This is a genomic window from Streptomyces sp. NPDC051243 (genome assembly GCF_044455405.1).
Lineage (GTDB): Bacteria > Actinomycetota > Actinomycetes > Streptomycetales > Streptomycetaceae > Streptomyces.
In genome coordinates this window covers 114,193-169,302 of record NZ_JBITES010000020.1, presented here as the reverse complement: position 1 = coordinate 169,302, position 55,110 = coordinate 114,193, and the positions used below count along the sequence as shown (strand labels likewise).

At 70.1% G+C, this 55,110-nt stretch carries 55 protein-coding genes and 2 pseudogenes (2 of these 57 cut by a window edge); 32 read left to right on the top strand and 25 right to left on the bottom strand.

Annotated features, from left to right (window positions below; translation table 11 throughout):
• Together ACIBAG_RS39435 and ACIBAG_RS39430 are read left to right on the top strand one after the other, a co-directional pair.
• Positions 1–973 carry the 3' portion of a glutamate--cysteine ligase gene (locus ACIBAG_RS39435; RefSeq protein ID WP_399112173.1) on the top strand. 545 nt of this gene lie to the left of the window's left edge, so 973 of the gene's 1,518 nt are visible here — the last part of the coding sequence; its start codon lies off the left edge, out of view; its stop codon occupies positions 971–973.
• A 171-nt stretch (positions 974–1,144) separates the two neighbouring features.
• The gene (locus tag ACIBAG_RS39430; protein ID WP_399112171.1) at positions 1,145–1,945 is read left to right on the top strand and encodes a CPBP family intramembrane glutamic endopeptidase; all 801 of its coding nucleotides are present in this window, start codon (positions 1,145–1,147) and stop codon (positions 1,943–1,945) included.
• Positions 1,946–1,968: 23 nt separating this feature from the next.
• On the opposite strand, the gene ACIBAG_RS39425 is transcribed toward ACIBAG_RS39430, so the two are convergent.
• Positions 1,969–2,958: a zinc-binding dehydrogenase gene (locus tag ACIBAG_RS39425; protein ID WP_399112169.1), complete on the bottom strand. Its 990-nt coding sequence runs from the start codon at positions 2,956–2,958 to the stop codon at positions 1,969–1,971.
• A 77-nt stretch (positions 2,959–3,035) separates the two neighbouring features.
• Between ACIBAG_RS39425 and ACIBAG_RS39420 the strand changes: the two genes are divergently transcribed.
• Positions 3,036–3,434, top strand: a complete 399-nt coding sequence (locus ACIBAG_RS39420; protein WP_399112167.1) for a winged helix-turn-helix transcriptional regulator — start codon at positions 3,036–3,038, stop codon at positions 3,432–3,434.
• A gap of 98 nt (positions 3,435–3,532) precedes the next feature.
• On the opposite strand, the gene ACIBAG_RS39415 is transcribed toward ACIBAG_RS39420, so the two are convergent.
• Positions 3,533–4,342 carry a PhzF family phenazine biosynthesis protein gene (locus ACIBAG_RS39415; protein ID WP_399112165.1) on the bottom strand — a complete coding sequence of 270 codons (810 nt, stop codon included), beginning with the start codon at positions 4,340–4,342 and terminating at the stop codon, positions 3,533–3,535.
• A 239-nt stretch (positions 4,343–4,581) separates the two neighbouring features.
• Here ACIBAG_RS39415 and ACIBAG_RS39410 point away from each other — a divergent pair, with 239 nt between their 5' ends.
• Positions 4,582–5,199, top strand: coding sequence for a PadR family transcriptional regulator (locus tag ACIBAG_RS39410; RefSeq protein WP_399112163.1), 618 nt, complete (start codon positions 4,582–4,584; stop codon positions 5,197–5,199).
• A gap of 85 nt (positions 5,200–5,284) precedes the next feature.
• On the opposite strand, the gene ACIBAG_RS39405 is transcribed toward ACIBAG_RS39410, so the two are convergent.
• Together ACIBAG_RS39405 and ACIBAG_RS39400 are read right to left on the bottom strand one after the other, a co-directional pair.
• A complete protein-coding gene (locus ACIBAG_RS39405) occupies positions 5,285–5,716 on the bottom strand; it encodes an SRPBCC family protein (RefSeq protein WP_399112161.1) in 432 nt (143 codons plus the stop codon).
• A gap of 118 nt (positions 5,717–5,834) precedes the next feature.
• A complete protein-coding gene (locus ACIBAG_RS39400; RefSeq protein WP_399112160.1) occupies positions 5,835–6,023 on the bottom strand; it encodes a hypothetical protein in 189 nt (62 codons plus the stop codon).
• 198 nt (positions 6,024–6,221) lie between these two features.
• Between ACIBAG_RS39400 and ACIBAG_RS39395 the strand changes: the two genes are divergently transcribed.
• The 3 genes from ACIBAG_RS39395 to ACIBAG_RS39385 all read left to right on the top strand — a co-directional run bounded on the left by ACIBAG_RS39395 (position 6,222) and on the right by ACIBAG_RS39385 (position 9,148).
• Positions 6,222–6,779: a Clp protease N-terminal domain-containing protein gene (locus ACIBAG_RS39395; RefSeq protein ID WP_399112158.1), complete on the top strand. Its 558-nt coding sequence runs from the start codon at positions 6,222–6,224 to the stop codon at positions 6,777–6,779.
• A gap of 236 nt (positions 6,780–7,015) precedes the next feature.
• Positions 7,016–8,020, top strand: a complete 1,005-nt coding sequence (locus ACIBAG_RS39390) for an EamA family transporter (protein ID WP_399112156.1) — start codon at positions 7,016–7,018, stop codon at positions 8,018–8,020.
• A 177-nt stretch (positions 8,021–8,197) separates the two neighbouring features.
• Positions 8,198–9,148 (top strand): DMT family transporter, encoded by a 951-nt coding sequence (locus tag ACIBAG_RS39385; protein ID WP_399112154.1) that lies wholly within the window; start codon positions 8,198–8,200, stop codon positions 9,146–9,148.
• 40 nt (positions 9,149–9,188) lie between these two features.
• On the opposite strand, the gene ACIBAG_RS39380 is transcribed toward ACIBAG_RS39385, so the two are convergent.
• Together ACIBAG_RS39380 and ACIBAG_RS39375 are read right to left on the bottom strand one after the other, a co-directional pair.
• Positions 9,189–9,821: an FMN-binding negative transcriptional regulator gene (locus ACIBAG_RS39380; RefSeq protein WP_399112152.1), complete on the bottom strand. Its 633-nt coding sequence runs from the start codon at positions 9,819–9,821 to the stop codon at positions 9,189–9,191.
• Complete coding sequence (locus tag ACIBAG_RS39375; protein ID WP_399112231.1) at positions 9,821–10,504, bottom strand: pyridoxamine 5'-phosphate oxidase family protein; 684 nt, start codon at positions 10,502–10,504, stop codon at positions 9,821–9,823. Before ACIBAG_RS39375 ends, ACIBAG_RS39380 begins: the two co-directional genes overlap by 1 nt.
• Before the next feature lie 35 nt (positions 10,505–10,539).
• On the opposite strand from ACIBAG_RS39375, the gene ACIBAG_RS39370 reads away from it, so the two are divergent.
• Positions 10,540–11,871, top strand: a complete 1,332-nt coding sequence (locus tag ACIBAG_RS39370) for an aminotransferase class I/II-fold pyridoxal phosphate-dependent enzyme (protein WP_399112229.1) — start codon at positions 10,540–10,542, stop codon at positions 11,869–11,871.
• Positions 11,872–11,908: 37 nt separating this feature from the next.
• Here the strand turns inward: ACIBAG_RS39370 and ACIBAG_RS39365 are convergent, their stop codons facing one another.
• On the bottom strand, positions 11,909–12,847 hold the full coding sequence (locus tag ACIBAG_RS39365; protein WP_399112151.1) for a DMT family transporter: 939 nt from the start codon (positions 12,845–12,847) through the stop codon (positions 11,909–11,911).
• A 74-nt stretch (positions 12,848–12,921) separates the two neighbouring features.
• Between ACIBAG_RS39365 and ACIBAG_RS39360 the strand changes: the two genes are divergently transcribed.
• Positions 12,922–13,824 carry a LysR family transcriptional regulator gene (locus tag ACIBAG_RS39360; protein WP_399112150.1) on the top strand — a complete coding sequence of 301 codons (903 nt, stop codon included), beginning with the start codon at positions 12,922–12,924 and terminating at the stop codon, positions 13,822–13,824.
• Positions 13,825–13,861: 37 nt separating this feature from the next.
• On the opposite strand, the gene ACIBAG_RS39355 is transcribed toward ACIBAG_RS39360, so the two are convergent.
• On the bottom strand, positions 13,862–14,329 hold the full coding sequence (locus ACIBAG_RS39355; protein ID WP_399112148.1) for a pyridoxamine 5'-phosphate oxidase family protein: 468 nt from the start codon (positions 14,327–14,329) through the stop codon (positions 13,862–13,864).
• A gap of 166 nt (positions 14,330–14,495) precedes the next feature.
• Here ACIBAG_RS39355 and ACIBAG_RS39350 point away from each other — a divergent pair, with 166 nt between their 5' ends.
• A complete protein-coding gene (locus ACIBAG_RS39350; RefSeq protein WP_399112147.1) occupies positions 14,496–15,146 on the top strand; it encodes a cysteine hydrolase in 651 nt (216 codons plus the stop codon).
• Here ACIBAG_RS39350 and ACIBAG_RS39345 read toward each other — a convergent pair.
• A complete protein-coding gene (locus tag ACIBAG_RS39345; protein WP_399112145.1) occupies positions 15,133–15,603 on the bottom strand; it encodes a Rieske (2Fe-2S) protein in 471 nt (156 codons plus the stop codon). The genes ACIBAG_RS39350 and ACIBAG_RS39345 overlap by 14 nt on opposite strands.
• 219 nt (positions 15,604–15,822) lie before the next feature.
• On the opposite strand from ACIBAG_RS39345, the gene ACIBAG_RS39340 reads away from it, so the two are divergent.
• The 7 genes from ACIBAG_RS39340 to ACIBAG_RS39310 all read left to right on the top strand — a co-directional run bounded on the left by ACIBAG_RS39340 (position 15,823) and on the right by ACIBAG_RS39310 (position 21,956).
• Positions 15,823–16,587: a HipA family kinase gene (locus ACIBAG_RS39340; RefSeq protein WP_399112143.1), complete on the top strand. Its 765-nt coding sequence runs from the start codon at positions 15,823–15,825 to the stop codon at positions 16,585–16,587.
• Positions 16,584–17,033, top strand: a complete 450-nt coding sequence (locus ACIBAG_RS39335; protein WP_399112141.1) for a DUF3037 domain-containing protein — start codon at positions 16,584–16,586, stop codon at positions 17,031–17,033. Before ACIBAG_RS39340 ends, ACIBAG_RS39335 begins: the two co-directional genes overlap by 4 nt.
• A gap of 114 nt (positions 17,034–17,147) precedes the next feature.
• Positions 17,148–17,909: a 3-oxoacyl-ACP reductase FabG gene (gene fabG / locus ACIBAG_RS39330; protein WP_399112139.1), complete on the top strand. Its 762-nt coding sequence runs from the start codon at positions 17,148–17,150 to the stop codon at positions 17,907–17,909.
• 20 nt (positions 17,910–17,929) lie between these two features.
• Positions 17,930–18,691 (top strand): SDR family oxidoreductase, encoded by a 762-nt coding sequence (locus ACIBAG_RS39325; RefSeq protein WP_399112138.1) that lies wholly within the window; start codon positions 17,930–17,932, stop codon positions 18,689–18,691.
• Between the two features lie 213 nt (positions 18,692–18,904).
• Complete coding sequence (locus tag ACIBAG_RS39320) at positions 18,905–20,485, top strand: ABC transporter substrate-binding protein (RefSeq protein WP_399112136.1); 1,581 nt, start codon at positions 18,905–18,907, stop codon at positions 20,483–20,485.
• Between the two features lie 191 nt (positions 20,486–20,676).
• A complete protein-coding gene (locus tag ACIBAG_RS39315; RefSeq protein WP_399112134.1) occupies positions 20,677–21,360 on the top strand; it encodes a uracil-DNA glycosylase in 684 nt (227 codons plus the stop codon).
• A gap of 140 nt (positions 21,361–21,500) precedes the next feature.
• On the top strand, positions 21,501–21,956 hold the full coding sequence (locus ACIBAG_RS39310) for a hypothetical protein (protein WP_399112132.1): 456 nt from the start codon (positions 21,501–21,503) through the stop codon (positions 21,954–21,956).
• A gap of 117 nt (positions 21,957–22,073) precedes the next feature.
• On the opposite strand, the gene ACIBAG_RS39305 is transcribed toward ACIBAG_RS39310, so the two are convergent.
• The 3 genes from ACIBAG_RS39305 to ACIBAG_RS39295 form a co-directional block, all read right to left on the bottom strand.
• The gene (locus tag ACIBAG_RS39305) at positions 22,074–22,415 is read right to left on the bottom strand and encodes a hypothetical protein (protein WP_399112130.1); all 342 of its coding nucleotides are present in this window, start codon (positions 22,413–22,415) and stop codon (positions 22,074–22,076) included.
• Positions 22,416–22,689: 274 nt separating this feature from the next.
• Positions 22,690–23,199 (bottom strand): DinB family protein, encoded by a 510-nt coding sequence (locus tag ACIBAG_RS39300; protein WP_399112128.1) that lies wholly within the window; start codon positions 23,197–23,199, stop codon positions 22,690–22,692.
• A 58-nt stretch (positions 23,200–23,257) separates the two neighbouring features.
• Positions 23,258–23,848 (bottom strand): TetR/AcrR family transcriptional regulator, encoded by a 591-nt coding sequence (locus ACIBAG_RS39295; RefSeq protein WP_399112126.1) that lies wholly within the window; start codon positions 23,846–23,848, stop codon positions 23,258–23,260.
• Between the two features lie 107 nt (positions 23,849–23,955).
• Here ACIBAG_RS39295 and ACIBAG_RS39290 point away from each other — a divergent pair, with 107 nt between their 5' ends.
• Both ACIBAG_RS39290 and ACIBAG_RS39285 read left to right on the top strand, forming a co-directional pair.
• Entirely contained in the window at positions 23,956–25,182 is a 1,227-nt protein-coding gene (locus tag ACIBAG_RS39290; protein ID WP_399112124.1) for an FAD-dependent monooxygenase, read from the top strand.
• On the top strand, positions 25,154–26,059 hold the full coding sequence (locus ACIBAG_RS39285; protein WP_399112122.1) for a Gfo/Idh/MocA family protein: 906 nt from the start codon (positions 25,154–25,156) through the stop codon (positions 26,057–26,059). Before ACIBAG_RS39290 ends, ACIBAG_RS39285 begins: the two co-directional genes overlap by 29 nt.
• Here ACIBAG_RS39285 and lnt read toward each other — a convergent pair.
• A complete protein-coding gene (gene lnt, locus ACIBAG_RS39280) occupies positions 25,983–27,557 on the bottom strand; it encodes an apolipoprotein N-acyltransferase (RefSeq protein WP_399112120.1) in 1,575 nt (524 codons plus the stop codon). The two genes, ACIBAG_RS39285 and lnt, sit on opposite strands and share 77 nt — an antisense overlap.
• Before the next feature lie 70 nt (positions 27,558–27,627).
• On the bottom strand, positions 27,628–28,113 hold the full coding sequence (locus ACIBAG_RS39275) for a nuclear transport factor 2 family protein (protein ID WP_399112119.1): 486 nt from the start codon (positions 28,111–28,113) through the stop codon (positions 27,628–27,630).
• 94 nt (positions 28,114–28,207) lie between these two features.
• Here ACIBAG_RS39275 and ACIBAG_RS39270 point away from each other — a divergent pair, with 94 nt between their 5' ends.
• Together ACIBAG_RS39270 and ACIBAG_RS39265 are read left to right on the top strand one after the other, a co-directional pair.
• The gene (locus ACIBAG_RS39270) at positions 28,208–28,405 is read left to right on the top strand and encodes a DUF4291 family protein (RefSeq protein ID WP_399112117.1); all 198 of its coding nucleotides are present in this window, start codon (positions 28,208–28,210) and stop codon (positions 28,403–28,405) included.
• A gap of 200 nt (positions 28,406–28,605) precedes the next feature.
• Positions 28,606–30,123, top strand: coding sequence for a restriction endonuclease (locus ACIBAG_RS39265; protein WP_399112115.1), 1,518 nt, complete (start codon positions 28,606–28,608; stop codon positions 30,121–30,123).
• Between the two features lie 127 nt (positions 30,124–30,250).
• Here the strand turns inward: ACIBAG_RS39265 and ACIBAG_RS39260 are convergent, their stop codons facing one another.
• The 3 genes from ACIBAG_RS39260 to ACIBAG_RS39250 form a co-directional block, all read right to left on the bottom strand.
• Complete coding sequence (locus tag ACIBAG_RS39260; RefSeq protein WP_399112114.1) at positions 30,251–33,991, bottom strand: AAA family ATPase; 3,741 nt, start codon at positions 33,989–33,991, stop codon at positions 30,251–30,253.
• Between the two features lie 328 nt (positions 33,992–34,319).
• A complete protein-coding gene (locus ACIBAG_RS39255; protein WP_399112112.1) occupies positions 34,320–35,015 on the bottom strand; it encodes a hypothetical protein in 696 nt (231 codons plus the stop codon).
• A 97-nt stretch (positions 35,016–35,112) separates the two neighbouring features.
• On the bottom strand, positions 35,113–35,706 hold the full coding sequence (locus ACIBAG_RS39250; RefSeq protein ID WP_399112227.1) for a DUF4291 domain-containing protein: 594 nt from the start codon (positions 35,704–35,706) through the stop codon (positions 35,113–35,115).
• 191 nt (positions 35,707–35,897) lie between these two features.
• Between ACIBAG_RS39250 and ACIBAG_RS39245 the strand changes: the two genes are divergently transcribed.
• Positions 35,898–36,470 carry a hypothetical protein gene (locus ACIBAG_RS39245; protein ID WP_399112110.1) on the top strand — a complete coding sequence of 191 codons (573 nt, stop codon included), beginning with the start codon at positions 35,898–35,900 and terminating at the stop codon, positions 36,468–36,470.
• 106 nt (positions 36,471–36,576) lie between these two features.
• On the opposite strand, the gene ACIBAG_RS39240 is transcribed toward ACIBAG_RS39245, so the two are convergent.
• Entirely contained in the window at positions 36,577–38,637 is a 2,061-nt protein-coding gene (locus ACIBAG_RS39240; RefSeq protein WP_399112108.1) for a restriction endonuclease, read from the bottom strand.
• A 259-nt stretch (positions 38,638–38,896) separates the two neighbouring features.
• Between ACIBAG_RS39240 and ACIBAG_RS39235 the strand changes: the two are divergent.
• A pseudogene (locus ACIBAG_RS39235) lies at positions 38,897–39,355 on the top strand (DUF4291 domain-containing protein); the annotation flags it as partial.
• 46 nt (positions 39,356–39,401) lie between these two features.
• On the opposite strand, the gene ACIBAG_RS39230 reads toward ACIBAG_RS39235, so the two are convergent.
• From ACIBAG_RS39230 to ACIBAG_RS39220, 3 genes are all read right to left on the bottom strand, one after another.
• Positions 39,402–39,581 carry a hypothetical protein gene (locus ACIBAG_RS39230; protein WP_399112106.1) on the bottom strand — a complete coding sequence of 60 codons (180 nt, stop codon included), beginning with the start codon at positions 39,579–39,581 and terminating at the stop codon, positions 39,402–39,404.
• 124 nt (positions 39,582–39,705) lie between these two features.
• Positions 39,706–40,224, bottom strand: a complete 519-nt coding sequence (locus ACIBAG_RS39225; protein ID WP_399112104.1) for a DUF1877 family protein — start codon at positions 40,222–40,224, stop codon at positions 39,706–39,708.
• Between the two features lie 17 nt (positions 40,225–40,241).
• Positions 40,242–41,117: an undecaprenyl-diphosphate phosphatase gene (locus ACIBAG_RS39220; protein ID WP_399112102.1), complete on the bottom strand. Its 876-nt coding sequence runs from the start codon at positions 41,115–41,117 to the stop codon at positions 40,242–40,244.
• A 270-nt stretch (positions 41,118–41,387) separates the two neighbouring features.
• Between ACIBAG_RS39220 and ACIBAG_RS39215 the strand changes: the two genes are divergently transcribed.
• Positions 41,388–42,611 carry a Gfo/Idh/MocA family protein gene (locus ACIBAG_RS39215; protein ID WP_399112100.1) on the top strand — a complete coding sequence of 408 codons (1,224 nt, stop codon included), beginning with the start codon at positions 41,388–41,390 and terminating at the stop codon, positions 42,609–42,611.
• The gene (locus tag ACIBAG_RS39210; RefSeq protein WP_399112099.1) at positions 42,608–43,534 is read left to right on the top strand and encodes a PmoA family protein; all 927 of its coding nucleotides are present in this window, start codon (positions 42,608–42,610) and stop codon (positions 43,532–43,534) included. Before ACIBAG_RS39215 ends, ACIBAG_RS39210 begins: the two co-directional genes overlap by 4 nt.
• A 55-nt stretch (positions 43,535–43,589) precedes the next feature.
• Here ACIBAG_RS39210 and ACIBAG_RS39205 read toward each other — a convergent pair whose 3' ends face one another.
• The gene (locus tag ACIBAG_RS39205; RefSeq protein WP_399112097.1) at positions 43,590–44,060 is read right to left on the bottom strand and encodes a winged helix-turn-helix transcriptional regulator; all 471 of its coding nucleotides are present in this window, start codon (positions 44,058–44,060) and stop codon (positions 43,590–43,592) included.
• Positions 44,061–44,248: 188 nt separating this feature from the next.
• On the opposite strand from ACIBAG_RS39205, the gene ACIBAG_RS39200 reads away from it, so the two are divergent.
• On the top strand, positions 44,249–45,418 hold the full coding sequence (locus tag ACIBAG_RS39200; RefSeq protein ID WP_399112095.1) for a thiolase family protein: 1,170 nt from the start codon (positions 44,249–44,251) through the stop codon (positions 45,416–45,418).
• 47 nt (positions 45,419–45,465) lie between these two features.
• On the opposite strand, the gene ACIBAG_RS39195 is transcribed toward ACIBAG_RS39200, so the two are convergent.
• On the bottom strand, positions 45,466–46,233 hold the full coding sequence (locus ACIBAG_RS39195; RefSeq protein ID WP_399112094.1) for a TVP38/TMEM64 family protein: 768 nt from the start codon (positions 46,231–46,233) through the stop codon (positions 45,466–45,468).
• Positions 46,234–46,282: 49 nt separating this feature from the next.
• On the opposite strand from ACIBAG_RS39195, the gene ACIBAG_RS39190 reads away from it, so the two are divergent.
• The 3 genes from ACIBAG_RS39190 to ACIBAG_RS39180 all read left to right on the top strand — a co-directional run bounded on the left by ACIBAG_RS39190 (position 46,283) and on the right by ACIBAG_RS39180 (position 49,430).
• On the top strand, positions 46,283–47,005 hold the full coding sequence (locus tag ACIBAG_RS39190) for a DNA alkylation repair protein (protein ID WP_399112092.1): 723 nt from the start codon (positions 46,283–46,285) through the stop codon (positions 47,003–47,005).
• 267 nt (positions 47,006–47,272) lie between these two features.
• Positions 47,273–48,442 (top strand): elongation factor Tu, encoded by a 1,170-nt coding sequence (gene tuf, locus ACIBAG_RS39185; protein WP_399112091.1) that lies wholly within the window; start codon positions 47,273–47,275, stop codon positions 48,440–48,442.
• Between the two features lie 142 nt (positions 48,443–48,584).
• On the top strand, positions 48,585–49,430 hold the full coding sequence (locus tag ACIBAG_RS39180) for a spermidine synthase (protein ID WP_399112089.1): 846 nt from the start codon (positions 48,585–48,587) through the stop codon (positions 49,428–49,430).
• Here ACIBAG_RS39180 and ACIBAG_RS39175 read toward each other — a convergent pair.
• Positions 49,392–50,720, bottom strand: coding sequence for an MFS transporter (locus ACIBAG_RS39175; protein WP_399112087.1), 1,329 nt, complete (start codon positions 50,718–50,720; stop codon positions 49,392–49,394). The two genes, ACIBAG_RS39180 and ACIBAG_RS39175, sit on opposite strands and share 39 nt — an antisense overlap.
• A 116-nt stretch (positions 50,721–50,836) precedes the next feature.
• On the opposite strand from ACIBAG_RS39175, the gene ACIBAG_RS39170 reads away from it, so the two are divergent.
• On the top strand, positions 50,837–51,289 hold the full coding sequence (locus ACIBAG_RS39170) for a DUF4442 domain-containing protein (protein ID WP_399112085.1): 453 nt from the start codon (positions 50,837–50,839) through the stop codon (positions 51,287–51,289).
• Positions 51,290–51,402: 113 nt separating this feature from the next.
• Here the strand turns inward: ACIBAG_RS39170 and ACIBAG_RS39165 are convergent.
• Positions 51,403–52,353 (bottom strand): annotated as a pseudogene (locus ACIBAG_RS39165) (UTP--glucose-1-phosphate uridylyltransferase).
• 488 nt (positions 52,354–52,841) lie between these two features.
• Here ACIBAG_RS39165 and ACIBAG_RS39160 point away from each other — a divergent pair.
• Complete coding sequence (locus tag ACIBAG_RS39160; RefSeq protein ID WP_399112083.1) at positions 52,842–54,560, top strand: RICIN domain-containing protein; 1,719 nt, start codon at positions 52,842–52,844, stop codon at positions 54,558–54,560.
• 164 nt (positions 54,561–54,724) lie between these two features.
• Positions 54,725–55,110, top strand: the 5' portion of a protein-coding gene (locus tag ACIBAG_RS39155) for a carboxylesterase/lipase family protein (RefSeq protein WP_399112081.1). Its footprint extends 1,159 nt past the window's final position; the window shows 386 of its 1,545 coding nt (coding positions 1–386); its start codon is at positions 54,725–54,727; its stop codon lies beyond the right edge, outside the window.

The following is a 55,110-nucleotide window of genomic DNA, read 5'->3' as shown; positions in this document are numbered from 1 at the left end:
CCCGGAGGCCGCCTGCACCTCCGTGCAACTGCACCTCCAGGTCACCCCGGCCCGCTTCGCCGACGTGTGGAACGCGGCCCAGGCGATCGCCGCCGCCCAGGTCGCCGTGGGCGCCAACTCGCCCTTCCTCTTCGGCCGCGAGCTGTGGCGCGAGTCCCGCCCGCCGCTGTTCCAGCAGTCCACCGACACCCGCCCGCCCGAGCTCCAGGCCCAGGGCGTGCGGCCGCGCACCTGGTTCGGAGAGCGGTGGGTCACCTCGGCGTACGAACTCTTCGAGGAGAACCTGCGCTACTTCCCGGCCCTGCTGCCGATCTGCGACGACGAGGACCCGCTCGAGGTCCTCGACGCCGGCGGCACACCGACGCTCGCCGAGCTCGTCCTGCACAACGGCACCGTCTACCGCTGGAACCGCCCGGTCTACGGCATCGCCGACGGCGTGCCCCATCTGCGCGTGGAGAACCGCGTGCTGCCCGCCGGGCCCACCGTCACCGACGTCATCGCCAACACGGCCTTCTACTACGGCGTCGTCCGCGCCCTCGCCGAGGAGTCGCGGCCCGTGTGGACCCGGCTGCCCTTCGAGGCGGCGGCCGCCAACTTCGACGAGGCCTGCAGGCACGGCATCGACGCGCGGCTGCGCTGGCCCCGGCGGGGGCGTTACGGCGGGACGACCGAGGTCGACGCGGTGAGCCTCGTCCGCGACGAACTGCTGCCGCTGGCCGAGGCCGGCCTGGACGCGTGGGGAGTCGAGCCGGCCGACCGGGACCTCTACCTGGGCGTCATCGAGGAGCGCTGCCGACGGCGTATGAACGGCGCGTCCTGGCAGGCGGCCACCTTCCACCGGGCGCTGGAGACCGGGATGACCCGGGAGGCGGCACTGGCGGCGACGACGCGGCGGTACCGGGAGCTGATGCATCACGGCGAGCCGGTGCACCTGTGGCCGGTGGGGTCGCCGGCGCCGGTGCCGTTGGGGTGAGGGCCGTTCGAGGGGGGTCGCCGATGCCCGCCCCATACTGATCGGGCAAGCTGTGACGTCCCATGACGGTGGTGACCCTCCCGGTTGCCCTGCTGAACCCTGTGCCGGGATCCGGCCGTACTGCAGGCAAGGGGCCGGCGCCCCGTACGAGGCACCCAACTGGAGGCACGTGTGCAGGGCGCGGCAGGCCCCGTGGCCGATTCCTATCCGCCTGAGCGGCCCTCGCGACGGATCTTCCGCGACGAGACGCTGCTCGTCCTGGGGCTCTCGCTCGGTGCGAGCGGAGTGTCCGCCCTGATCAGTTTCATCGGATCGGTCACCAAACCCGGTGGTCTCAAGGACCAGGCGGCCACCCTCAACGCCTCGGCCGCCCCGGGCCGTCCGTGGCTGGACCTCGCCTGGCAGCTCTTCGGGATCACGACCGCACTGGTGCCCGTCGCGCTCGTCGCGCACTTCCTGCTGCGCGAGGGAGAGAGCCTGCGCACGCTCGGCTTCGACCGCACCCGCCCCGGGCCCGACCTCGGTCGTGGGGCGGCGATCGCGGCGGTGATCGGCAGCACCGGAATCGCCTTCTACCTGTTGGCCCGTGGGCTCGGCTTCAACCTCACCGTGGTGCCCGAGGCGCTGCCAGACGTGTGGTGGAAGTACCCGGTGCTGATCCTTTCGGCGATGCAGAACGCGATCCTCGAAGAGGTCATCGTCGTCGGCTATCTGCTGCGCCGCCTGAGCCAGTTGGGCTGGACGCCCGGCACCGCGCTGGTGGCCAGTTCCGTACTGCGCGGCTCGTACCACCTCTACCAGGGCATCGGCGGCTTCCTGGGCAACATGGCGATGGGCGTGGTGTTCGTGTACCTGTACCGGCGCTGGGGCCGGGTGGGTCCGCTGGTGGTGGCGCACTCCCTGCTCGACATAGGGGCGTTCGTGGGATACGCGCTGCTGGCCGGGAAGGTGGACTGGCTGCCGACGGCGTGACCTTCGGGAGAGGCGTACGACGGTCAGCGGGTGGGCTGATCGGACTCGCCCGGTCGGACCTGGTCCTGCGGAGTGGGTGCCGGGGCGTGCAGACGGCCGGATGCCACCTCCAGGATCGCCTTTCCGGAGATCCGACGTCCGCGAAGCGCCTTCGCCGCCTCGTCGAAGCGCTCCCAGGATCCCTGCCAGCCGATCTCGACGGTGAGGGCCCCTTCGGCGGCCAGCTCGGTGAGAACGGCCAGGTCCGCGCCGACATCGCCCTCGATGACGAAGGAGGTCAGCGACTTGGCCGGACCGACCGTCGCATACGGCGGAAAGACCGCCGGCTCCCCGGACGTCCAGCCGACGCTCTGCACGCTGCCGCCGGGGGCGAGCAGGTTCCATGCCGCGACCAGTTGAGGGCCCCCGACGCTGTCGATGACCACGTCGACCGGTCGCCGGAGCCCCTCCAGTCCGAGCAGCACCTCGTCGGCGCCGGCCTCGGCCAGCCCCTCCCCGCGGGCGGCCGAGCCCACGGACGCGATCACCTGGGCACCGGCCCGCGCCGCCAGCTGGACGGCGAACCGGCCGACCCCGCCGGAGGCCCCGGTGACCAGCACTCTCTTGTCCGGTCCGAGTCCGGCGGCCCGCAGCGAGCGCAGTGCCGCCACTCCGGCGACCGGCAGGGCCACCGCCTGCGCCAGGTCCAGTCCCTTCGGCACCTCGGCGAGCGCACCCACGTCGATCGCGACGCGCTCGGCGAACGCCCCCGAGGTCAGGGCCACCACCTCGGTGCCCACCGCGGGACCGGTTCCGTCGGCCGCGGCCTGGACGACCACTCCGGCGGCGTCCGAACCGAGCACCGCACCCACGGGGACACGCCCGGAGCGGGCGTCGTTGAGGTCGCCGTAGTTCAACGAGGCGTGCGAGACGTCCACCAGGACCTGGCCCGGCCCGGGCACCGGGGCGGGCACCTCGGCGAGGCGGACGGCGGCGGATGCGGACGGATCGACGACGAGCGCGCGAACAGGCATGTCTTCCCCCTTGGTTCACGACGTGTAACAGCAGTCATCATCGATAACCTTGCTGCTCATCGGAAGGAGGCACTTTCGTGTCACGCAGTCACACCCGTGTTACCGAAGCGCTCAGGGACGAAGCCTGCCCGGTCACCGAGGTGCTCGACCGCGTGGCGGGCAAGTGGAGCATCGGGATCCTGATCGCCGCCGCCCACGGTCCGGTCCGGTTCACCGAGCTGGAACGCGCCATCAACGGCATCAGCCGGCGGATGCTCACCCTCACCCTGCGCAGACTGGAGCGGGACGGACTGCTCGTTCGCACCGTCTATCCGACCGTGCCACCCAAGGTCGAGTACAGCCTCACGCCCATGGCCCAGGAGCTCCACGCTTCACTGACCGCTCTGGTGGGCTGGGCCGAGCGGCATCGGTCCGCCATCGCCGAGGCCCGCGCCGCCTACGACAGCGCGGCGGAGCAGAGCCCCGACAGAGACTGAACGGGCCCGGGCCGGCTCGCACTTGTGCGAGTCCGCAACGCCCGGCGGGCTGTGAAGGGCCCACCTGCGTCACGGGACGTGGGTGATCCGGACAGCTCCTAGGCGATCAGCTCCCCTTCGATCACGGTCACCGCACGGCCGCTCAGCAGGGTGCGGTCGCCACGGAGCTCCGTGCGGACCCGGCCGGAGCGGCGGGAGGCCTGCAGGCCGGTGAGTTCGGCCCGGCCGAGGCGCTCGGACCAGAACGGGGCGAGGGCCGTGTGGGCGCTGCCGGTGACCGGGTCCTCGTCGATGCCGAGGTTCGGGAAGAAGCAGCGGGAGACGTAGTCGTAGCCACGGCCGGGGTCCTCGGCGCGGGCGGTGGCGATGATGCCGCGCCGGGAGTGGGCGGCGAGGGCCTTGAGGTCCGGGGCGAGGCCGTGCACCGTCTTCTCGTCGGCGAGTTCGACGAGCAGGTCACCGACGTGCGGGCCGGTGTCGAGGACGGTGAGCGGCTCGGCGCCCAGTGCCCCCGCGACCCCGTCCGGGACCTCTACCGGCGTGAGCGGGGCGGTCGGGAAGTCGAGCGTGACGGAGCCGTCCGCGCGGGGCGTGGAGACGAGCACGCCACTGCGGGTGGCGAACCGCACGGGTCCCTCGTGGGCGCCGGTGCTGTGCAGCACATGGGCCGTGGCGAGCGTGGCGTGCCCGCACATCGCCACCTCGGCGACGGGAGTGAACCACCGCAGCGCCCAGTCGGCCTCCCCGCCCTCGGCCAGCCGGTGCGCGAACGCGGTCTCGGCCTGATTGACCTCCATGGCCACGTTCTGGAGCCAGTCGTCCTCCGGGAAGCCGTCGAGGAGCAGGACCCCGGCCGGGTTGCCGGCGAAGGGACGGTCGGTGAAGGCGTCGACGATTCGAATCCGCATGGCGCTGACGCTAGGGGCTGCGGAGAGGGGGCGGCCAAGGCCAATTCGGGGGTGGTGGACCGATTTCGGGGTGGCGTCAGGGTGCGTCGGCTGGGGTGTCCGGCCGAGGTGGGACGTGGGCGGAGGGTGCTCGTGGTGTGTGGGCGCGGGGCACCGCATCACCGACCCTTGCCACACGTACTATTCCGATATATCGTTGAAGCATCGCGACAGATCAACGATGGAATGGAGTGATTGCGATGCGTTCCCATGGATTCGAGCGTGGACACGGTGGGCACGGTCACCACGGCCGAGGCGGCTTCGAGGGACTCCGCGGCGCTTTCGGGCCCTTCGGTCCGGGCGGCCCCGGCTTCGGTGGGCCTGGATTCGGGCCAGGCCCCTGGGGGCCCAGGGGTGGTCGCGGCGGACCGCGAGGAAGGGCGCGGCGCGGTGATGTGCGGGCGTCGATCCTCGCCCTGCTGAAGGACCGGCCCATGCATGGCTACGAGATGATCCAGGAGATCGCCGAGCGCAGCGGCGGGGCGTGGAAGCCCAGCCCCGGCTCGGTGTACCCCACGCTCCAGCTGCTGGAGGACGAGGGCCTGATCGCCAGTGAGACCGAGGGCGGCAAGAAGCTGTTCTCGCTCACCGAGTCCGGCCGTGAGGCGGCCGACGCCGGGCCCGAGGCCCCGTGGGAGGAAGCCTCCCGTGGTGTCGACTGGGAGGCCCTCGGTGAGATCCGCCAGGCCGGCTTCGGTCTGATGGAGGCCTTCGGACAGGTCTGGAAGACGGGCAGCAAGGACCAGCGTGACAAGGCGCTGGCCGTCATCAACGAGGCCCGCAAGAAGCTGTACCTGATCCTCGCCGACGAGGACTGAGCAGGACCGGCGGGCTGCCCGCCATGAGTGAAGGCGCCCCGGGAAGTGATCCGCGGGGCGCCTTCGTGTCCGTTCCTGAGGGCGCTCAGGTCACCAGTCCGGCCAGCTTCCGCAACGACTCGTTCAGCGCCGCCGTAGCCGAATCCTTCAGCTTGCCCGCCATCAGCGACACGGCCGCACCCGTGAACTCGCCGTCGATGCGCACCCGCGTGGCGCCGTCGCCGTCCGGTGTCAGCGTGTAGCGCGTGGCCACGCTCACCGCCATCGGGCCCTTGCCGCGAATGGCCAGCACCCGTGCCGGCTCCAGTTCCTCGATGGTCCACTCGACCTCGGCCGGGAACCCCATGAGCTTCATGTTCTCCTGGAAGGTCCCGCCCACTTCGAGGGCCGTGGGGCCGCCGCCCGGGAAGCTCGTGTGGGTGGCGTTCCACTCCCCGTACGCGGACCAGTCCGTCAGCTGCGCCCAGACCTTGTCGGCCGGTGCCTCGATGCGTGCCTCCGCGCTGACTTCGGCCATGCGACCACCCCTTCGTCTCGGGCTACGGTGTCGCGGAACGTAGCCGTGGGGCCCGGAACATTCAATACTGATGAACCGTCAGGAAATGTGGAGACGGGAGAACCCGCCCCTCCGGGGCTCAGCCCACCAGCCGTATCACCGCCGCGTCGAACAGATCCCACGCGCGCGGCAACGAACTCTCCTCGTGGCAGTGCCACGCCTCCCAGAACAGATCGGCGAGCAGGGCGTCCTCGGGGGCGTACACCCGGTAGACGTACTGCCTGCCGTCCACGGCCGGCAGCGCCACGAGCCAGCACCTGCTCTCCATGTCCCTGAGGGACGTGCGACGGGGCGCCTCGGTTGCGTACGAGGCGCAGGGCAACGGGGCGCGCGCCCCTCCGGGGCATTCGGCGTGATCTCATCCGCAAGGAGGAGATCCCGGCCGGTCGAGTCCACTCTGTGTGGGACGCGAAAATGCTTCCTCCCGGGGATGACCCGGCGTGAGGTGCTTGATGGGGTAGGGGACGTGCAACCCCGTATCCCCCGGCAGTCGGCCCAGGAGCCGGACCGCCGGCTCCCGGACGCCGCGGCGGACGATGCCAGGCTCAGTGACGAGCTGGCAGCGGTGGTCTCCGGTGCCCGCCGCCGGGCCGTCAGGGACGGGGACCGGCAGATCGACACGGCCCATCTGCTGCACTCGCTCCTGGAGCACGACCCGGACGTGTACGCCGTCTTCGGCGACGGCCCCCAGATCGCCCGTCTGCTCGGCTACCTCGTACAGCGCACCATCGGCTACGGACTGCGCTGGCAGGGCACCGTCGAGGACTCCGGCGCCGTACCCGTCGTGATGGCCGGCGAGGGCTTCTCCCCGCTGGCCGCGAGCGCCATGGAGCACGCCCGCCGACGTGCCGCCGTGCGCGGTGCCGGCCAGGCCCGCGGCATCGACCTGCTCGCGGCGATCGTGCTGGACCCGCGGGCACGCGCCGTCGAGGTGCTCGACCGCGCGGGCGTCGACACGAACGCGCTGCGCGCCCGGATCGACGACCACCGCGACGAGTACGTCGGCGGCGACACCGCCCGCTAGCCGCTTCATCGCGCGCGGCTGTGCGGCCGGCCCTCGACCTGCCGCTGGTCGGCCTGCCGCTGGTCGCCCCTTGCGCCGGCCGCTGCGCAGCCCTCCTGGGGGCGCCCCGCACTCTTCTGCCCGCCGCGCCACACCGACTCCGCGGCCGCCCACCCCGCTTCCCGGGCACCCCACCCCGTCCACCCGCTGAGACAGGTGTCACCGGGGATGACGCTCCTGTCATCGCCTGTCATCATGTGCCGGTGCGTACGTATGAGAGCAGTCAGGCCGGCCGCGGCAAGGGCGTCGGGCTCGGGCTGGCGATCGGTTCCGCGATCGCCTTCGGAGGATCCGGCGTCGCGGCCAAACCGCTGATCGAGGCGGGGCTCGACCCGCTGCACGTGGTGTGGCTGCGGGTGGCGGGCGCCGCGCTGGTGATGCTGCCGCTCGCCGTACGCCACCGCGCCCTGCTGCGCAGCCGTCCCGCGCTGCTCGCCGGGTTCGGGCTGCTCGGGGTGGCCGGCGTGCAGGCGTTCTACTTCGCCTCGATATCCCGGATCCCGGTCGGCGTCGCGCTGCTCGTCGAGTATCTGGCGCCCGCCCTCGTCCTCGGCTGGGTGCGGTTCGTGCAGCGGCGGCCGGTCACGCGTGCCGCGGCCGTCGGTGTGGTCCTCGCGGTCGGCGGACTCGCCTGTGTCGTCGAGGTCTGGTCGGGGCTGAGCTTCGACGCCCTCGGACTGCTCCTCGCGCTCGGCGCCGCCTGCTGCCAGGTCGGCTACTTCGTCCTGTCCGACCAGGGCAGCGACTCCGGCGAGGCCGCCCCGGACCCGCTCGGCGTCATCGCGTACGGCCTGCTCGTCGGCGCCGCCGTCCTCACCGTCGTGGCCCGCCCCTGGAACCTGGACTGGTCGGTCCTCGCGGACACCGCCGACATGAACGGCACCCCGGTCGCGGCCGCCGTGCTGCTGGCCTGGATCGTGCTCGTCGCGACCGTGATCGCGTACGTGACCGGCGTGGTCTCGGTACGACGGCTCTCGCCGCAGGTCGCCGGAGTCGTCGCCTGCCTCGAGGCGGTCATCGCGACCGTGCTCGCCTGGTTCCTGCTCGGCGAGCACCTCTCGGCGCCGCAGATCATCGGTGGGACGGTCGTCCTCGTCGGGGCGTTCATCGCGCAGTCGTCCGCGCCCGCGAAGAGCCCGGCCGAGCCGGTGGCGAGCGGCGGCCCGGAGCGCGAGTTGTCCGCCCGCGGAAACATCACCTAGGCTGCGTGATCATGCCTTCGACACTCGTTCTTCCGCCTCCGGCCGCCTGAGGCGGGCCCTCCGGAACACCGGCCCGGCGTCCCGCCGGGCTGAACGGTGCTGCCCGCAGACGAAGTCCACGGACCCCGCTGAGCCGGGCTCCTCCCAGAACTTCTGCATGTCTGCGGAGAACAACTCGTGTCGAACACCTCTGTCTCCGGCCTGCCCATCGGGCGAGGCCTCATCTACCTGATCATCGCCGGTGCCGCCTGGGGCACCGCGGGCGCGGCCGCGTCCCTGGTCTACCGGACCAGTGACATGGGGCCGATCGCCCTCTCCTTCTGGCGCTGCGCCGTCGGCTTCGTGCTGCTGCTCGCCGTCCGGCTCCTGCGCCCGCGCAAGCGGACCGCCGCCGTCGTGTCCGAGCCCCTCGGCCGCAAGGCGCTGCGGGCCGGGGCCACGGGCCTTGGGCTCGCGGTGTTCCAGACGGCCTACTTCGCGGCCGTGGAGGCCACCGGACTCGCGGTGGGCACTGTCGTCGCCCTCGGCGCCGGTCCCGTGTTCATCGCGCTCGGCGCCCGGCTGACGCTGGGGGAGCGGCTCGGCCGCGGGGGCGTCGCGGCCGTGGCCGGCGCGCTCACCGGGCTCGCGGTGCTCGCGCTCGGCGGCGGGGGCGCGACCGTACGGCCCTGGGGCGTGCTGCTCGCGCTGGTGTCGGCGGCCGCGTACTGCGTGATGACCCTGCTGATCCGCACATGGGGCCGCGACGGCGGGGCCGACGCCGCCGGCACGTCCGTCCGGTCCTTCGCGGTCACCAGCCTGTGCCTGCTGCCGTTCGCCCTCGCCGAGGGCCTCGTGCCGCACACGGTCGACCCCGTCCGGCTCGGCTGGCTGGTGGCGTACATCGCGGCCGTGCCGACGGCCCTGGCGTACGCCCTCTACTTCGCGGGCGCGGCCGCCGTACGGTCCGCCACCGTGTCCGTGATCATGCTGCTGGAGCCGGTCAGCGCGGCGGTGCTGGCCGTGGTCCTGCTGGGCGAACACCTGACGGCGCCGACCCTGGCCGGCACCCTGCTGATGCTCGGCTCGGTCGCGGGTCTCGCGGTGGCGGAGACCCGCGGCGCGAGGCGGGAGTCGCTGCCGGCGTGATGCCGAGGGGCCCCGCACCGCCCGGGTGGGGCCCCTTCGCTCAGGCTCGGCGTCGGCGCCGCAGGTGCTCGTGTGCCGCTGCGTCGCGCGGACCGCTCCGCCCCACCAGCCGGGCCGCGATCCTGTCCTTGACCTCCTCGGTCCGGTGATTCGCGTACTTGAACTTGGCCCGCACGCCGATCACTTCGAGCCGCATGCCGCGCAGCCCCGACAGCATGCGGCCGTACGGCACCGCGCCCACCGCGACCCGTGCCGAGCCGCCCTCCGGCTGGAAGTGGCCGACTTGGCGGTTGAGCAGCTCGGACTTCTCCGCGGGGTCGTCCACGACATGGGCCCGGCAGCGGAGTTGGACCGCGGCGTAGAAGCTGGTCGGGGTCCCGTGCTCGGGCGGGTCCTCCGGTGCCGCCTGCCAGGGGCCGGGCACGTACACGTAGTCGTCCACCACGCTCAGGACGACCTCGGGGTTCGCGAGCAGCGCGGGCCACAGCGGGTTCGGGCGGGCGAGGTGCGTCAGGACCTCGCCGCGCTCGGCGTCGTACAGAAAGTGCAGTGGCTGGGCGTACGGCGGCTCGCCGTCCAGGCCGTTGACGACGAGCTGCCCGAAGTCGTGCACGGCCAGCCACCGCTGCCACTCGGCGTCGTCCCGGGGCGCGTCCCAGGGGTGGACCAGCATCACAGGGCCCCGAGATAGGCGGGAAGCTCGGTGCCGGGGGCCAGGTCGGGGTCCCCGACCGGCGCCTCGTACCCCTTGCGCAGCGGGACGACGCCGGCCCAGTGGGGGAGGGCGAGGTCCTCGGGCTCGTCGTTCACACCGCCGGTGCGGAGCTTGGCGGAGACCTCGTTCAGGTCGAGGCGGATCACGGCGGTCGCGGCCAGCTCCTTCTTGTTGGCGGGGCGGGAGTCGGCCGACCGGCCCGGCACCACGTGGTCGACCAGGGCGTCGAGGGCGACCCGCTTCTCCTCGGGGTCCGTCACGTCGTGCGCCATGCCGTGCACCACCACCGACCGGTAGTTGATCGAGTGGTGGAAGGCCGAGCGGGCCAGGATCAGCGCGTCGACATGGGTGACCGTCAGGCACACCGGCAGCCCCGAGTCGGCCTTGCCGGTCATCCGCAGCGGGCGCGAGCCCGTCGAGCCGTGGACGTAGAGCGTCTCGCCGACCCGTCCGAACAGGGTGGGCAGCACGACCGGCGCGCCGTCGCGCACGAAGCCGAGATGGCAGACGTAGGCCTCGTCGAGTATCGCGTGCACCAGCTCCTTGTCGTACGACGCCCGGTCCGGCGAGCGCGTGGGGACGGTGCGGTCGGTCGGCGTGTAGGCGGCGGGCGGCGACGTCGGCTGCGGGGTCCCCTGCATTGCGATCTCCATTGCACTAGTGCATAATCATGTTTGTGCTAGGAGGATATCGGATCGAAGGGCGACGCGCAGCGGAGATTGCGGCGAGCGTCGAGCGCGCGGTGGGTGCCGGTGAGCTGGAACCGGGCCAACTGCTGCCGCCCATGCGGGAGTTGGCGGTCGAACTGGGAGTGAACCCCAACACCGTCGCCGCCGCGTATCGCACCCTGCGGGAGCGCGGGGTGATCGAGACCGCGGGCCGCCGGGGCAGCCGGGTGCGGCCGAGGCCGGCCACGACCGGGCGCGAGCACGCCCGGGTGCTCGTGCCCGAGGGCGTGCGCGACGTGGCGGACGGCAATCCCGACCCGGCACTGCTGCCCTCGCTCGCGAAGGCCTTCGCGGCCGCGGGCGAACAGGGCGACAGGGATCCGGTGTTGTACGGGGACGACGCCGTGGAGCCGGAGCTGGCACGCATCGCGCGGGCTCGGCTGGACGCCGACGGTGTTCCCGACGGGCCGCTGGCGGTCGCCTCCGGATCGCTGGACGCCATCGAACGCGTCCTGGTGGCCCACCTGAAACCCGGGGACACCGTCGCCGTCGAGGACCCGGGCTGGGGCAGCCTGCTGGACCTGATCCCGGCGCTCGGCCTGCGTATGGTCCCTGTCGGAGTCGACGACGAGGGACCACGGCCCGACGATGTACGGCGGGCCCTCGACTCTGGGGTGCGCGCCCTGATCGTGACCGACCGCGTGCAGAACCCCACCGGAGCCGTGGTGAGCGCCACGCGCGCGCGTGCCCTGCGGTCGGTGCTGCGGGAGCACCCGGAGACCCTGCTGATCGAGGACGACCACGGTTACGGCATCGTCGACCTGCCGCTGCACCCCCTGGCCGGCGTCACCCACAGCTGGGCCTTGGTCCGCTCGGTCGCCAAAGCCTACGGTCCCGACCTGCGGCTCGCCGTGCTGACCGGGGACGAGGTCACGGTGGACCGGGTGCGCGGACGGCAGCGACTCGGGGCCGGATGGGTCAGCAGACTGTTGCAGCGGGCCGTCGTGCGGCTGTGGACCGACAGCGGGCACGACCCGACGGCCGTGGCGGCGACGTACGGTGAACGCCGTGACCTGCTGCTCCGGGCACTTGCCGAGCGGGGGGTCGAGGCCCACGGGCGCAGCGGCCTGAACGTGTGGATTCCGGTCCCCGACGAGACGGGCGCCGTGGCCCACCTGATGCACGCCGGCTGGGCGGTCGCCCCCGGGGCCCGCTTCCGCACGAGCTCGCCGCCCGGGATCAGGATCACCACCGCGACGCTCACCGAGGAGGAGACGGGTCCTCTGGCGGCCGCGGTGGCAAGGGCGGTGGGCCCGGGTCCGGAAAGGAGCCACGTGTGAACACGGGCTCGGCAGCCGACCTTTTGCTCCATCCCCGTCAGACGTTCTTTCGCCGCACCTGGGTAAGAGCCGCACCCGCCAGCACGACCACCGCCCCCACCGGCGTCGACCATCTCAGCGACTCACCCAGCAACATCACCCCCGCAGCCGTGGCGATGACCGGAATGAAGTACGTGACCATCTGAGCCGTCGTCGGCCCGACCTCATCGACCAGCCCGTACTGGATCAGAACGGCCAACCCCGTACCCAGCGCCCCCAGCGCCACCACGGCAACCAGTGGCAGCAACGGGAACCGTGTCGGAAATGAGGTGAACAGAGGGGTGACAACGGCGAGTTGAGCCGTCGCCAGCAACAACTGCGCTCCCGTCAGCGACAGATGGGACTCACGGGACCCGGCCAGCGTCCGGCGGACGTATATCCAGCCGATCGGGTAGCTCAACGAGGCCAGCAAAGCCATCGCCGTACCCGTGGCGTCCAGGCCCGCGAACCCCTGCCAGGCCCCCAGCACCGTCAACACCCCAAGGAAACCGATACCGAGACCGGCGACCCTGACCCGCGTCGGCCGGTCCTCCGACAGCGCGACCAGGGACAGGGCCATGCCCCACAGAGGTGAGGTCGCGTTGCAGATGCCTGCCAGCGTGGACGGGATCGTCAACTCGGAGTAGGCGAACAGCGAGAACGGCAGCGCGTTCAACAGAAAGGCGGCGACCGTCAGATGCCCCCACGTACGCGCCCCGTGCGGCAACCGTTCCCGTTTCACCAGCATCGCGGCCGCCAGTACCGCCGTGCCGAACACCAGCCGCCCGAGCGTGACCTGGAACGGGGCGTATCCATCGGTGCCCACCTTGATGAGCAGAAAACTGAAGCCCCAGATCAGGGAGAGCGCGGCGAAGCGCACACGCCAGTCGACACGGGCGCGGGGACCTGGCCGAGGCGCGGCTTCGGCCTGGACATGAGAGGTGGTGACGGTGGTCATGGCAGCAACGATGATGCAGACGACTTCGTAGCACAATCGAGATTTCGCACGGGATATCTCGTAGCATTGCTTACATGTTGAACTTGGAGCGCCTGCGTACCCTCGACGCCCTCGCCCGCCACGGCTCGGTCAGCGGCGCCGCCGAGGGGCTGCACATCACGACGTCCGCCGTGTCGCAGCAGATGTCCAAACTGGAGCGCGAGGTCGGCCAGCAGCTCCTCGCCAAGAACGGCCGGGGCGTGCGGCTCACCGACGCCGGCCGGCTGCTCGCCGAGCACGCCGCGCGCATCCTGTCGCAGGTCGAGCTGGCCCAGTCCGACCTGGAGGCGCAACGCGGGCAGGTGGTCGGCGAGCTACGGCTGGCCGCGTTCCCCACCGCCCTGCGCGGGCTGTTCCCCACGGCACTCGCCGCGCTGCGGGGCGACCACCCGGCGTTGCGCCTGCAGTCGCGCGAACTCGAGCCCGAGCGCGGAGTCGACGCCGTGCTCCGGGGCGACGTCGACCTGGCCGTCGTCCTCGACTGGTACAACAAGCCGCTGCCCATGCCGGAAGGGCTCGCCAAGGCGCCGATCCTCGACGACCGCGTGGAGATCGCCATGCCCGAGGGGCATCCGCTCGCCGACCGGCGCGAGGTCGACCTGGAGGACTTCACGGACGACGAGTGGGTCGCCTGGCCCGAGGGCGAGTTCTGTCACGAGTGGCTGCTGTACACGTTTCGCACCAAGGGCATCGAGCCCCGTATCGCCCATCGCGCGGGCGAGCACCACACCCAACTAGCGCTGGTCGCCGCCGGGTTGGGTGTCTGCGTGGCACCACGGCTGGGCCGCGACCCCGTGCCGTCCGGGGTGCGGACCGTGCCCGTGCGGCACCGGGTGCACCGGTACGTCTACGCGGTGTGGCGCGCGGACGCCGACCGCCGCCCGTCGATCCGGGCGGCGGTGGAGGCCCTGCGGTCGGCCGCCGAGCGGATCGACTGACCCGCCCGGAGCTCCCTGCAGCAACCCCGGCTTGCGGCTACAGGGATCCCAGCTTCCGGAAGTCCCAGGACACGATCTTCTCCGGCGTCAGCCGCACCCACGCGTGCCGGCCGTCGTGCGGCATCTCGTCGATGCCGAAGTTCTTGCGAGCGAACAGCGTCTCGGGAACGTCGAGTTCGGCCCGCAATTCGCCGACGCGCGGGATCTCGCCCACGAACTCGACGGTTCCGGACAGCTCGACGCCGCGCAGCTGCTCGTACTCCTCACCCGTGTCGATCACGACCGCGACCCGCGGATCGCGGCGCAGATCGGTCCACCGCTTGCTGCGGACGACCGAGTACAGCCACAGCGAAATACCGTCCCAGGCGAACCACAGGGCGCTGACATGCGGGAAGCCGTCGGCGGACACCGTGGCGACCCGGCAGGTGCGCTGGGTGGTGAGGAACTCGTCCAGCTCGCCCGGCGTCATCATGATCTTGCGGCCCCGGCGCTGAGTGACGGTCATACGGCCCCCTCTTCTCTCACGTCGTGCCAGAGGAGAGATCCTCTGACATCACGTCAGAAAAGGATGGGTCGAGTTCCTTTCACACGCAATGGTGGTTCCGTACTCACGCGGGGGTGACTACTCTCGCCGCCGCCACCGCACGCCGCCGTCGGTCACAGGGGGGCCCATGCCGTCGTACGCCGAACTCAGCGAACTCCTCGACCCCGCGACCACCGTGCTGCTCACCGTCGAGTGCCAGCAGGGAGTCGTCGGACCGGACAGCGCGCTGCCCGAACTCGCCAAGGAGGCCCGCTCCTCGGGGGCGCTCGCCCACGTCGCCCGGCTGGTCGCGGCGGCTCACGAGAGCGGCGTCCAGGTGATCCACGCGATCGCCGAACGCCGCCCCGACGGCCGCGGCGCGGGCCGCAACGCCCGCCTGTTCCGCGCCGCCGAACGGCTCCCCGTCCAGCAGCTGTCCGGCACTGCGGCGGTGCGGGTGGCGCCGCCGATCGAGGTCACCGAGGAGGACTTCGTCGTACGGCGACTGCACGGCCTGTCCCCGATCCAGGGCACCGACGTCGACGCGCTGCTGCGCAACCTCGGCTGCCGCACGCTGATCGTCACCGGCGTCTCGGCCAACGTGGCGATCCCGGGCGCCGTCTTCGACGCCGTGAACCGGGGATATGTCGTGGTCGTGCCGCGGGACGCGATCGCCGGGGTGCCCTCCGACTACACCCCGGCGATGATCCGCCACACCCTCGCACTGGTCGCCACGGTCGCGACCACGGACGAGGTGCTGGGCTGCCTCAAGCGTCCGCGCCCGATCAGGCGAGCGTGATCGAGTCGCCCGACACGCTGATCTGCTTGGCCTCCAGCGGCTGGGTGGCGGGCCCCTGCTTCACACTGCCGTCGAGGACGGAGAACTGGCTCTTGTGGCAGGCACAGGTGATCGTGTCGCCCTGCAGGTCCGTCATCGGACACTGCTTATGGGTGCAGATCGTCGAGAAGGCCTTGAAGTCACCCGCCGTCGGCTGGGAGACCATCACCTTCTCGGCGCTGAAGACCTTGCCGCCGCCCTCGGGGATGTCGGCGGTCTTCGCGAGCGCCGCACCGCCGCCCGCGCCCGCCTCGGTGGACGAGCCGGCGCCAGTGGCGCCCTGTTCGGCGGACGAGCCGGACGCATCGTCCTCGGACCCGCACGCGGTCAGCGCGACGGCGAGCCCCGCCGCACCGACCGCCGCCACCACGGCACGGCGGCTGGGTTTCGATCCCGGCTGAACTGATTCGCTGGTCATGCCGACGTTCCTTCCCGTCATTCGTGATCTGCCGAGAGGTACGGCCCCTCGGGACCGGCTGTTCAGGAGATGCCGAAATCCTGGCCCGCCGACCAGGAGACGCGGGTAAAGCGGAGCTGTCGGTTCCCTGTCGACGGCTGTCGGTTTCCTGTCGGCGCGGCGGCCGAATCGCCACCCGGGCCGCCCGGGCCCCCGTCTCCGCGCCAGTAACCTGGGGCGATGCTCAAGGAAGTCATCGCGACCCGCTACATCACGCCCCTGCGTGAGGGCGGCTCACTGCCGGGGCTCGTCGAGGCCGACGACTTCGGGACGTACGTCATGAAGTTCACCGGCGCCGGACAGGGCCGCAAGACGCTGGTCGCCGAGATCGTCTGCGGTGAACTCGCCCGCAGGCTGGGCCTCAGGGTGCCCAGGCTGGTGACGGTGGAGCTCGACCCGGTGCTGGGGCTCGGCGAACCCGACCAGCAGGTGCAGGAGTTGCTCAGGTCCAGCGGCGGCACCAACCTCGGCATGGACTTCCTCTCCGGTGCCCTCGGCTTCGACCCGCTCGCCTTCGAGGTGAGCCCCGAGGAGGCCGGCCGCATCGTCTGGTTCGACGCCCTGGTGAACAACGTCGACCGGTCCTGGCGCAACCCCAACCTGCTGATGCGGCGGGGCGACCTGTGGCTCATCGACCACGGCGCGACCATGATCTGGCACCACAACTGGCCCGCGGCCGAGGCGTCGGCGGCGCGTCCGTACGACGCCTCCGACCACGCCCTCGTCACCTTCGCGCCCGATGTGCGGGGCGCCGCCGCCGAGTTGGCGCCGCTGGTCACCGAGGAGCTGCTCGCGGAGGTGACCGCCGAGATCCCGGACGCCTGGCTGGCCGGCGAACCGGGCTTCGACACACCCGACGACCTCCGGCGGGCCTATGCGCGGCCCCTGCTCGCCCGCGCGGCCGTCGTCCACGAGCGCGTCACCGGAACCGAGGAGAGCAAGTGAGCGAGCGCCACATCCACATGGCCGGCCATGTGGTCGAACGCCACATCATCCGGGGCGGCGAGGCGAGCGACCGGGACGTCTTCGAGTACGCCGTCCTGCGCGTCGTACCCCGCGTCGAACGCGGCGAGTGCATCAACGCGGGCGTGCTGGTGTACTGCCGCGCCCAGGGCTACGTCGGTGCCCGCACCCACCTCGACGAGGCGAGGCTGCTCGCCCTGGACCCCGACGCGGACGTGGCCGGCGTCCGTGCCGCACTCGGGGCCGTCGAGAGGGTCTGCGGCGGCAGCGAGGCGGCGGGGCAGGCGGCCGGTGACGACGCCGGACGGCGCTTCCGCTGGCTGATCGCGCCCCGCTCCACGGTCGTCCAGCCGGGGCCGGTGCACACCGGGCTCACCACGGATCCGGCGGCCGAGGCGGAGCGGCTGCTGGACCGGTTGGTGAAGTGAGGGATCAGGTAATGGATCACATGCGCGCGGTGAGCGTTGACACCGCGTGCCAGGACTTCTAGCGTCACGTCCATCGAAGGTACTAAGCGGTCGCTCACCCGAGGAGAGTCACTGATGTCCACCACTGAGCAGCGGGTCGCCGTAGTCACCGGCGGAGCGCGCGGCATCGGCGCCGCCACCGCCGTACGACTGGCCGCCGAGGGCCGCGCGGTCGCCGTGATCGACCTCGACGAGGCCGCCTGCAAGGACACCGTGGAGAAGATCACCGCGGCCGGCGGCAAGGCGATCGCGGTCGGCTGCGACGTCTCCGACGAGGCGCAGGTCGAGGCGGCCGTCGCGCGGATCGCCGAGGAGCTCGGAGCCCCGACGATCCTGGTCAACAACGCGGGCGTGCTCCGTGACAACCTGCTGTTCAAGATGAGCGTCGCCGACTGGGACACCGTCATGAACGTCCACCTGCGCGGCGCCTTCCTGATGTCCAAGGCGTGTCAGAAGCACATGGTGGACGCGGGCTTCGGCCGGATCGTCAACCTCTCCTCGTCCTCGGCGCTGGGCAACCGCGGCCAGGTCAACTACTCCGCCGCCAAGGCGGGTCTGCAGGGGTTCACCAAGACCCTGGCCAAGGAGCTCGGCAAGTTCGGCGTCACCGCCAACGCCGTCGCACCCGGCTTCATCGCCACCGAGATGACCAAGGCCACCGCGGAGCGGGTCGGCATGGGCTTCGAGGACTTCAAGGCCGCGGCCGCCACCCAGATCCCGGTGGCGCGGGTCGGTGAGCCGGAGGACATCGCCAACGCGATCGCCTTCTTCACGGGCGAGGCGGCCGGCTTCGTCTCCGGCCAGGTGCTGTACGTCGCCGGCGGACCGCTCGACTAGGGAACTGGGGACACACGGACATGACTGCACTGCCTGAACTCTCCGGCAAGGTCGCCCTCGTCACGGGCGCCAGCCGCGGCATCGGCTACGGCGTCGCCGAGGCGCTCGTCGCGCGCGGCGACCGCGTCGTCATCACGGGACGCAACGAGGACGCCCTCAAGGAGGCCGTCGAGCAGCTCGGCGCCGAGCGCGCCGTCTACGTGGCCGGCAAGGCGCACGACGAGGCCCACCAGGCCGTCGCCGTCGAGCGGGCCATGGAGGCCTTCGGCCGGGTCGACTTCCTGGTCAACAACGCCGGTACCAACCCGGTGTTCGGGCCGCTCGCCGACCTCGACCTGGGTGTCGCGCGCAAGGTCTTCGAGACCAACGTGATCTCCGCGCTCGGCTTCGCGCAGAAGACCTGGCACGCCTGGCAGAAGGACAACGGCGGCGCGATCGTCAACATCGCCTCCGTCGCGGGCATCGCGCCCTCGCCGTTCATCGCCGCGTACGGCGTCAGCAAGGCCGCCATGATCAACCTCACCCAGCAGATGGCGCACGAGTTCGCGCCCAAGGTGCGGGTCAACGCGATCGCCCCGGCCGTGGTGAAGACCAAGTTCGCGCAGGCCCTGTACGAGGGCCGGGAGGCGGAGGCCGCCGCTGCCTACCCGCTGGGCCGGCTCGGCGTGCCCTCCGACATCGGCGGCGCCGCCGCGTTCCTCACCTCGGACCAGTCCGACTGGGTCACCGGGCAGACGCTCGTCGTCGACGGCGGCATCTTCCTCAACGCCGGCGTCGGCTGACGGATCGGACTCAGGCCTCAGGACGCAGGGACCGACGACACGGGCACCGCTGGACACAGGCGGTGCCCGTGTCGACGTTTGGGGAGATCAACGGCCTTTGACAACGTAGTCACCGCCGAGGTGAGCAAGTGCTCATGAGACCGGAGGTCCACCGGCCGGAACACTGCGGTATGTTTTGCCGACCCTTGGCATGGCAGATCGAGGAGCGTGCGCGTGTTCAACCGGATCCGACGCCTGCGGCAGGTGGCGGCCATCGCGTCCATATCGTCCCTGGTGGCAGGGTGCGGCGTCCTCTCGTCCGATTCGACGGAGGAGGAGGGGCCGATCGTGGTGGGGACGACCGCCGCCCCCAGCACCCTTGATCCCGCCGCGTCGTGGGACAGCTCCTGGGAACTGTTCCGCAACATTTACCAGACGCTTTTGAGCTACCCCTCCGGCGCCACCGAGCCCGAGCCCGACGCCGCCAAGAGCTGCCAGTTCACCGACAGCTCGAACATGAAGTACAAGTGCGAGCTGCGCGAGGGCCTGAAGTTCTCCGACGGGCACACCCTCGACGCGAAGGCGGTCAAGCACTCGATCGACCGGATCCGGGAGATCAACGTCAACGGCGGCCCGGCCGGTCTGCTGGGCAGCCTCGACCGGGTTCAGGTGCTGAACGACCGCGAGATCGTCTTCCACCTGAAGAAGGCCGACGCGACCTTCCCGTTCGTGCTCGCCACGCCCGCCATGTCGATCGTGGACCCCGAGGACTACCCGGCCGACAAGCTGCGCGAGGGCAACAGCATCGTCGGGTCCGGGCCGTACACCCTCGAGTCCTACGAGGAGGGCAAGCAGGCCGAGCTCGTCAAGTACAGCGGCTACCAGGGGTACGCCGAGCGCAAGAACGACGCGGTGACGATCCGGTACTTCCAGGACTCGCCCACCATGGTCGGCGCGCTGCGCGACAAGGAGCTCGACGTCGCCTTCCGCGGCCTCGCCGCCGACGACATCGTCGACCTCCAGGCCGACGACGAGGACGAACTCCAGCTGATCGAGGGCTCCGGCACCGAGATCAACTACCTGGTCTTCAACCCGAAGGACCCGATGGCCGGCAAGGAGGCCGTCCGCAAGGCCATCGCCCAGGTCGTCGACCGTCCGGCGATCGCCCACAAGGTCTACAAGGACACCGTCGAGCCGCTGTACTCCATGGTCCCCAAGGGCCTGACCGGACACACCACGGGCTTCTTCGACGACTACGGCGACCCCAGCAAGGCCAAGGCCCGCAAGATCCTCACCGACGCCGGCATCTCGACCCCCGTGCCGCTCACCCTCTGGTACACCAGCGACCGCTACGGCTCCGCCACCAAGGCGGAGTTCGAGGAGCTGAAGAGTCAGCTCGAGGCGTCCGGCCTCTTCGAGATCACCCTCAAGAGCCGCCCCTGGAAGACGTACGTCACCGGCTACCAGAACGGCGAGTACCCGGTGTTCGGCCGTGGCTGGTTCCCCGACTTCCCCGACGCGGACAACTTCATCGCGCCGTTCGTCGGCGAGCAGAACGCGCTCGGCACGCCCTACCTGGTGCCCAAGATCACCGAGACGCTGCTGCCCAACTCCCGCGCCCAGAGCGACCGGGCCAACGTGGTCAAGGACTTCGAGGACGCCCAGAAGATCCTCGTCGACGACGCGCGGCTGCTGCCGCTGTGGCAGGGCCGGCAGTATGTGGCCGCGAGCGCGGAGATCTCCGGCGCGGAGCGGGCGCTGGACCCGTCGACGATCATGATGGTGGGCGAGCTGTACCGGAAGACCAGCTGGTAGGAGCACGCCCGTAGGGACACGCTGGAGAGAGCACCAGAACCAGCCGGTGGGGACACCCCACCGGCTGGTGGCTTTTCCGGATGGGCGGCCCGCGGGGCGATTGTCAGTGGTCGCCTGTAGGTTCTGAGAACTGGAAGCGACCGCTGGTCGCGGACCGCACATCGTCTGCCGCACACCGTAAGGAAGTTGACGTGACCGACATCGCCATGCTGCCCGAGTCCTGGCGCGGGGTTCTGGGCGACGAGCTGCAGCAGCCCTACTTCAAGGAGCTGACGGAGTTCGTCGAGGAGGAGCGGGCGAAGGGTCCCGTCTATCCGCCGCGCGAGGAGGTCTTCGCCGCGCTGGATGCGACACCGTACGAGAAGGTGAAGGTCCTCATCCTCGGCCAGGACCCGTACCACGGCGAGGGACAGGGACATGGCCTGTGCTTCTCGGTCCGTCCCGGCGTGAAGACGCCGCCCTCGCTGCGCAACATCTACAAGGAGATGAAGGAGGAGCTCGGCCACCCCGTCCCCGACAACGGCTATCTCATGCCGTGGGCCGAGCAGGGCGTCCTGCTGCTCAACGCGGTGCTGACGGTGCGCGGCGGTGAGGCGAACTCGCACAAGGGCAAGGGCTGGGAGAAGTTCACCGACGCCGTCATCCGGGCGGTGGCCGGCCGTCCCGACCCCGCGGTGTTCGTGCTGTGGGGCAACTACGCCCAGAAGAAGCTCCCGCTCATCGACGAGTCGCGGCATGTGGTGGTCAAGGGGGCGCACCCCTCGCCGCTGTCGGCGAAGAAGTTCTTCGGCTCCCGCCCGTTCACCCAGATCAACGAGGCGGTGGCCCAGCAGGGGCACGAGCCGATCGACTGGCGGATCCCGGACCTGGGCTGATCCACGGCCGGGGCCGGTCCCACTCCGGACCGGCCCGGCAGGGGCGGACGGGCTGGTGCCGTACGGAGGCGCCTGCCCCGGATCTCCGGTGCGGGCCGTTAGCGTCGGAGTGATCATCCGACGAGGGTCCGGAGGGCGCGGTGGCGGAGCAACGTGAGCAGGCGGCGCCGGACGCGGTGCCGACGCGGATCGGGCAGGTCGTCATGCTCCATCACGCGGGGGACCGGGAGGAGGCCCGGCGCCGGTTGCTCGACCTGTGGACGGAGCTCGGGGAGGACGGCGACCCGCTGCACCGGTGCACGCTGGCCCACTACCTGGCGGACACGCAGGACGACCCCTCGGACGAGCTGGCATGGGACCTGCGGGCGTTGACCGAGGCGGAGGGGGCCGGGGGAGCGCCGGGTGTACGGGCGCTGTATCCCACGCTGCACCTGAATCTGGCGGCCGACTATGTGAAGCTCGGCCGCGCGGAGGCTGCGCTCGTGCATCTGCGGCGGGCGCGGGGGGCGGCGGGCGTGTTGGGGGACGACAGCTACGGGGACGGGGTGCGGGCCCAGATCCGTCGGTTGGAGGGGTGGTTGGGGGAGGGGGCCTAGGTCGTGTCCGCAAGTCCCGTCGTCCGCCCGGCGGGGCAGGCGGGACTTTGCGGACACGGCCTAGACGCGGCGGCCGGCGGTCGCGCGCCGGCCGGCCCTGGCGTCTCCCCGTGCCTCTCACTGGCCGTACGTCTGCTCGCAGATCCTCGACTCCGGGCTGTCGCCCCGCCAACCGCCGTACGTCCGGCCCAGCGCGCAGAGGTCGGCGTTCTTCGGGGCCGGCGGGCGGATCGGCTCCGGCGCGTCAGGGATCCTGACCGGCGGTCGCTTCGGGGCGTCGCCGGCAGGTCGGTGGGGTGCCTGGTGCTCGCGGTGGGGAGTTTGCGGGTGTGGGCGACGGGGCGGGGGCTCGTGCGCCGGTGGTGGGGTGGGGGACGTGGCGCTTGCGGTCGATGGTGTGGTGTCGGTGCGGCGGGACGGGTCGATGAGGGTCAGGGCCTCGCGAGCCGGCGACTGCACCACCGGTCCTTCCGTCGGCCCGCTCGGTCGGGGCGCCGGCGGCTGGGACGGTATCGGCGCCGGCGGGCGAGGCGTCGTCGGGCGCTGGACCGTCGTACAGCCGGAGAGGGCCGAGACGGCCACGGTGACCAGGAGCGTTGCGGTGGTCGTCGTTCGATGCACGCGCGCAACTCTGGTGGGTCGGGCGGCTGTTGGGAGACCGGACGAGCGGAGGTTGATCCGCACGGGTGATCTCTGACCCCGTACGGGCGGCGTCCCCCCGCCCCGGCTGACGTCAGTCGCCCGTGGCGCCGTCGACGCGCTCGCGGACCAGGTCGGCGTGGCCGTTGTGGCGGGCGTACTCCTCGATCATGTGGGTGATGATCCAGCGCAGGTTGAAGGGTTCACCCGACCTGCTCCTGCCCTTGGAGACGTCGTTCAGTGCGAAGCCGGCCGCGTTGCGACGGGCGTTCTCGATCTCCCGCTGCCACGTGGTGCGCGCCTCGTCCCAAGTGTCGGCCTCGGTGAAATGGAAGTCGCCGTCCCGGTCCTCTTCGCTGCAGTAGAGCACGCCGAGGTCCTCGCCCAGGAGGATCTCGTGGAACCAGAACCGCTCCACTTCCGCCATGTGCCGCACCAGCCCCATCAGGGTCAGCTCGGACGGCTCCACGGAGGCGGTCCGGAGCTGGGCGTCGGTCAGGCCTTCGCACTTCCAGGCGAGGGTCTGCCGGTGGTAGTCCAGCCAGCCCTCCAGCATCGTGCGCTCGTCGGCGGTGGTGGCGGGCTCATGGCGTTCGATTGTCATGCCCGCAATCCTTGCGCAACCGGGGTCGTACGACGAGGAGTTTTCCCGGCAGCCGGGCTCACCGGCCGAACATCCCGTCCAGCAGCTCGCGCAGCCCCGCCCGCACCTCCTCCAGACTCGGCGCCTGTGCGCTGTAGGACCCGGCCACGCAGCTGAAAATCAGTCCGTCCGCCCAGGCCACCAGGGACAGCACATGGCGGGCCGGGTCGGTCGAACCCATCGCGGTCATCAGTGCCGTGAGCCGGTCGCGGAAGCGGGCGCCCGTGGCGTCGAAGTAGGCGCGCAGCTCCGGGCGGCGGGTTGCCTCCAGCGCCAGTTCATAGCGGGCGAGGGTCAGTTCGCGGCCGCGGGTGAGGGCGCGGTGCGTCGCCAGGGCCAGGCCGGCCACGAGCGAGTCGAGGCCGCCGCGTGGGTCCGGCATCTCCTCCAGCGCCAGGATGCGCGCCTCGCGGTCGGCGAGCCGCCGCACCGCCAGCTCCAGCAGCGCCTGCCGGGTACGGGCGAGGTTCGAGGTGGAGCCCTGGGGCAGCCCGGCGGCCTCGTCGACCGCCCGGTGCGTGAGCCCGCGCATGCCGCGCTCGGCGAGCAGGGTGAGGGCCGTGTCGGCGACGAGATCGGCGCGGGAGCCGCCGGCGGTGCGTTCGGACATGGAGAGCAACCTACCCGTGACACTACGCCTGTAGTACAGTCGACGCACTGCCTCACTACACCTGTAGTTGGCTGCATCCACAAGTGGGTCCGATGCGAGGAGGAGCCATGGCACAGTCGAGGCGGGCCGTCGTGATCGGCGGCGGCATCGGCGGTCTGACCGCGGCGGCCGCACTGCACCGGGGCGGCTGGGACGTCGCCGTACTGGAGCGCGCCCCCTCCCTGGAGCCGGTAGGCGCGGCCATCTCGCTCGCGCCCAACTCCCTGCGCGCGCTGGACGTGATCGGGCTCGGCGACGAGATCCGCGACCTCGCGGCCTGGCAGGGCGACGGAGGGCTGCGCACCCCGTCCGGACGCTGGCTCTCCCGCACGGACGCCGACACCGTGGGCGAACGTTTCGGCGGCCCTCTCGTCCTGCTGCACCGGGCCACCCTCATCAACAGCCTCGCCGCACGACTCCCCGCCGACGCCGTCCGTATCGGAGCCGCCGCGACCGTCGCCGACCCGGGCGACGCCGACCGGCCCGCATGTGTGAGCACCCCGGACGGCGACCTGGAGGCCGACCTCGTGGTCGCCGCCGACGGCATCCGGTCCGCCGTGCGACGGACGCTGTTCCCGGACCACCCCGGGACCGTGTACTCCGGGTTCACCACCTGGCGGGTCGTCATCCCGGTGCCCGGCCTGGAGTTCGCCTCGCACGAGACCTGGGGCCAAGGCCGCATCTGGGGCTCGCACCCGCTCAAGGACGGCCGGGTCTACGCGTACGCCGCGGCGACGGCCCCCGCCGCACAGCAGGCCCCCGACGACGAGAGGGCCGAACTGCTGCGCCGCTACGGCGACTGGCACGACCCGATCCCCGCGATCCTCGCCGCCGCCCGCCCCGAGGACGTCCTGCGCCACGACGTCCACCACATCGCCGAGCCGCTGCCCGCCCACCACCGCGGCCGGGTCGCCCTGATCGGCGACGCCGCGCATGCCATGCCGCCGACGCTGGGGCAGGGCGGCAACCAGGCCATCGAGGACGCGATCGTCCTGGCCGCCTACTGCGACGACCTCGCCGCGTACACGGCAGCCCGGCTCCCGCGGACGACCGCCATCGCCCGCCGGGCCGTCAGGGTCGGCCGGCTGAACATGATGACCGGCCGCGCCGGCATCGCCGTACGGAACACCGTGCTCGCCGCGCTGTCCAAGGCCGCTCCCCAGCTGTTCCTGCGGGGCTTCGAGGGCATCGCCGACTGGCGGCTGCCGCAGGCGCCGTATGCTGCCGGGAAGACCCGCGCAGGCAACCGCCAGAGGAGAACACCCCGTGAAGGTCGGCTGCATCGGACTCGGTGACATCGCGCAGAAGGCCTACCTGCCGGTGCTCGGCGTCCAGCCCGGGGTCGAACTGCATCTGCAGACCCGTACGCCCGCGACGCTCGCCCGGGTCGCCGACGGCCTCCACCTCCCGCCGGAGCAGCGGCACGAGGACCTCGACTCGCTCCTCGCTTCGGGCCTCGACGCCGCCTTCGTGCACGCGCCCACCGTCGCCCATCCGGAGATCGTGACCCGGCTGCTGGAGGCGGGCGTGCCGACGCACGTCGACAAGCCGCTCGCGTACCGGCTCGCCGAGTCCGAGCGGCTGGTGGCGCTCGCGGAGCGGCAGGACGTGAGCCTCGCCGTCGGCTTCAACCGGCGGTTCGCCCCCGGCTATGTGCAGTGCGCCGACCATCCGCGCGAACTGATCCTGATGCAGAAGAACCGGATCGGGCTGCCGGAAGAGCCGCGCTCGATGATCCTGGACGACTTCATCCACGTCGTGGACACCCTGCGCTTCCTGGTGCCCGGTCCCGTCGACGACGTCACCGTGCGCGCCCGCGTCAAGGACGGGCTGCTGCACCATGTCGTGCTGCAGCTCGCCGGGGACGGCTTCACCGCCCTCGGCGTGATGAACCGGCTCAGCGGCTCGGCCGAGGAGGTCCTGGAGGTGTCCGGGCAGGACACCAAGCGTCAGGTCCTCAACCTCGCCGAGGTCATCGACCACAAGGGCCAGCCGACCGTGCGGCGGCGCGGGGACTGGGTCCCGGTCGCCCGGCAGCGCGGCATCGAGCAGGCGGTGCTCGCGTTCCTCGACGCCGTGCGCGTGGGCAAGGTGCTCAGCGCCCGGGACGCGCTGGCGACCCATGAGCTGTGCGAGCGGGTCGTGCGGGCGGTTCAGGAGCGGGCCGCCTGAGCCGCAGGGTCCGCACGCCTTCGCTCACGCACCACGCGGCCATGATCAGCAGCGCCGCGTACACCGGCCACTCGCCGAAGCGGACGTAAGGCGTCGTGCCACCGGCCAACGGCACCTCGTAGACCGAGCTCGTGCTCACGCTCGTGCCCAGCCAGGACCCGATGCGCTGACCGCTCGGGCCGTACACGGCGGAGACCCCGGTCAGCGTCGCGTGCACCATCGGGCGGCCGGTCTCGGCGGCGCGCAGTGCGGCGAGCGAGGCGTGCTGCTCGGGGGCCCAGCTCTGCTGGAACGTGGAGGTCGCGGACTGGGCGATCAGCACCTCGGCGCCGTGGTCGGCGAGGTTGCGGCTCATGTCGGAGAACGCGGACTCGAAGCAGACCATCGGGCCGATGCGCAGCCCGTGCCCGGCGTCCATCACGACCTGCTGGGTGCCGCGCCTGCGGTCCTCGGCCGCCGCCTCGCCCACGGAGGTCGCCCAGCCCAGCAGCGAGCGGAACGGTATGTACTCCCCGAACGGGACCAGCCGCATCTTGTCGTAGCGGGCGCCGGTCGGGCCGTCCGGGCCGACCAGGATCGAGCTCTTGTAGATGCCGGGCTTGTCCGAGCGTCGCGCGTCCACGTTGACCAGGATGTTCGCCCCCGTCTCGCGCGACAGCGCCGCGAGTCGCCGTGCGAAGCCGGGCCGGTCGTCGAGGTCGTAGCCGACGCTGCTCTCGCCCCAGACGACCAGGTCGACGTCCTGGCCGGCCAGCTCGCGGGTGAGCTGTTCCTCCCGGTCGAAACGCCGGTCGGCCTTGCCGACGCCCTGGATGACACCCGGCTGTACGACGGCGATCCGGACCCGGTCGTCGATGTCGGGGCGCGGGGACCACACCCAGACGGCCGACGTGACGACGGCGGTCGCGACGAGCCCCGACGCCGCCGGCACCCATGCCCTCCGCACCGTCACGAGCACCGCGGCCGCGACATTGACGGCCACCACCAGGAAGCTGATCAGCCACACCCCGCCCACGGAGGCGAGCCGCAGCGCGGGCTCCACCTCCCACTGACCGGAGCCCAGCACGCCCCACGGCCCGCCGAGCCCCTGCCAGGAGCGGATCAGCTCGATCAGCAGCCAGCCCGACGGCAGGACGACGAGGGCCGCCGCGACCCGGCCCGCGGACGGTCTGCCGGCCAGGAAGCGGCGCACCAGCCAGCCCCAGGGAGCCCACAGCGCGCCGAGCAGGGCGGCGATGACAAAGGTGAACACATGGAGGTTCGGCAGCAGCCAGTGGTGCATGGCCAGCATGAACCCGAACCCGCCCCACCAGCCGTCGTGCAGCGCCCGCTTCCCGGTCGGCGCGGAGCGCAACAGCGCGATCCACGGCACCAGGGCGACATACGCCAGCCCCCACAGCGACGGCTCCGGGAAGGCGAGCACGGGCAGCGCACCGGCCAGCGCGGCAGCGGTCGAGCGCCGCCACGGCGAGGCGAGCCAGTGGCTGATCGTCTTCATGCGGCGTCTCCCTACCCGAGGTGCTTCCAGTGTGCTCGCAGGCACTGACAGTGGGACAGTGGACGTCCGCTCAGTCGATCACCGCGGGCGCGGTCCGCTCGGGCAGACGGCGCCATTTCTCCTGGACCACCACCTCGCGCAGCCGCCAGCCGTCGTAGGTTCGCAGCAGTCCGAAGGAGTACCGGCCGCCGCATACGAAGTCGGGCGCCGAGGAGCCCTCGCCGTTCCCGGCGAACCGCATGGGATTGACGTAGTCGGCCCGGACCCGGGCCGTGTCGCCGGTGTCCTGCTCCAGGAGACCGAAGCGCACCCGGCGGTTGACGATGAGGTGCTGGCGCATCGAGAACAGCCGCATGCTCTCCTCGAGCCACGCGGCGACCTGTCCGGCGTCCCCCTCGATACCGCCGGCCGAGCGGTAGTCCGCGCGCCCGTCGGGGGAGAACAGGCTTCGGTACGCCGTCCAGTCGCCGTCGTCCACGGCCACCGCGTAGTCGGTGATCAGTTCGTCGACCGCCAGCCGGTCCCTCAGGGTGGCGAGTTCCACACGCTGCGTCATCGGCTCAGTGTTGGGCATGAGGTGGGCTGAGCCAAGAGGGCGTGCAGTGATATTCGGTGGATGTCGGCCGGGGGCGGCGTGGAGGCTGTCCTCCGTGAACGAACACAACGACCGGCCGATCCGGCCTGCCGAGCGGGAACCCAGGTTCCGCATACGCGCGCACCACACCGATGACACGGTCACCGTCTACCAGGCCTACGCCCCCGGGATCGGCCGCGCAGCGGCCCGTGACGGCCGCTTTCCGTCATCCTGGGGCCGCGAGCGCATGACCTGGATCATCATGCCGCGTTGACAGACTCCATCACTCGCCAACGACGAGAGCCGCGGACGGCTGGCTTCGTGGGGGTAGCGATCGTCTGCTCCCGGCATGCACCCCCACATGGTGCTTGGACCGCGCAGGTTGAGCGCGGATCTAGCCAACTTTCGCGGCTGGGACTTGGCCGGCCAGGCACTTGGGCATAGTTCCTGCCGAACAACGGGGTTGGGGGGACGATGGCGCGCAAGAAGTCGTTGCCGGGGCAATTGATCCAGGCATACCGCGCTGCACAGAAGGCTAAGGAGGCGGAAGCCAAGCGCCAGCAGCAGCTTCAAGATCGAGCGGCGCGTGCGGCTGAACACGAACGCAAGCGCCAGGAGCGGGAACGTGCGCGCCAGGAGCGAGAGCAGGCTCAGGAGTGGACCCGGGCGCAAAAGGCCGCGGAGCGGGAGCGCCTGGCGCAAACGCGGGCCGCTGAGCAGGTTGAACGTGACTTGGCCAAGCGTGAAGCGGAACGGGCCCGACAGACTGAGGCGAAGAAGAAAGCCGCACAGCGGCAGGCAGCCGAACAAGAGCGCCTTGCCAAGCAGCAGGCCGCCCAGGAAACGAGGGCAACGGCCGAACGGCGAACTGCCGAGGTACAGCGGAAGGTTCTTGAGCTGAACTCTGTTCTCTCGTCGGCGTACACACCGTCGCTCGCGCGGCGAAAGCAGGTGGAAGCGGCACTCGTGCAGGGCGACCCCGAGGAACTCACTAGGGCTGTTGAGACGGCCGTAATCGAGGCTTCCTACCCTGAGGGCTTGCGCGACTCATGGCGATGCGCGTTCGTCCCAGAGTCCCGAGAGCTGCTGTTGGAGGTCGATCTACCGGGACAGTCAGTCATACCGACCGCGGCTGCGTACCGCTACAAGGCATCGACGCCACCGACTGTGACCGCCCACCCGCGCAAGGAAGCTGAGATCAAGCAGTTGTACCGGCTGCTGGTCGCTCGACTGGCCCTGCGCGCGATCGATGAAGTGCTCACGTTGACTCCCGCGTCTCTGGTCGACGTGGTGGCCTTCAACGGCCATGTGAACGCAAAGAACCGTGCCACCGGCAAGGCGATCCGCCCTTGCCTCGTCAGCGTGCGCGCGACCAGGGAGACGGTGGGCGACCTTGTTCTGGATGAGCCTGAGCTCGACCCGGTCGAATGCCTACGGCACCTCAACGCTGTTGTCTCTCAGCACCCGTACGACCTCGAACCCGTGCGGCCTGTCGTCACATTCGACCTGACGAAGTACAAGTGGGGGCCAGACATCGATGTTGTAGCCGGACTCGACCATCGCCCCGACCTGATGGAACTCGACCCGATCGAGTTTGAACACCTCGTTCGACGCCTGTTTGAGGCCATCGGCCTCAAGGCCTGGGTGACTCAGGCATCCCGCGACGACGGCATCGACGCCGTCGCCACCAACGAGGATCCCATCGTGGGTGGGCTGTGCATTATCCAGGCGAAGCGCACTCGTAATGCCGTACCGGCCGATACGGTACGCGCTCTGGCTGGCGTCATGCATGACAAGGCCGCGGCCAAGGGAATCATCGTCACCACTGCCTGGTTCGGGAAAGCCAGCAAGGATTTCGCCTACAGAACCGGCCGTATGGAACTCATCGATGGCCGTGGGCTCAAAGCCCTCCTCCTCGAGCACTTGGGCATCGATGCGCTCATCAGCCTGCCCAAAACCCCGGTTGGCTGGGAGACCCGTGACCAGAGCTGACCGCTGAGCCAGCATGCTCAGGCCTGCTATCCGACCGCAGGAGAAAGGTCTACAAACCGCTTGACGTGGGTCATCAACCCGCGTTTATGACCACTTTCGTGGGCTGAAGTACTTTGTTGATCGCTTCTCAGGGGTGCTCGAATCGACTGAGCAGGCTGGAGCCCAGTTCGAGAACCATGATGCCGCGAGGCCCGGCCACGACGGCTCGGTTGCCGGGAAGGAACCTAGTGCTCCGCAACGGTGATCCGACCCGTAGGTGGTGCTCTCGTCGACTTTCCGCGGACCACAGGGCAGCGGAGCAGGTGTGTCCGCCGGAGAGGATGAGCGACTGCCTGTCGATCTGAGTGGTGTCCACGTCGGCCAATTGCATGTGATGGGCCTGCTCGAGTTGGGCATCGATCATCACGGAGCCGTCTTCGGTGTTCCAGATGTGCAGACGAGAGTAGCCGCCGACTCCGACGGCGACCGGGATGTCACCTATGTGGCTGAAGGAGACAGCCGTGATGGGAAACGGGTCGCCGTTGTCCATGCTGAGGACGCGATGCCGCGTCTCGTCGTTCGTCACGGTCCACAGCCGGGCCTGGAAGGATTCCCAGTCCCATGTCACGAACCGGTGTGCTTCGTCCGGTTGCTCTGGGAGCGGAGCCACCATGAAGCTGCCGGTGTGGCAGGCGAGCGGTGGCCGAACAGCATCACAAGTGGCTAGGTCGAAGAAGCCCAGTCGCCCGCTTGTCGCAGTGACGAGGAGTAGTGGCCGCTCCCCTTTCACGACAGCGATGGACCTCCACTCCTCGTCCGAGGCCAACTGGAAGTCGTATGACGGTTGGCCGTCCGGGAAGACCCGCAGCGTGATGTGCCTCTGCCTATCCAGCGTGACGAAGGACCACGGGTCGCCCGGAACCACGGCTGCGCTGCGGAAGCCCTCCCCGGCCGATCGCCTCAGTTCGGCGAGGACGTCACCGCCGTCCGCCTCGAAGATCACGAGAGAGCCGTCGGCCTTGATGGACGCGATGCAGCTCTGTCGAGTGGAGTTGGTTCCCGTGACGACGCTGCGGTGGTCGCCGACAGAGACCACCGGGCGGGCTGCTTGAATGTTCCAGGCACGTACGGCGCCGTCACGTCCTCCGGAGATAAGCAGGCGGGCACCGTTCAGTTCGCACTGTGCCAGCGATTGCACCCCGCCGTCATGAAAGGCCAGTTGCCGTACCTCCTCTTGGGCGGCGCCGCGTATGAACAGGTTGCCGTTCCAATCGCCCCAACACCACAGATCGTTGTCGTGGCCCGTGATGAGGGTGGTGAATACTCCCGCGTCACCATGATGCGGGTCCCCGGCAATCTCTCCACGGACTGGGTCCCAAGCGATCACCTGGCCTCCTGCAGCACCTAGAAGGATCACGGGCCCGTCCTGGCGCTCAGCGAGCGATGCTGCCCAGAAGAGCGTGTGACTCCGCCAGCCCCGCACGTGTATTGCCGGATGCAGTGGTTCACTGAGCGGACGACCGGTGGTGAGGTCCCACGTCTTAATGTCACCACTGTTGCCGCTCACCACGGCAAGGCACCGCCCGCCTACATTGTCGACCACGAGAACTTGGTCTTCTCGACCGATCACGACGGGCGGCAGATCTAGCACATGACCGTCCCTCACGGACAAGACCTCGACTACGTGATCTCGGCTGACCGTAGCCACTGCGGATTGACCTGCGACGTCTATCGACCAGACACCGTTCGGCGCACGATCTTCCGCGAGAATCCTCTGCGGATCGGCCGCATCCGGCGTCGTGCGCAGCAAATGCCCATCCTCGTGAAGGGTCACGATGGCGATGCCGTCACCCTGCGGGAAGGTAGCCATGTCGAGGATGGGTGAATCCGGCTCCCGTACGCCGGTCACCATGGGTTCTCCATCGGCGAGCCGCCACGCCTGGATGCCCCATGCGCTCGCCGAGAGCACCACGATTCCCCTCGCTGTCTCAACGGTGCCGACAGCAAGGACGTAGTCGTCGTGGTGACCGAGCATGCGGCTCTCAATGAGAGCGTCCCAGCGAGCCCAGAGCACCGACCACGGACGATCGGGAGCTGTAGCTGCCAGTTCCCCCGCTAGGCGTACGTCGCCGGCCATGTGAGCCGCCATCTCGAGGTAGCAGATGCGCTCGTCTTCCGCTGCCACAAGCAACTGTTGGCCGACTCGTTGAATGATGCGAGCCACTCGCTGGCCCGACCCGGTGCGAGCGGAGGGGAGTGCCGTCAGCAGCCGAGCCGGATCCACGGCAGCCAAAAAGCCCGCGTCATCGAGAAGCTGGTCCAGCACCTGGCCCTCGCCCGCATGGAAAGGCAGATAGGTACGCGTGTACCTGTCGGCGTGCGCCCAGTCCCGCTCGTCAGGGGAAGACGATGACAGCTTCTCGAGGAGGATGTCCGCAAGACGGCGGTGGACCTCGGCTGCCGGACGCTGACGAGTGCTCAGCTGCCGCAAATGCTCGCCCAGCGCTTCGTGGAAGAGCCTGAAGGCGACACGGTCTCCTTGGGTGCTGCGGTGGAGTAGGTCCACCGCAGCGCTGTCCAGGAGCAGCCGGGTGACATCGCGTTCGGAGTACGCGGCCGTTCCCAGCATGGTGGCCGCGGCCGCCCAGGTTCCTGGGTCGCTGAAACCATCGCCCTGGGACCAGGCCAGAGCCATCAGCAGATCGCGTACCCATGGACCACCTGGCTGAACGTCACGAAGGTATCGGTCCATGGCGGCACCCACAGTGGTGGGAAACGTCTCCGCCCACCCAGAGCTCCCTGTATCCACGGGTTCGTCAGATCCCATCAAGGACAGCGCCGTGAGCTGTGCCACGAGAAAACTGGAGCCGGCACGAGCTGCTACGGCCGCAGCGACCTTTTCCGCGAGTGCAGGGCGGGCACGGTAGGGAGTGCGGACCTGCGGGTCCGGGTCGGCCAGCAATGTGCTACAGACGTACTCAGCAACATCACGTCGATCCAGATACTGTTCCTCATCCAGATCGAGTACGAGCACCGAAGCTCCGAACAGCCGCAGCAGGTGGTCCTCGCCACCTCGGCGCGTGCCGACGAGCAGACGGATGCCCGTCCGCTCCGATGCCGCCGCCAGCGGCTCGAGTAGGTCAACGATGAGCCGATGGGCGTCGGCAGCCTCGTCCACCCCATCGACGACGACCACAGTTGGTCGATGCTCAAAATCCTCGCGGAGATGTGCGAGGAGACCGCTGCATGACCCCTCGTCGATCGTCAGGGCCTGTGAGATCTCGGCGGCCACTTCGTCTGCCGTGCGGCCACGTACGTGCACGGCCATGCTGATGGAGCCGACCGGCGGTCGCGTCCCGGCTGGTGCGGTGGCAAGCACCTCATTGGGTTGTCCGGCATCGGCCAGACTCACCAGCCTTCCGAGAACCGCTGACTTACCGGATCCCGGGGCACCGGTCACGACACGAGACCACGCAACGTCCAGACCGGCGCCGTTGATCCAGTCCACCAACTCACGCAGCACGCGAAGCCGACCCATGAAGTATGAGCCCTCGCGCACGAGCGAAGGCAGAATTCCACGCCCTCTAGGGTGGAAGTGACTGCGCAGCTGTTCCGCTCGCTGCGCAGCCGCGGTATCAGACCTATCAGCCAGCACTTGCTGGTGCTGCGTCCGCCTCGAAACTCGATCGCTAAGCGCATCAACCGCCGGTGGCACCGCAAATCCGCACACCATAACCAGGGCTGTGAGGACCACCATGACAGGGGAGATGCGGTCAGACGTGAGGAGACCCAGCAAGGCCCCAATCGCGACTGCCAGGCCTGGCAGCATGTAGATCAACAGGCGCTCGGTCAGTGACCGTCGGTTGTCACGTTGGCGCAGTGAGTACACGGTTTCATTCGTATAGGCAATCGCGCCTCCGCGTCCATGGAATCCGCGGACGATCACCAACCGTACTCACCGCAGGGCATCGGAGCGCGGGCCGCCGTCGCGCTCGAGCGTTCTGCTGCTAGCACGGCTCGACATGGTCATCAAGCCGCCTTCAAACGACCCGGCCTGATCATTCCTGAAGGTCATCGCGATTGAGGCGTGGCGGCTGCATGACGCGGTCAGTGCCAGCACTGTGGCTCTTGGCAGCACCGAGCTGGCAGTGTGCACAGACCCAGAGAAGGACTATGAACGCGACTTGACCTGGATCATCATGCCGCGTTCACAGACCTCAACAGGCGGTTGGCCAGAGGCGCAGCGGCGGCCGCCCACAGTCGTGTGAGGCAAGGCGGGTCGTGTGCCGTCGGTCGAACGCTACGATCAGGCGGACACGGTCGTCACCGAAGCGGTCGGCCAGAGCCTTCATCACGGCGAAGACGTGCGGCCAGTGAGTCTCCGAGCCCAGCACAGTACCCGCGGTCAGTGGTTCGTAGGCACAGACCAGATCGCCGTTGGTCCACGCAGCGGGTCCTGAGTTGCTGCGCGAGTCCACCGGTGGCTCGCCGACCACGGACAGGACCTCCGCCAGCCACTGATGGGATACGAGCTGGCGATGCAGCGTCGACAGGCGCGACTGCTTGTGCCAGGCCACTCGGCCGACGAAGTGCTCCGGTCGGGTCTCGGGATCGATGGAAGCGAGCTCGCCCCAGCTGACCCAGCTCGCACCGTCCAGCTCACCCCGGGCAACCCAGGAGCTGAGCTCCGAGCGCATGGCGCTCGACAGGTCAATGGGAAGCCCACGACCGGGTGCAAGGGGCGGGAAGCCCGCGTAGTTGCGCACCCCGAAGAGCAGACCGAAGGCCGTGTAGTCGGTCTCGTCGTACAGCGGCCATAGATTCATGGCGGTCACCCAGGGCTCGCCGTCGTAGTCTTCGGTGCCTGCATGAGGATGATGAAACTCGATCCCGCCGTAAATGTCCGTGCCCATGGTGGCGCACCGTAACAGCCCTGGCCTGTATGACGTACATCACTATTGAAGAGCGGTGAGAGAAGCGGTCCTTGTCCCGCCGTGTCCGGACCGCCGGTCAGCCGCGCAGGTGGGCCAGTAGTTCGTCATCGGCGGGATAGGGCTGTTCCTGAGGAAGCAGTCGGGTTGCTGTGTCCAGTTCGCCGCTGCTGACAAAAGTGCGGATCTGGTGGGCGAGCGGGGTTACGTCGCGGATGGACACGATCCATTCGTTCGCGTAGCGCGACGATGCCTCGCCCGAGAGTCCCAGTTGCAGCGAGCGGTACGGCAGGGGACGCAGGTGCAGATCCCGCTCGGGATCCCACTGGACGCGGGTGGGTGAGCGTTTGAGGACACGCTGCCAAGCAGCGCGATCGGGATGCAGTCCGCGAACGTAGTGCGACAGGCATGCGTTGCGCAGCGCCCAGTCGAAGCCGTCGCGAGTGATCTCGACGGCGAGGACGGTCTCCTGACCCTCCTTCGCGCCCCAACCGGAGCGGTACATCATCCACATGAAACTGGGCTTGATCCACGTCATGCGGTCGGGCTTCCACGCGGCGGGGAAACGGCCCTTGCGGGCGGCGGGTCCGCCGATCTCCGGGCGGTACGCCTGGTAGACGGTGATCGTGGACGCCGTGTGGAGCGCGCGGATTCTGCGGAGCGGTTCTTCCATGGCGTACAGCGTGGAGTCGGTCAGGTCAGGAAGCCACCGATTTTGGACCGCCTCTTGCACCGGGCTCAGACACCTCCGTTGGGTGAACCTGGCGAAGCATGGATCATGAGGTCGTGATGAGGTGGACGAAGAAGGCGGGTCCGGTCGAGCAACTGGAGCGGGAGCCAGAGCTCTGTGCATACCAAAGCGCGATGTGGAGTCGGCTCCTCGCCGCCCCGGTGGTGCCGGCGCCCGAACCCTGGCGGCCCATTCCGTTCGTCCCGGTCGGTGGGCTCCTCGGCATCGGCTTCGCATCGCATCCTGGCAACGGCCACGATCTGGTGATAGTCGTCTCGCACGACGGTCACGGTCTCTTCGACGCCGTCACCGGAGAGAAGATCGCCCGGGACCGTGACCCCGATCCCGAGGACAGCTCCCCCGACGCGGTTGCTGACTTGTCCTGCCCCGGACTGGGGCCGATCAGCGGGAGCCGCGTGCACATCGCAGGTCTCTTCGGCGGAGGGCTTCACACCACGACCACAGACGGCTGGGCCCTGGAGGCAGTCACTCCGGTCTGGCCGAACAAGCGTGTCCTGCTGTCCACTGATGGCGGTCTGCCCCACGCCGGTCCGCACGGAGAACAGTGGTGGCACATCCTTCACTCGAACTACTCCACACTCAGAGCATTCGGCTTTTCGCCCTCCGGACACACCATCGCCGTAGCGACGAGCAGCGACCTTTCCCTCTGGACACGCGCGGCGGACAACAGCAGCGTCGCGGCATGATCGACCGAACCGCCCAAAAGGACTGTGAACGAGGCTTGACGTGGATCATCAAGCCGCGTTCACAGACCGTTCCCCTCCTGTCAGCAGCATCCGGCCGCCGGCTGGTCTACTCCACGTCGATGCCGTAGTCCTGCACGAGTTCTTCCAAGCCGCCTGTGTAGCCCTTGCCGCCGAGGACGAAGTCCCAGTCGCCGTTGGACCTGCGACGGAAGGAGCCGAGTACCAAGGCGGTTTCGTGCGGCCGTCCGTCAGAGACCTCCAGACGTCCCAGCTCGGTCATCCCTGGATCAAGAAGCCGGATGCAGGCATCTGTGAAGCCGGATAGATCGGCGTTCGGGTTGACCTCTGGGTCGATGGCGGCCACGAGCACAAACCGGTCAGCCGCGTCCGGCAACCCGTCGAAGGACACGCAGATCGCCGCCTTGTCCGGCGCCGCTGCGGGAAGGGCCCGCACTGAGCCGTCCGGCGTCTGAGGGTTGTTGAAGAAGACGAAGTGATCGTCGCTGAGGACGCGGTTGCCACTGCAGACGAGAGCGCATACATCCAAGGCGACGCTGCCGGTCCACGCCATGCCCAAGACGTTGTAGTTGTCTGGCAGCCGAGTGTCTGCCCCCGAGGGCGTCGGCTGCGCTGCGACTTGCCGGCCCCCCTCACCCAGTCGCCCACGCAAGCCATGACGATGCAGCAGGTCGACGAGTTCTGGGCCCGAGATGAGTTCCAGCGGCTTGCCGTTGGCGAAGGTGTGTGAGCCAGGACCGAACCCTGAAGTCGTCACCAGCACACCCTTGTTGGCGCCGGCGTCCTGCGCAGTTCCGTACAGGTCACGCACGGCGGTGGGTGGCACCGTGTTGCGGTAGCGCTTCACCTGAACGACGATCTTGCCGCCGCGGATCGGTGTCGGATCCAGCGCATCGACGTCCACACCGCCGTCGTTGGAGCGCTGAGTGGTCACGGCCTGCATCCCCATGGCCCGGAAGAGATCGGCAACAAGATTCTCGAAGACGATCGGATCCATGGTGAACAGGTCCGGTTCCTCATCGCTGCCGTGGGCGACGACGCGGTTCCCGACATCCTGCGGCCGTCTACCCGGCCGTACGGGCGTGAGTTGGTCCGGTCGAGTCGAGAGCTGCCCGCGCAATGCGTCAGACAGGCAACTACACGCGTCCACCTGCGCCAGGTGCAAGTCACGGAACGCAGAGCGTGAGGCCATGACGGTTGCGAGGAAGATCTGGCCTGGTTGGCCTGTCGCGGGGTCGTGCCCGTCGACGAACCCGTTCAAGGCCACTGACTCCAGCGCAGCCAGCTCATCTGCGGCGAACAACTCGTGTAGAACGAGCAGCATGCACTGCGCGAGAACTTCCCTGTACAGGGCGCGCCGCTGGCCTACTGGGCGGGGAGTCTCCTTGTCCTGGTCGGTCCCCGACATGTACCGAACGGACTTGACCTCCGGCACGACGCTGTATGCGGGCAACTCCCAATCGAGTACCAATTGCCGGGCTGACGGGTCGTAGGCGGCTACCACCTGGCGTGGGAAACCTTCCGGCCATGCAGTCGAGGCGTAGAGAGCAGCCGAGAAGTACTCGACCACGGAATCGGGGTCCTGACGCCTTACGCCGTCAATGATCGACACGACGCCGGCGTTGTGCCGCCGAACATCAGCCAGCTGAGCTTCGGCCCACTGCTGGTACTCCCGCTGGTACGACGCCAGCTGTTGCTGCCGGTGAGCCTCCGCGGCTTGGGCAGCATGCCAGTCCCGCTCGAAGCGTGCTCGTGCTTCGGCCTGCGCCCGTGCCCGGCTACTCGCAGTCCAGCCGCTCTGCGTTTGGTAGTGATTGAGATCCGGCATGGGCACTGGCTGTGCCAATGGCCCTGGAGCGAAGGGCTGGACTTCCTCCGGCCGCATGAGAGAAGCAGCCCTGAAGGCCGGAGCCTGGCAGCCCGACGCAAGAAGCGCCTGCAACGATGCAACCTGCGCGTCCAACTCCTCCGTGCGCCGTAGAGCCTCTGCCTGCCGATACTCGCGGTGGCTCTGGGCGGCTCGCCGTTGGTAGGCCCGCGCTTGCTGTTCCTGCTGTCGCCGCCGCCTGGCTTCGGCTTCCAGCTGGCGCTGCTGTTGCCGTTGCATCTCGGCCCATGTACCGACATATCCAGTAGAGCGACGACTCATGTGCTGCAGGCCCTCCCCAGGACGTCGACAGCCGAAAGGCACTTTGGTTGTCCCCACAACCAGTTGTGGCAAGACGACTCTATCCAGCAACTGCCGTCTCGCACATCCACTCGTCAGAGGAAGCCCCTGGGGCATCCCTGCAGGTCAACGTGACTGGGGGCTAACCAGGATCGTGCCTGGGCGCGGTGCTCAAACCGTCACCTTCCCCAACGCTGGAATCCCTGTGTGCGTCGGCTGCAGAAAGGACTGTGAGCGAGGCTTGACCTGGATCAAGCCGTCGTTCCTCTGGATGATGTACCGCTGCGGCTGGGCCACCAAGGAGAACCAGGAGACCGTTCTCGCCGTCGAGATCAGCCGGGAGGGCTTCCGCTGGGCGCTGCGCCATGCGTGTCTCTCGCACTACGTCCCCGCCCTGCACGGTGACCAGGCGGCCTGGAAGCGGGAGTTGAGGGCGGCGCCCGCGCGTGTGCAGTGGGATCCGGAGCGCGATCTGCACCTCAACCCCTTGCCGTACCGGTCCCTGCAGCTGGGGCTCTCCGGGGTGGCGGCGGCCCGGTACGCGGACGAGTGGATCGTCGGCATCCAGGATGTGACTCCGCTCGCCACGCAGATCCACGCGTGTGTGCGGGCCGGGCAACTGGAGCGTGCGGCGGAGCTGTTGCCGCGGGAGCGGCCCTATCCTCTGGAGGACGACATCCTCGCGCGGCTGCGGGCGTAGGGGCGGCCGGGCGTCAATCGGTGCCGGCCGCCGCTGGGTCGCGGCCTCAAGCCGCCTCGATGACGTTCCCGCGGATGGCGGCCGCCCACTCGACCACCAACAGCTCGTACTCCGCGCGCTCCTGAGCAGACAGCGAGCCGCCGGCACGCAGCCACAGCGCGCGTATCTCCTCGTTCACCTCGGCAGCAGACCGCACGGAACCAGGGTCTGAGGAATGGGGGGACATGCGGGCAAGCCTAGGGGCAAGCACTGACACTGCGCTACCGGACGGCTACGCGCAACGTATGTGATTGGTCACGGATTTCGGGACGGGGCGTCGTACTGACCGGCGGGTCAGTGAGTCGGGGCGCTCAGTCGGTCCAGACGACGACACACTGCCCGCGCCGTGCCGCGCCGCGGTAGAACTCCCGCATCGCCCTGAAGTGTTCGACGAGGTAGCTCCGTACATCTCCCCGGAAACCGCGGCCGAACCCGCAGGCCGCAGCCGCGTCGTCGGTGGCCGTCGGAAGGTGCGCGAGGACGGCGTCGAGGTCGATGTGGTCGAGTCTGCGGGCGATGTCCGTGACGGCGGCAGGGCCGAGAAGCCGTGGTGAGCCGTCGAAGCCGTCGTAGACCTCGTCGTGATCGAGGAAGCCGATGTCCCCGCCCAGGTCCCCGGAGACCGCCCGGTCGAGCAGCGCGATCAGGTCCCTGTCGACTCCCGTCGAGCGGCAGTAGGCGATGAGGCCCCATGTCGCCCAGTCCGTGTCGAGGAGATCGTCGGGCGGTGGGTTCCAGCCCGGCGCCGCCCCCGGCGAGTCGAGCGCCGACGCGCGGCAGCGCTCGAGGTACTCCGGGGTGACACGGGCGAACTGCTGGGTGAGGGCCATCGGCTGCTCGGCGCTCGTCAGCCCGCCGACTCCGCCGCGTGCGGGCTGAGGACGCCCGCCGTCACCAGGACGATGATCAAGATGCCGAGTGCGATGCGGTACCAGACGAAAGGCATGAAGCTCTTGGTCGAGATGAACTTCATGAACCAGGCGATGACCGCGTAGCCGGTCGCGAAGGCGATGACCGTGGCGAAGGCCGTCGGGCCCCAGGAGACGTGGTCGTTCTCCATCGCGTCCTTGAGCTCGAAGAGGCCGGAGGCGAGGACCGCCGGGATCGCGAGGAGGAAGGAGTAGCGGGCCGCCGCCTCACGGTTGTAGCCCATGAAGAGGCCGCCGCTGATGGTGGCGCCGGAGCGGGAGACGCCGGGAATGAGCGCCATGGCCTGGCACAGGCCGTAGACGAGGCCGTCCCGTACGTTCAGGTCCTCGAGGCCCTTGCGCTGCTTGGCGGCCCGGTGCCGGCCGCCCGACTCGTCGCGCGCCGCCAGCCGGTCGGCGACGCCGATGATGATGCCGACGACGATCAGCATCGTCGCCGTGATGCGCAGGTCGCGGAACGGACCCTCGATCTGATCCTTGAGCGTCAGACCGAGCACACCGATCGGGATCGAGCCGACGATCACCAGCCAGCCCATCTGCGCGTCGTGGTCGCGCCGCATCTCCTTGCTGGTCAGCGACTTCAGCCAGGCCGTGATGATCCGCCCGATGTCCTTGCGGAAGTAGATCAGCACCGCGGCCTCCGTGCCGATCTGGGTGATCGCCGTGAAGGCCGCGCCGGGGTCCTCCCAGCCCGAGAACGCCGCGGTCAGCCGCAGATGCGCGCTGGAGGACACGGGGAGGAACTCGGTCAGCCCCTGGACGAGTCCGAGGATGAGCGATTCAAACCAAGACATGAAGTTACGGAGTCCAAGTGCTGATCGAGACAAGGGATGACGGGGACACCGCGTCGGCGGCGCAGTGATCGCGAGTGTCGAGGGGCAGCGTAGCGCCCCCCGATGACAGCTCCGGCACAGGGGGCTCGGCGCGGGCTCGCCGCCCCCGTCCATACCGGTGTTGACCTGCGGCGCGGCCGCCGCTTACGTTGCTGCGGACTGAAAGCGCTTGCTGCGTGAGCGGGAGCGCCTCGCCCGTGCCCGCCGTCCCGGAGGAGTCTGATCCCGTCCATGGCCACACCCGAGACCGCTCAGGGCACGGACCGTCCCCGCCTCGCCCCGCTTCCCGGCCGCCGCGTCCGGGTCGCCGTGATCGGCACCGGCGCCATCGCACGCGACTCCCACCTGCCCGCGCTCACCAGGCTCGCGGAAGAGGGGGAGACGGAGCTGGTCGCCGCCGTGGACATCGACGCGGGGTCGGTGAAGGGCTTCTGTGCGGAGAGGGAAGCGGTGGCGGCCGCGGCTGGCGAGGGCACACCCGGCGCCTACACCGATCTCGACCGGATGCTCCGGGAACAGCGGCCCGACCTCGTCGTCATCTGCACCCCGCCCACGCTGCACCGCGACCAGACCGTCGCCGCGCTGCGCGCCGGTGCCTGGGTGTGGTGCGAGAAGCCGCCCGTGCCGAGCCTCGCCGACTTCGACGCCGTGGAGGCGGAGGAGGGTGGGGACGGCGGACCGTACGCCTCGATCGTCTTCCAGCACCGCTTCGGCTCGGGCACCCGGCACGTACGGCGGCTGCTGGCCGAGCGGGCCATGGGCCGGCCGCTCGTCGCGCACTGCCAGACCACCTGGTACCGCGACACCGCCTACTACGCCGTTCCCTGGCGCGGCCGCTGGCAGACCGAGGGTGGCGGTCCCGCGATGGGACACGGCATCCATCAGATGGATCTGCTGCTCGACCTGCTGGGACCGTGGATCGAGGTGCGGGCCATGGCCGGCCGGCTGGTGCACGACGTGGAGACGGAGGACGTCTCGACCGCCCTCGTGCGCTTCGCGAACGGTGCGATGGCGACCGTCGTGAACAGCGTGCTGAGCCCGGACGAGGTCAGCCGCATCCGCATCGACTGCGAGCGCGCCACCGTCGAACTCACCCACCTGTACGGCCACCGCAACGACGACTGGCGCATCACCCCGGCCCGCGATGTGCCCGCCGCCGAGGCCGCGACCTGGCAGGACTTCGGCGCGGACGTACCCAGTTCGCATCTGGAGCAGCTGCGCGAACTGCTCGCGAGCATGCGCGCGGGGGAGCGGCCGCGCAGCAGCGGTACCGACGGGCGGTCGAGCCTGGAACTGATCGCCGCGCTGTACAAGTCGGCGTTCACGGACGCGACCGTACGGGCGGGCGAGATCGGTCCCGGGGACCCGTTTCACGCGGCGATGCACGGCAACGCGTCGGGATGGGCGCCCGTCACGGCAGAGCAGGGCGCTGCCGGCGGGGAGGCCGCCGCGTGACCGGGCTGCACGTCGTCCATGCGTACGGCGACCGCATCACCGTGACCGAGCCGGTCGGCGGGGTGGAGCTGCTCGCTTACGTCTACCGGCCGGAGGCCGCCTGGGAGGCCCCCAAGCCGTACGTCCATCCCATGCGCACCCTCGCCGGCGACGTCGTCACCGACTACCGGCCCAACGACCACCGCTGGCACAAGGGTCTTTCGCTCACGGCCTCGCATCTGTCGGGGGCGAACCTGTGGGGCGGCAATTCCTACGTCCATGGACAGGGATATCTCGAACTCCCCGAGCGAGTCGGGTCGATGGCGCACGTCGCCTTCGACGAGGTCTCCTCGGAGGGTGACCGTGCCGTCATCGCCGAGCGGCTGACCTGGCATCCCCACAGCGGTGAGCTGTGGGCCGACGAGCGGCGCCGGATCGAGGTGCACGACGTCGAAGCGGAGTCCGGCTCATGGGCCCTGACCTGGACGAGCGCCGTGACGAACCGGCGTGACGAGCCGCTGCGGTTCGGCAGCCCCAGCACCGCCGGACGCGTGATGGCCGGTTACACCGGCCTGTTCTGGCGTGGCCCGCGCGCCTTCCAAGGCGGCCGGATCATCGCCCCTGAGGCCGAGGGCCCCGACCTGATGGGCGAACAGGCGCCCTGGCTGGCCTACTCCGGCGAGCACGACGGCACCGACGGCCACGCGACCCTCGTCTTCGCGCACGCCCCCGAGAACGACCACGCCGGTGACCGCGGCGCCCACCCCGCCCACTGGTTCGTCCGCAACGAGCCCTTCGCGGGTGTGGCGCCGTCCTGGGCGTTCCACGACGAGCTGGAACTGGCGCCGGGCGACACTCTCACTCGCCGCTACCGCTTCGTCGTGGCCGACGGGGTGTGGGAGCGGGCGGAGATCGCCAAGTATCTGCGGACGCATCCTTGGTGACGAGTACGGCGATGCCGGGCACGACCGCCTGACAGGGCGGCCGCCGCACGCCGCCTCACGCCGCCGCGGGCCCCGCCACCGTCCAGCCGGGCGCCTGGGGGTGGGCCGTGAGGTCCTCGTGGTGCACCGCCTCGCCGCAGGCCCGGCAGGTGACGACCGGGACGAGTTCGTTGCCGCAGATGTGCTCGATGACCATGGGGCGGTCGTCGTCCTGGCGGAGATGGCGGTCGCCCCACGCCATGAGGGTCAGCAGGACCGGCTCCAGTTCGAGCCCCGCCTGCGTGGGCCGGTACTCGAACCGCTGAGGGCGCTCGCTGTAGGTGCGCTTGCTCAGGATGCCGGCGTCGACCAGGCGGCGCAGCCGGGTGGCCAGGATGTCGCGCGGGGCGCCGATGTTGCGCACGAGCTGGTCGAACCGGCCGTTGCCGAGGCACACCTCGCGCAGGACGAGCAGGGAGTACTTCTCGCCGACGAGCGCCAGGGCGTCGGCGATGGAACAGGGGCGCGGGTCTTTGGTGGCGGCCATGGCGCTCAGTCTAGGGGAGGGTTCGACTTTCCAACTTAACGGGTTTGATTTTCCAACCTGCCACGCTATGGTGAGTTTGGATTTCCTACTCACCGGTAATCGCGCCGGTCACCACACTGGCCCGCGCCCCGGTCACCGAATCGCCCGCGCGCCGGTCATCGCCCCCGGCGGCCAAGGAGGCCCGCACCATGCGTGACGCAGTGATCGTCGAAGCCGTACGCACCCCGATAGGCAAGGGCAAGCCGAACGGCTCCCTGGCGCACGTCCACCCCGTCCAGCTCCTCGCCCACACCCTGCGCACCCTCGTCGAGCGCTCCGGCGTCGACCCGGCGCTGATCGACGACGTCATCGGCGGCACCGTCGACCAGGTCGGCGAGCAGGCCATGAACACCACCCGCTACGCGGCCCTGTCGGCGGGCTTCCCGGAGTCGGTCCCGGCGACCACCGTGGACCGCCAGTGCGGCTCGTCGCAGCAGGCCGTGCACTTCGCCGCCCAGGGCGTCATCTCGGGCGCGTACGACCTGGTCGTCGCCTGTGGTGTCGAGTCGATGAGCCGGGTGCCCATGTGGTCGAACGTGCCGCCCGGCAAGGACCCCTTCGGCCCCGGCATCGCCGAGCGCTACCCCGAGGGCCTCGTCCCGCAGGGCATCAGCGCCGAACTGATCGCCGCCAAGTGGTCCATCACCCGGGAGCAGATGGACGCGTTCGCGGTCTCCTCGCACCGCAAGGCGGCCGACGCCTGGGACAAGGGGCTGTTCGACGCCGAGGTCGCGCCCCTGGACGGCGTCTCGCGCGACGAGTGCGTACGACCGGGCAGCACCGTCGAGACCCTCGCCGGCCTCAAGCCCGCCTACCACGACCCGGCCTTCGCCGAACGCTTCCCGCAGATCGAGTGGAACGTCACCGCGGGCAACGCCAGCCCCATCAACGACGGCGCCTCCGCCGTGCTCATCACCTCCGGCGAGACGGCGGCCCGACTCGGCCTGCGCCCCCTGGCCCGGCTGCACAGCTTCGCCGTCACCGGCTCCGACCCCCTCCTCATGCTCACGGGAGTCGTCCCGGCGACCGAGAAGGTGCTGCGCAGGGCGCGGCTGAGCCTCGACGACATCGACCTCTTCGAGGTCAACGAGGCCTTCTCCAGCGTCGTGCTGGCCTGGCAGCAGGAGACCGGCGCCGATCTCGCCAAGGTCAACGTGCACGGCGGCGCGATCGCCCTCGGCCACCCGCTCGGCGCGAGCGGCACCCGGCTGACCACGACCTTGGTCCACGCGATGAGCGAGCGCGGCGCCCGCTACGGCCTGCAGACGATGTGCGAGGCGGGAGGACTCGCCAACGCGATGGTCATCGAGTCGGTCTGAGAACCGTCTTGAGAGCCGGTCTGCCGGCCGGCCCGGCCCTCCACGAGTCAGCGGCGGCGCAGGTGGTGGCGCTTGCGCCAGGCCACCACCGCGCCCGCGAGCGCCGGCAGCGCGATCGCGGCCACCGCGATCAGGAACACCGGAGACGTCGGTGTGGAGGCCCGGGCGCCGGCCACGACGTACGCGGCGATGTTGGGAATGGACCCGAGGGCCGTGGCGAGCAGGAAGGGAACGTAGCCCATGCGGGAGACGGCGGCGGCGTAGTTCGCGGCCCAGAACGGCACACCGGGGAACAGCCGCACCGCCAGCATCGAACGGAAACCGTGCTTGCTGAACTGGTTGTCCGCCGCCTTGAGCAACCGGCCGCGCAGCAGCGGGCGCAGGGCGTCCTGGCCGAGCATCCGGCCGAGCGCGAAGGACATCCCGGCCCCCAGCACCGTGCCCGCCATGGCCGCGGCGATGCCCAGCTCGGAGCCGAAGAGGGCGCCCGCCGCGAGGTTCAGCAGCGGCCGCGGCACGAACGCCACCGTGACCAGTCCGTACGCCACGGCGAACAGCACCACCGCGACCGGCCCCTCGACCTGCGGCGGCCAGCCGTCGGCCAGGAGCTTGTGCGGCTCGAAGAGCAGCACGGACGTCGCGGCCGCCGCGAGCAGGACCAGGAGCAGGGACAGCCGCGACCACGGCGAGAGCAGCGCTCTGGTGCAGCGCGCGGCGAAACCCGGGGGAACGGGCGCGGGAACGGCGAGCTCCGTGGCGGCGGCCCCGGACGAGGCCGTTGCGGTGCCCCCAGAGCGGGTGGTGGCATCGAGCATTCGGCGACAGTAACCGACGAAGATGTGTGATCGCCGTATGGTTCGTCTCATGCGCGTCACAGGTGAGGGAACGTTGGAAGTTCCCCGCAGTGCTCTGGCCGACACGCTCCTGGAGCGGCTCACCGTCGCGTACGCCGCCGCGGCGGACCCGGCTCGTGCCGTCGCAGCCCGGGCGTACATGAAGGATGTCGCCCCGTTCCTCGGCATCCCCACACCCGAGCGCCGCGCCCTGTCCCGCACCGTCGTCCAGGGCACGCCACGCCCCGACGAGACCGACTGCACGGCTGTCGCCCTGCGCTGCTGGCAGCTGCCCGAGCGCGAGTACCACTACTTCGCCGTCGACTATCTGCGCCGGCACGTGGGGCGCTGCTCCTCCGGCTTCCTCCCGGTGGCCCGTCACCTGATCACCACCGTCTCCTGGTGGGACACCGTCGACCTGCTCGCCGCGCATGTCGTCGGCGGGCTCGTCGCGGCGGACCCCGCCCTCACGGCGGTCATGGACGACTGGATCGTCGACGACGACCTGTGGGTCGCCCGCACCGCCCTCCTCCACCAGCTGCGCTACAAGGGCAACACCGACACCGGACGCCTCTTCGCCTACTGCCTGCGCCAGTCCGGGCACACCGATTTCTTCATCCGCAAGGCCATCGGCTGGTGCCTGCGCGAGTACGCCAAGACCGACCCGGACGCCGTACGGGACTTCCTGGCGCGGGAGCGGGGACGGTTCGCGCCGCTGTCGGTGCGGGAGGCGCTGAAGAACATCGGCGCCTGAAGTCCCGTACCGCGAAAAACCATTCGACGTCGGGCAAAGCGTCGGCAATGATCGACGCCATGTTCCGGTACGCCTTCGTCGTTGCAGCATCCGCGGTCGCGGATGCTCCGAAGGCTGCCGTTCCGGTCTTCCTGGCCGCGTTCGACGGCGCCCGAAGCTGACCCTCTCCGGACAGTCCGGCGGACCCCGCAGGGGGAGGGTCGGCAAGTCCTTGGGGTCCCCATCTCCTGCGTGAGATCTCCTGCGAAGAGACTTCGAGGTACAGCCATGTCCAAGACGGCATACGTCCGCACCAAACCGCACCTGAACATCGGCACCATGGGTCATGTCGACCACGGCAAGACCACGTTGACCGCCGCCATCACCAAGGTCCTCGCCGAGCGCGGGTCTTCCACGTTCGTGCCGTTCGACCGCATCGACCGGGCGCCGGAGGAGGCCGCGCGCGGCATCACCATCAACATCGCGCACGTCGAGTACGAGACCGACACCCGCCACTACGCGCATGTCGACATGCCGGGCCACGCCGACTACGTCAAGAACATGGTCACGGGGGCGGCGCAGCTCGACGGGGCCATCCTCGTCGTCTCCGCGCTCGACGGGATCATGCCGCAGACCGCCGAACACGTGCTGCTCGCCCGGCAGGTGGGCGTCGACCACATCGTCGTCGCCCTCACGCACGCCGACGCGGGCGACGGGGAGCTCATGGACCTCGTCGAGCTGGAGGTCCGCGACCTGCTCACCGAGCACGGCTACGGCGGTGACGCCGCGCCCGTCGTACGGGTGTCCGGGCTGAAGGCGCTGGAGGGGGACCCGAAGTGGACGGCGTCCGTCGAGGCGCTGCTCGACGCGGTGGACACCTACGTTCCGATGCCGGAGCGGTATGTGGACGCGCCGTTCCTGCTGCCCGTGGAGAACGTGCTCACCATCACCGGCCGGGGGACCGTGGTGACCGGGGCCGTGGAGCGGGGCACCGTGCGGGTGGGCGACCGGGTCGAAGTGCTCGGGGCCGAGGTCGAGACCGTGGTCACCGGTCTGGAGACCTTCGGCAAGCCGATGGACGAGGCGCAGGCCGGGGACAACGTGGCCTTGCTGCTGCGGGGGGTGCCGCGGGACGCCGTCCGGCGGGGGCATGTGGTCGCGGCGCCGGGGAGTGTGGTGCCTCGGAGTCGTTTCTCCGCGCAGGTGTATGTGTTGTCGGCGCGTGAGGGCGGTCGTTCGACGGCGGTTTCGAGTGGGTATCGGCCGCAGTTCTACATCCGCACGGCGGATGTGGTGGGTGACATCGACCTCGGTGAGGTGGGGGTCGCTCGGCCCGGGGAGACGGTCACGATGACTGTTGAGCTGGGGCGTGAGGTGCCTTTGGAGCCGGGACTCGGGTTTGCCATCCGTGAGGGCGGCAGGACCGTTGGGGCGGGGACCGTGACAGCCGTCGTGTGAGGGTTGTTGCGGTTTGTGGGGGAGTGCGGGTCCGTTGTGGCTGGTCGCGCCCACGCGGCGGAGCCGCAGACTGACACAGGCCCGCGCCCCTATAGGGCGCTCGCGTGCGCCCCGGTGAGGAGCCCCCCGGCACAATAGGAAGGTGAACGAGCCCATACCCGTCACCCGCCCCGTCGACCACGGCATCGCCAAGCTGATGCCCGACGTCGACAGGAAGCGGGCCTGGCTGCTCACCGTCGACGGGGCTCCGCAGTCGTACGTCGATCTTGACGAGCCGACGCATCTGGAGTTCGAGTACGCGCGCCGCCTCGGCCATGTCCTGGACATCGTCGCCGAGGCGGGGCGGCCGCTTGACGTCCTGCACCTCGGGGGCGGCGCGCTCACGCTGCCCCGGTATCTGGCGGCCACCCGGCCCGGCTCGCGGCAGGATGTCGTCGAGGCGGATCGGGGGCTGATGGAGCTGGTCGGCGAGCATCTGCCGGTTGCCGACGGGGACGGCATCCGGCTGCACGCCGGGGACGCCCGGGAGTGGCTGGAGGCGGCGCCGGACGACTCGGCCGACGTGCTGGTCGCCGATGTCTTCGGTGGGTCACGGGTGCCGGCGCATCTGACGTCGGTCGCCTATGTACGCCAGGCCGAACGGGTGCTGCGGGCCGGCGGCGTCTATCTGGCGAACCTCGCCGATGCCGCGCCCTTCGCCTTCCTGCGCTCCCAACTCGCCACCTGTGCCACGCTGTTCGAGGAACTCGTGCTGATCGCCGAGCCGGGTGTGCTGCGCGGGCGGCGGTTCGGCAACGCGGTGCTCGTCGCCGCCCACCGGCCCGTCGACACGGCCGCGCTGGCCCGGCTCACCGCCTCCGACGCGTTTCCGGCGCGGGTCGAACACGGGCCCGCGGTGAGGGAGTTCATCGGCGGCGCGCGACCGGTGCTGGACGAGGACGCCGTACCGTCACCCGAGCCCCCGGACGGGGCTTTCGGCATCGGCTGAGGCGGGGCGGCTGCCGGCGGTCACCTGTTTGGTACGTCGTCGCAGGTTCCGTACGTCGGGTACGCACAGGACCGCCGCCGTGACGACCACGACCAGCGCGGCGCAGCCCCACAGCGCCGAGGTGCGCCCGAACGCCGTCTCCGTCGGGCCGGCCAGGGCCGTCGCCAGCGGGACCAGGGCGACCGAGCCGAACCAGTCGTACGCGGCGACCCGGGACAGCTTGTCCTCCGGTATCTCCTGGTGGAGCGCGGTCATCCAGGAGACGCCGAACACCTCCAGCGTCACGCCGGTCACGAACATCACCGCGCACAGGACCGTGACCGGGACCGGCACGGCCAGCGCGGCGGAAGGGAGTGCGAGCGGGAAGACGCACAGGGTGCCGGCGAGGAGCAGGCGGCGCGGCTTCCAGCGGGTCATGAGCAGGGCGCCTGCGACGGTGCCGGCGCCGAAGAACCCCAGAGCCAGACCCCATGGGCCCGCGCCGCCGAGGTGGTCCCGGGCGACGAGCGGGCCGTACACCGCGTCGGCGGCGCCGACGACCGCGTTCGCGATGGAGAACTGCACGACGATGCCCCACAGCCAGGGTCGCCCGGCGAACTCCCGCCACCCGTCCCGCAGATCAGCGAGCATGCCGCCGCCCGGCGCGCGCTCGGGAACGTGACTCACGTCGAGGAACGCCCGCATGGCCCCGGCGACCGCGAAGGCCGCCGCGTCCGCCGCCAGCACCCACCCGGGCCCGATCGCGGCGACCATGGCACCGCCGAGCGCGGCACCGCCCACCGTCGCCCCCTGCATCGCCATCCGGAACACGGCGAACGCCCGGCCCGCCTCCTCGCCCTGCACCGAGGACAGCAGCATGCCCTCGGCCGCCGGGCTGAAGAAGGCCTGGCCGGTGCCGCCGAGAGCGGTCAGCAGCATCATCTGCCACAGCTGCGCCTCACCGGACAGGACCAGCACGGCGAAGGCGGCCTGCGAGAGACAGTTGAGGGCGTTGGCCGCGACCATCACCCGGTGCCGGGGCAGCCGGTCCGCCACGGCGCCGCCGATCAGCAGGAAGAGCACCAGGGGCAGGGTGCGGGAGGCGGCCACCAGACCCACGTCGCCGCCGTCGCCGCCCGCCTCCAGCACCGCGAACGCGGCGGCGATCAGCGCGCCGTGACTGCCGAGGTTCGTGACGAACGCCGCGGCGGTCAGCAGGGAGTAGTTGCGGCCCGCCCAGGCGGGGCGGCGGGAACGGCGGCGGGCGTCGGTGGCGGAAGTCACCGGCCGACTATCGCCGCCCGACCGCATGATTGCCAACCGAATTGCAGGTCACGGGCTGTATGTGCCACTTCGCCCCCCAGTCGGTACGACGCTCGTCACATCGACCTGTTCACCCGACCCTACTCGCGGGTAACCTTGCGGCCATGAGCGCAGACCAGATGTCGATCGGCGAGATGCTCGCCGCCACCGTGCCCATGGCCCGGACCCTGAACCTCGAGTTCCTGGAGACCACGCCGGAGAAGGCCGTGGTGGCTCTGCCGGACCAGAGCGACTACCACAACCACGTGGGCGGGCCGCACGCCGGTGCGATGTTCACGCTCGGGGAGTCCGCCAGCGGGGCCATCGTGCTGGCCGCGTTCGGCGAGCAGCTCTCGCGCGCCGTGCCGCTCGCGGTGCGGGCCGAGATCGCCTACAAGAAGCTCGCCATGGGCGCGGTCACCGCCACGGCGACGCTGGGCCGCCCGGCCGCCGAGGTCGTCGCGGAGCTGGACGCGGGGGAGCGGCCGGAGTTCCCGGTGGCCATCGAGATCAGGCGTGGGGACGGGGCCGTCACCGGCGAGATGACCGTCGTCTGGACCCTGCGGCCCAACAGCTGAGTCGAAGTTCTGGGCCCTACGGCTGAGCCTGGTCGTACGGCGGCAGCCTGGTCGTACGGCGGCAGGCAGGGGCCCCCACGCGGGGCCCCTGTTTCGTGTCCGGGTCTGTCCTCTCAGGCCGCGAGCCGCTCCCGCTCCGCCCTGCCGTCCTCCAGCCCCGCCACGAACTCCTTCAGCCAGGACACGAACTCCGGTCCCAGGTCCTGCCGGTCGCACGCCAGCCGTACCACCGTGCGCAGGAAGTCCGCCTTGTCGCCGGTGTCGTAGCGCAATCCCTCGAAGACGACTCCGTGGACCGTGCCGCCCGGCGCCATTTCCTGCAGTGTGTCGGTCAGCTGGATCTCGCCGCCGCGACCGGGCGGGGTGCGCTCCAGGATGCCGAAGACGACCGGGTCGAGGACATAGCGGCCGATGACCGCGTAGCGGCTCGGCGCGTTCTCGCGTGACGGCTTCTCGACGAGGCCCGTGACGCGGACCACGCCGTCCTCGGCGGACGGTTCGACGGCCGCGCAGCCGTAGCGGTGGATCTGCTCCGGGGGGACCTCCATGAGGGCGACCACGCTGCCCTCGTGGCGCTCGCGGACCTCCAGCATCCGGCTCGGCAGGGTCTCGCGCGGGTCGATGAGGTCGTCGCCGAGGAGTACGGCGAACGGCTGGTCGCCCACGTGCCGGCGGGCGCACAGCACCGCGTGGCCGAGGCCGAGCGGGTCGCCCTGGCGGATGTGGTGGATGTCGGCGAGCCGGGCGGGGTCGCGGACGGCGTCCAGCCGTACGGTGTCGCCCTTGGCGGCGAGCGCCTGCTCCAGTTCGAAGGCGTTGTCGAAGTGGTCCTCGATAGCCCGCTTGTGCCGACCGGTGATCACCAGCACGTCGTCGAGCCCGGCCGCCGCGGCTTCCTCGGCGACCTACTGGGTGGCCGGCTTGTCGACGATCGGCGGCATCTCCTTCGGGGTCGCCTTCGGCGCGGGCAGGAACCGGGTGCCGAGGCCCGCGGCGGGGACGACCGCCTTGCGGACCGTAGGGGCCGGGCCGGGGGCGGTGGGTGTGGTGTGGGGGACGATCATGCGGCCCATGCTGGTACACGGGGATGAGAGCGTGCCGGGAGAAACCTCGGAGCTTGCTGTGCGGTATGCGGAATTGAAGATTCCGTGGACCAATGTTCTTTGCCTGCACACAACTTGGTGCCGGGGCCGACGACTGTTTCGAATGCCGGTGCGGATACCGGCGGTAACCCTTCTGAATTTCCTGCTTTTTGAACGAGAGTCACTCGAACTTCTTGTTTCCTCTGCGTCGCTTGTGCGAAAGTGAGCGGCCCGACAGCCGGTCCACAGATGAGCGGCCCAGGTATGCACCAATCACGCACCTGCTTTCCGACGGACGCCAATTCCCCATGGTGTCCTGCGGCTGGGAAGGAAATGGTTCAGTGCAATCCCCCTACCCCCCACGACCGCCTTACCCGCCACGGCCCGGGGGGAGCCCCGGACGGTCCGACCGCGATCTCCTCGCGGGCCCGGGCCGGACCGGTGCGGACGGTCACGCCGTCGCTCTGCTGATGGCGCGCCACTGGCGCGCCGCCCACGACTACGCGGCCATCTGCCTCGCGTCCGCCGAGAGTTCGGCCTCCATGGTGGCCGCCGCGGCGTTCCATCGCGTGCTCGGCCGTCCGGCCGGCGGCGCACTGCGTCCCCAACTCCTCACCGCCGTACGGGAGCTGGTGAAGGAATGGGCGTCGGACCGTGCCATTTCCGCCCTGCTGCCGGAACTCGGCAAACCCACCGGAGGGCGCGGGCTGCGCGCCGCACGGTCCGCGACGCCCGAAAGACGTCATATCGCCGAGCGTGCATTCCGGGCTCTTCCGGGAGCCTCCCAATGCCTCCTCTGGCACACCGAGGTCGAGGCGGAACCGATAACCATACCAGCTGGTCTGCTGGGAGTTGACACCGGCACCGCTTCCGCCGCGCTGGAGAGAGTGCGTGAGCAATTCCGGCAAGGCTGTGTCCGCGCCCATCGCGAACTCGCGCCCACCCGCGAATGCCGTTACTACAACCGTCTCCTCGACGTCCCCATTCGCCGGGGCGGGTCCTTGTTGCCTGATGTGCAACAGCATCTGATGGACTGCCGCTACTGCCGTCACGCCGCCGAGCAGCTCAGTCATTTCGAGGGCGGACTCGACGTGCTGCTCGCCGAAACCGTGCTCGGCTGGGGCGCCCGGCGCTATCTCGACTCCCGGCCCGGCCGCGGCGGCGCCGGATCGGCGTCGGCCGTCCGCCCCCGAGGCGGCGGACGGCACCGCCCGGCCCAGCTCGCCGCACCGCGCGGACGCACGAGGGCTCTGGCGGTGGGTGTCGGTCTGACCTCCCTCGTCCTGCTCGTCACGTTGCTCACCTCCAAGGGCTGGTCCGAGGAGAGCGGTGTCCCCGACGCACAGGCGACCTGGGGCGTGCCCAGCGGGCAGTCCGTCAACCCGGGTGCGGGGTCCAGGCCCTCGACCGGCGGTTCACCGTCGGCAGCCTCGGTCGAGGACCCCGTCGAGATCGCCCAGGGCAGACTCCGCAACGTCGAACGCGGCCTGTGCCTGGACCTCCACGCGGGCGAGATCCGAACCGGTGCCCGGGCCGAGCTGGCGGTGTGCTCGTCCGCCGCGTCCCAGCAGTGGTCGTACCAGGGCAGCGGCCTGCTGCGAAGCGCGGCAGACCCCACGCTCTGCCTGGACTCCGATGCCGACAACGGCAGGGTCGTCCTGGCCGACTGCCTCGCGCACGCCGGCGAGGTGCGCTACGACCTCACCGTCCACGGGGAACTGCTGCCGCGCCGGTCCGAGGGGCTGGCGGTCGCGTCCGGAGAGGGCGGGAGCGTGGTGCTGGTCGAGCGGGACGGATCCGAGGCGCAGCGCTGGGTGCTCGACGGCGGGCTCGCGGCCGAGGGGGTGCCGGAACCCGAGCAGAAGGCGGAGGAGAAGAGGCGGGAGAAGGGGGAGGAGGAGCGCGAGGGCGGAGTACCCGCGGACCCGGAGCCCGCACCCGGGCACGAGTCGCCGGATGCCGCCGCCCCCGAGCCGCCCGAGGCCGACTCCCCGGGGGGTGAGCCGAACCGGCCTGCGGACGAGCCGGAGCCGCAGTACGAGACGCGATACGTGCAGGACGGCTCCGGCGACGAAGCCGAACCCGCCATTCCCGTCGATGCCGTCGTGGCCCTGCCGGCCGACGTGCCGGCCACCGTCTCCGGGGTCGTCGGCACGGCCACGACGAAGCTCGACTCCGCCCTCCGCTAGTCAGGGGTCACCCCGCACCGGGGTGACCCCTGCATCAGTCCCTGACGTCATTCGGCCGTTTCTCGTGCACATCATTGACACGAGTCACCGACGTTCCTAGTTTTCCCGCCGCGCCACTGCAGTCCCATGCTCACGAACGTGGAGGTGGACCGGTGATACGTCGTATGTCCGTCGCACTGTTGGCCCTCGCGGCCGCGCTCGTCACTCCCGTGCCCGCGCAGGCCGCCGATCCACCTGTCGTCCGCACGGACGCGGGCTGGGTCCGGGGTGAAACCACCGCCGAGGGACGGCAGTTCCTCGGCATCCCCTACGCCGAGCCGCCCGTCGGAGAACTCCGCTGGCGGGAACCCCGGCCGGTCCGGCCCTGGCAAGGCGTCCGTACGGCGCAGGACTTCGGCAACAAGTGTGTCCAGGGCGCGAGTTGGGACCCCGGATACGAGCGGCCGACCCACACCGAGGACTGTCTCGACCTCAATGTGTACGTCCCCGAGGGCGCCGCCCGCCGGGCTGTCCTCGTCTGGTTCCACGGCGGAGGGCTCACCGCCGGGGC

Bases quoted from the DNA above. Each gene is read 5' to 3' on its own strand.
- ACIBAG_RS39425 (WP_399112169.1), bottom strand. From the start codon at position 2,958: ATGCCTGTTCGCGCGCTCGTCGTCGATCCGTCCGCATCCGCCGCCGTC.
- ACIBAG_RS39415 (WP_399112165.1), bottom strand. From the start codon at position 4,342: ATGCGGATTCGAATCGTCGACGCCTTCACCGACCGTCCCTTCGCCGGC.
- ACIBAG_RS39410 (WP_399112163.1), top strand. From the start codon at position 4,582: ATGCGTTCCCATGGATTCGAGCGTGGACACGGTGGGCACGGTCACCAC.
- ACIBAG_RS39405 (WP_399112161.1), bottom strand. From the start codon at position 5,716: ATGGCCGAAGTCAGCGCGGAGGCACGCATCGAGGCACCGGCCGACAAG.
- ACIBAG_RS39400 (WP_399112160.1), bottom strand. From the start codon at position 6,023: ATGGAGAGCAGGTGCTGGCTCGTGGCGCTGCCGGCCGTGGACGGCAGG.
- ACIBAG_RS39380 (WP_399112152.1), bottom strand. From the start codon at position 9,821: ATGCTGGTCCACCCCTGGGACGCGCCCCGGGACGACGCCGAGTGGCAG.
- ACIBAG_RS39375 (WP_399112231.1), bottom strand. From the start codon at position 10,504: ATGCAGGGGACCCCGCAGCCGACGTCGCCGCCCGCCGCCTACACGCCG.
- ACIBAG_RS39365 (WP_399112151.1), bottom strand. From the start codon at position 12,847: ATGACCACCGTCACCACCTCTCATGTCCAGGCCGAAGCCGCGCCTCGG.
- ACIBAG_RS39360 (WP_399112150.1), top strand. From the start codon at position 12,922: ATGTTGAACTTGGAGCGCCTGCGTACCCTCGACGCCCTCGCCCGCCAC.
- ACIBAG_RS39355 (WP_399112148.1), bottom strand. From the start codon at position 14,329: ATGACCGTCACTCAGCGCCGGGGCCGCAAGATCATGATGACGCCGGGC.
- ACIBAG_RS39350 (WP_399112147.1), top strand. From the start codon at position 14,496: ATGCCGTCGTACGCCGAACTCAGCGAACTCCTCGACCCCGCGACCACC.
- ACIBAG_RS39345 (WP_399112145.1), bottom strand. From the start codon at position 15,603: ATGACCAGCGAATCAGTTCAGCCGGGATCGAAACCCAGCCGCCGTGCC.
- ACIBAG_RS39340 (WP_399112143.1), top strand. From the start codon at position 15,823: ATGCTCAAGGAAGTCATCGCGACCCGCTACATCACGCCCCTGCGTGAG.
- fabG (WP_399112139.1), top strand. From the start codon at position 17,148: ATGTCCACCACTGAGCAGCGGGTCGCCGTAGTCACCGGCGGAGCGCGC.
- ACIBAG_RS39325 (WP_399112138.1), top strand. From the start codon at position 17,930: ATGACTGCACTGCCTGAACTCTCCGGCAAGGTCGCCCTCGTCACGGGC.
- ACIBAG_RS39300 (WP_399112128.1), bottom strand. From the start codon at position 23,199: ATGACAATCGAACGCCATGAGCCCGCCACCACCGCCGACGAGCGCACG.
- ACIBAG_RS39295 (WP_399112126.1), bottom strand. From the start codon at position 23,848: ATGTCCGAACGCACCGCCGGCGGCTCCCGCGCCGATCTCGTCGCCGAC.
- ACIBAG_RS39290 (WP_399112124.1), top strand. From the start codon at position 23,956: ATGGCACAGTCGAGGCGGGCCGTCGTGATCGGCGGCGGCATCGGCGGT.
- lnt (WP_399112120.1), bottom strand. From the start codon at position 27,557: ATGAAGACGATCAGCCACTGGCTCGCCTCGCCGTGGCGGCGCTCGACC.
- ACIBAG_RS39275 (WP_399112119.1), bottom strand. From the start codon at position 28,113: ATGACGCAGCGTGTGGAACTCGCCACCCTGAGGGACCGGCTGGCGGTC.
- ACIBAG_RS39265 (WP_399112115.1), top strand. From the start codon at position 28,606: ATGGCGCGCAAGAAGTCGTTGCCGGGGCAATTGATCCAGGCATACCGC.
- ACIBAG_RS39255 (WP_399112112.1), bottom strand. From the start codon at position 35,015: ATGGGCACGGACATTTACGGCGGGATCGAGTTTCATCATCCTCATGCA.
- ACIBAG_RS39250 (WP_399112227.1), bottom strand. From the start codon at position 35,706: ATGGAAGAACCGCTCCGCAGAATCCGCGCGCTCCACACGGCGTCCACG.
- ACIBAG_RS39245 (WP_399112110.1), top strand. From the start codon at position 35,898: ATGTGGAGTCGGCTCCTCGCCGCCCCGGTGGTGCCGGCGCCCGAACCC.
- ACIBAG_RS39240 (WP_399112108.1), bottom strand. From the start codon at position 38,637: ATGAGTCGTCGCTCTACTGGATATGTCGGTACATGGGCCGAGATGCAA.
- ACIBAG_RS39230 (WP_399112106.1), bottom strand. From the start codon at position 39,581: ATGTCCCCCCATTCCTCAGACCCTGGTTCCGTGCGGTCTGCTGCCGAG.
- ACIBAG_RS39225 (WP_399112104.1), bottom strand. From the start codon at position 40,224: ATGGCCCTCACCCAGCAGTTCGCCCGTGTCACCCCGGAGTACCTCGAG.
- ACIBAG_RS39220 (WP_399112102.1), bottom strand. From the start codon at position 41,117: ATGTCTTGGTTTGAATCGCTCATCCTCGGACTCGTCCAGGGGCTGACC.
- ACIBAG_RS39215 (WP_399112100.1), top strand. From the start codon at position 41,388: ATGGCCACACCCGAGACCGCTCAGGGCACGGACCGTCCCCGCCTCGCC.
- ACIBAG_RS39205 (WP_399112097.1), bottom strand. From the start codon at position 44,060: ATGGCCGCCACCAAAGACCCGCGCCCCTGTTCCATCGCCGACGCCCTG.
- ACIBAG_RS39200 (WP_399112095.1), top strand. From the start codon at position 44,249: ATGCGTGACGCAGTGATCGTCGAAGCCGTACGCACCCCGATAGGCAAG.
- ACIBAG_RS39195 (WP_399112094.1), bottom strand. From the start codon at position 46,233: ATGCTCGATGCCACCACCCGCTCTGGGGGCACCGCAACGGCCTCGTCC.
- ACIBAG_RS39190 (WP_399112092.1), top strand. From the start codon at position 46,283: ATGCGCGTCACAGGTGAGGGAACGTTGGAAGTTCCCCGCAGTGCTCTG.
- tuf (WP_399112091.1), top strand. From the start codon at position 47,273: ATGTCCAAGACGGCATACGTCCGCACCAAACCGCACCTGAACATCGGC.
- ACIBAG_RS39175 (WP_399112087.1), bottom strand. From the start codon at position 50,720: ATGCGGTCGGGCGGCGATAGTCGGCCGGTGACTTCCGCCACCGACGCC.
- ACIBAG_RS39170 (WP_399112085.1), top strand. From the start codon at position 50,837: ATGAGCGCAGACCAGATGTCGATCGGCGAGATGCTCGCCGCCACCGTG.
- ACIBAG_RS39160 (WP_399112083.1), top strand. From the start codon at position 52,842: ATGGCGCGCCACTGGCGCGCCGCCCACGACTACGCGGCCATCTGCCTC.